Source organism: Micromonospora sp. I033, assembly GCF_053890995.1.
Window position 1 is genome coordinate 1 of sequence record NZ_JBSSLX010000005.1, and the last position, 55155, is coordinate 55155.

Annotated in this window: 55 protein-coding genes, 1 tRNA gene and 2 pseudogenes (1 of these 58 only partly in view); 31 read left to right on the forward strand and 27 right to left on the reverse strand. The window is 69.2% G+C overall.

Annotation, left to right across the window (positions count from 1 at the left end; genetic code table 11):
- From ACW0Q9_RS01560 to ACW0Q9_RS01575, 4 genes are all read left to right on the forward strand, one after another.
- Positions 1-800 (forward strand): ABC transporter permease (locus ACW0Q9_RS01560; RefSeq protein WP_456177904.1); only part of this gene is annotated, 800 nt, incomplete at its 5' end.
- 11 nt (positions 801-811) lie between these two features.
- On the forward strand, positions 812-2146 hold the full coding sequence (locus tag ACW0Q9_RS01565) for an LLM class flavin-dependent oxidoreductase (protein ID WP_456177906.1): 1335 nt from the start codon (positions 812-814) through the stop codon (positions 2144-2146).
- Positions 2143-2706, forward strand: coding sequence for a flavin reductase family protein (locus ACW0Q9_RS01570; protein WP_456177907.1), 564 nt, complete (start codon positions 2143-2145; stop codon positions 2704-2706). Before ACW0Q9_RS01565 ends, ACW0Q9_RS01570 begins: the two co-directional genes overlap by 4 nt.
- Positions 2688-3314: a malonic semialdehyde reductase gene (locus tag ACW0Q9_RS01575; protein WP_456177909.1), complete on the forward strand. Its 627-nt coding sequence runs from the start codon at positions 2688-2690 to the stop codon at positions 3312-3314. The genes ACW0Q9_RS01570 and ACW0Q9_RS01575 overlap by 19 nt, the downstream gene beginning before the upstream one ends.
- Before the next feature lie 3 nt (positions 3315-3317).
- On the opposite strand, the gene ACW0Q9_RS01580 is transcribed toward ACW0Q9_RS01575, so the two are convergent.
- Together ACW0Q9_RS01580 and ACW0Q9_RS01585 are read right to left on the reverse strand one after the other, a co-directional pair.
- Positions 3318-3773 carry an RrF2 family transcriptional regulator gene (locus ACW0Q9_RS01580; RefSeq protein ID WP_189198168.1) on the reverse strand — a complete coding sequence of 152 codons (456 nt, stop codon included), beginning with the start codon at positions 3771-3773 and terminating at the stop codon, positions 3318-3320.
- 7 nt (positions 3774-3780) lie between these two features.
- On the reverse strand, positions 3781-4695 hold the full coding sequence (locus tag ACW0Q9_RS01585; RefSeq protein WP_456177911.1) for a helix-turn-helix transcriptional regulator: 915 nt from the start codon (positions 4693-4695) through the stop codon (positions 3781-3783).
- Positions 4696-4846: 151 nt separating this feature from the next.
- Here ACW0Q9_RS01585 and ACW0Q9_RS01590 point away from each other — a divergent pair, with 151 nt between their 5' ends.
- Positions 4847-5623: an SDR family oxidoreductase gene (locus ACW0Q9_RS01590; RefSeq protein WP_456177913.1), complete on the forward strand. Its 777-nt coding sequence runs from the start codon at positions 4847-4849 to the stop codon at positions 5621-5623.
- 71 nt (positions 5624-5694) lie between these two features.
- On the opposite strand, the gene ACW0Q9_RS01595 is transcribed toward ACW0Q9_RS01590, so the two are convergent.
- A complete protein-coding gene (locus ACW0Q9_RS01595; RefSeq protein WP_007457244.1) occupies positions 5695-6126 on the reverse strand; it encodes an SsgA family sporulation/cell division regulator in 432 nt (143 codons plus the stop codon).
- Positions 6127-6399: 273 nt separating this feature from the next.
- Here ACW0Q9_RS01595 and ACW0Q9_RS01600 point away from each other — a divergent pair, with 273 nt between their 5' ends.
- Entirely contained in the window at positions 6400-6933 is a 534-nt protein-coding gene (locus tag ACW0Q9_RS01600; protein WP_456177915.1) for a TIGR02611 family protein, read from the forward strand.
- 50 nt (positions 6934-6983) lie between these two features.
- Positions 6984-7055, forward strand: a tRNA-Val gene (locus ACW0Q9_RS01605).
- A gap of 77 nt (positions 7056-7132) precedes the next feature.
- Here ACW0Q9_RS01605 and ACW0Q9_RS01610 read toward each other — a convergent pair.
- The 6 genes and pseudogenes from ACW0Q9_RS01610 to ACW0Q9_RS01635 form a co-directional block, all read right to left on the reverse strand.
- Positions 7133-8352 (reverse strand): annotated as a pseudogene (locus tag ACW0Q9_RS01610) (tyrosine-type recombinase/integrase).
- Positions 8352-8549: an excisionase family DNA-binding protein gene (locus tag ACW0Q9_RS01615; protein ID WP_110562740.1), complete on the reverse strand. Its 198-nt coding sequence runs from the start codon at positions 8547-8549 to the stop codon at positions 8352-8354. Before ACW0Q9_RS01615 ends, ACW0Q9_RS01610 begins: the two are co-directional and overlap by 1 nt.
- Positions 8546-10117, reverse strand: a complete 1572-nt coding sequence (locus ACW0Q9_RS01620) for a replication initiator (protein ID WP_456177917.1) — start codon at positions 10115-10117, stop codon at positions 8546-8548. Before ACW0Q9_RS01620 ends, ACW0Q9_RS01615 begins: the two co-directional genes overlap by 4 nt.
- Positions 10118-10724: 607 nt before the next feature.
- On the reverse strand, positions 10725-10988 hold the full coding sequence (locus tag ACW0Q9_RS01625; RefSeq protein WP_456177919.1) for a DUF2283 domain-containing protein: 264 nt from the start codon (positions 10986-10988) through the stop codon (positions 10725-10727).
- Positions 10989-11107: 119 nt separating this feature from the next.
- Positions 11108-11479, reverse strand: a complete 372-nt coding sequence (locus ACW0Q9_RS01630; RefSeq protein WP_456177921.1) for a hypothetical protein — start codon at positions 11477-11479, stop codon at positions 11108-11110.
- Between the two features lie 698 nt (positions 11480-12177).
- Positions 12178-13452, reverse strand: coding sequence for a hypothetical protein (locus ACW0Q9_RS01635; protein ID WP_456177922.1), 1275 nt, complete (start codon positions 13450-13452; stop codon positions 12178-12180).
- Positions 13453-14193: 741 nt separating this feature from the next.
- On the opposite strand from ACW0Q9_RS01635, the gene ACW0Q9_RS01640 reads away from it, so the two are divergent.
- Both ACW0Q9_RS01640 and ACW0Q9_RS01645 read left to right on the forward strand, forming a co-directional pair.
- Entirely contained in the window at positions 14194-14523 is a 330-nt protein-coding gene (locus ACW0Q9_RS01640; protein WP_456177924.1) for an ankyrin repeat domain-containing protein, read from the forward strand.
- 380 nt (positions 14524-14903) lie between these two features.
- Entirely contained in the window at positions 14904-15455 is a 552-nt protein-coding gene (locus ACW0Q9_RS01645) for a RipA family octameric membrane protein (protein WP_456177926.1), read from the forward strand.
- Here ACW0Q9_RS01645 and ACW0Q9_RS01650 read toward each other — a convergent pair.
- The 3 genes from ACW0Q9_RS01650 to ACW0Q9_RS01660 form a co-directional block, all read right to left on the reverse strand.
- Positions 15427-15741 carry a DUF7701 domain-containing protein gene (locus ACW0Q9_RS01650; RefSeq protein WP_456177927.1) on the reverse strand — a complete coding sequence of 105 codons (315 nt, stop codon included), beginning with the start codon at positions 15739-15741 and terminating at the stop codon, positions 15427-15429. The genes ACW0Q9_RS01645 and ACW0Q9_RS01650 overlap by 29 nt on opposite strands.
- A gap of 6 nt (positions 15742-15747) precedes the next feature.
- Positions 15748-16131 (reverse strand): TIR domain-containing protein, encoded by a 384-nt coding sequence (locus ACW0Q9_RS01655; protein ID WP_456177929.1) that lies wholly within the window; start codon positions 16129-16131, stop codon positions 15748-15750.
- A 179-nt stretch (positions 16132-16310) separates the two neighbouring features.
- Positions 16311-16556, reverse strand: a complete 246-nt coding sequence (locus ACW0Q9_RS01660) for a hypothetical protein (RefSeq protein ID WP_456177931.1) — start codon at positions 16554-16556, stop codon at positions 16311-16313.
- Between the two features lie 195 nt (positions 16557-16751).
- On the opposite strand from ACW0Q9_RS01660, the gene ACW0Q9_RS01665 reads away from it, so the two are divergent.
- The 3 genes from ACW0Q9_RS01665 to ACW0Q9_RS01675 all read left to right on the forward strand — a co-directional run bounded on the left by ACW0Q9_RS01665 (position 16752) and on the right by ACW0Q9_RS01675 (position 20710).
- Entirely contained in the window at positions 16752-18191 is a 1440-nt protein-coding gene (locus ACW0Q9_RS01665; protein WP_456177933.1) for a DUF4041 domain-containing protein, read from the forward strand.
- 362 nt (positions 18192-18553) lie between these two features.
- A complete protein-coding gene (locus ACW0Q9_RS01670; protein ID WP_456177935.1) occupies positions 18554-19276 on the forward strand; it encodes a hypothetical protein in 723 nt (240 codons plus the stop codon).
- Positions 19277-20167: 891 nt separating this feature from the next.
- On the forward strand, positions 20168-20710 hold the full coding sequence (locus ACW0Q9_RS01675) for a hypothetical protein (protein WP_456177936.1): 543 nt from the start codon (positions 20168-20170) through the stop codon (positions 20708-20710).
- A 154-nt stretch (positions 20711-20864) separates the two neighbouring features.
- Here ACW0Q9_RS01675 and ACW0Q9_RS01680 read toward each other — a convergent pair whose 3' ends face one another.
- A complete protein-coding gene (locus ACW0Q9_RS01680) occupies positions 20865-21104 on the reverse strand; it encodes a winged helix-turn-helix domain-containing protein (RefSeq protein ID WP_456177938.1) in 240 nt (79 codons plus the stop codon).
- 419 nt (positions 21105-21523) lie between these two features.
- On the opposite strand from ACW0Q9_RS01680, the gene ACW0Q9_RS01685 reads away from it, so the two are divergent.
- A complete protein-coding gene (locus ACW0Q9_RS01685) occupies positions 21524-21742 on the forward strand; it encodes a flavin reductase (RefSeq protein ID WP_456177940.1) in 219 nt (72 codons plus the stop codon).
- Entirely contained in the window at positions 21739-21912 is a 174-nt protein-coding gene (locus ACW0Q9_RS01690) for a hypothetical protein (protein WP_456177942.1), read from the forward strand. Before ACW0Q9_RS01685 ends, ACW0Q9_RS01690 begins: the two co-directional genes overlap by 4 nt.
- A 318-nt stretch (positions 21913-22230) precedes the next feature.
- On the opposite strand, the gene ACW0Q9_RS01695 is transcribed toward ACW0Q9_RS01690, so the two are convergent.
- Positions 22231-22398 (reverse strand): tyrosine-type recombinase/integrase, encoded by a 168-nt coding sequence (locus ACW0Q9_RS01695; protein ID WP_456177944.1) that lies wholly within the window; start codon positions 22396-22398, stop codon positions 22231-22233.
- A gap of 241 nt (positions 22399-22639) precedes the next feature.
- Between ACW0Q9_RS01695 and mraY the strand changes: the two genes are divergently transcribed.
- Positions 22640-23743 (forward strand): phospho-N-acetylmuramoyl-pentapeptide-transferase, encoded by a 1104-nt coding sequence (gene mraY / locus ACW0Q9_RS01700; protein ID WP_456177946.1) that lies wholly within the window; start codon positions 22640-22642, stop codon positions 23741-23743.
- 379 nt (positions 23744-24122) lie between these two features.
- On the opposite strand, the gene ACW0Q9_RS01705 is transcribed toward mraY, so the two are convergent.
- The 3 genes from ACW0Q9_RS01705 to ACW0Q9_RS01715 all read right to left on the reverse strand — a co-directional run bounded on the left by ACW0Q9_RS01705 (position 24123) and on the right by ACW0Q9_RS01715 (position 27381).
- The gene (locus tag ACW0Q9_RS01705) at positions 24123-25304 is read right to left on the reverse strand and encodes a low temperature requirement protein A (RefSeq protein WP_456177948.1); all 1182 of its coding nucleotides are present in this window, start codon (positions 25302-25304) and stop codon (positions 24123-24125) included.
- 174 nt (positions 25305-25478) lie between these two features.
- Entirely contained in the window at positions 25479-26267 is a 789-nt protein-coding gene (locus ACW0Q9_RS01710; protein ID WP_456177950.1) for a maleylpyruvate isomerase N-terminal domain-containing protein, read from the reverse strand.
- Positions 26268-26610: 343 nt separating this feature from the next.
- Positions 26611-27381 (reverse strand): hypothetical protein, encoded by a 771-nt coding sequence (locus ACW0Q9_RS01715; RefSeq protein ID WP_456177952.1) that lies wholly within the window; start codon positions 27379-27381, stop codon positions 26611-26613.
- 177 nt (positions 27382-27558) lie between these two features.
- On the opposite strand from ACW0Q9_RS01715, the gene ACW0Q9_RS01720 reads away from it, so the two are divergent.
- Together ACW0Q9_RS01720 and ACW0Q9_RS01725 are read left to right on the forward strand one after the other, a co-directional pair.
- Complete coding sequence (locus tag ACW0Q9_RS01720; protein ID WP_456177954.1) at positions 27559-28233, forward strand: DUF6891 domain-containing protein; 675 nt, start codon at positions 27559-27561, stop codon at positions 28231-28233.
- Between the two features lie 160 nt (positions 28234-28393).
- Positions 28394-28792, forward strand: a complete 399-nt coding sequence (locus ACW0Q9_RS01725) for a hypothetical protein (RefSeq protein ID WP_456177956.1) — start codon at positions 28394-28396, stop codon at positions 28790-28792.
- Between the two features lie 96 nt (positions 28793-28888).
- Here the strand turns inward: ACW0Q9_RS01725 and ACW0Q9_RS01730 are convergent, their stop codons facing one another.
- Positions 28889-29728: an oxidoreductase gene (locus tag ACW0Q9_RS01730; RefSeq protein ID WP_456177958.1), complete on the reverse strand. Its 840-nt coding sequence runs from the start codon at positions 29726-29728 to the stop codon at positions 28889-28891.
- 104 nt (positions 29729-29832) lie between these two features.
- Between ACW0Q9_RS01730 and ACW0Q9_RS01735 the strand changes: the two genes are divergently transcribed.
- The gene (locus tag ACW0Q9_RS01735) at positions 29833-30735 is read left to right on the forward strand and encodes a LysR family transcriptional regulator (protein WP_456177960.1); all 903 of its coding nucleotides are present in this window, start codon (positions 29833-29835) and stop codon (positions 30733-30735) included.
- Between the two features lie 132 nt (positions 30736-30867).
- A complete protein-coding gene (locus ACW0Q9_RS01740) occupies positions 30868-31332 on the forward strand; it encodes a nuclear transport factor 2 family protein (protein ID WP_456177962.1) in 465 nt (154 codons plus the stop codon).
- Between the two features lie 102 nt (positions 31333-31434).
- Here the strand turns inward: ACW0Q9_RS01740 and ACW0Q9_RS01745 are convergent, their stop codons facing one another.
- On the reverse strand, positions 31435-33729 hold the full coding sequence (locus ACW0Q9_RS01745; RefSeq protein WP_456177964.1) for a M14 family metallopeptidase: 2295 nt from the start codon (positions 33727-33729) through the stop codon (positions 31435-31437).
- Positions 33730-34223: 494 nt separating this feature from the next.
- Between ACW0Q9_RS01745 and ACW0Q9_RS01750 the strand changes: the two genes are divergently transcribed.
- Both ACW0Q9_RS01750 and ACW0Q9_RS01755 read left to right on the forward strand, forming a co-directional pair.
- Positions 34224-35495 carry a hypothetical protein gene (locus tag ACW0Q9_RS01750; protein WP_456177966.1) on the forward strand — a complete coding sequence of 424 codons (1272 nt, stop codon included), beginning with the start codon at positions 34224-34226 and terminating at the stop codon, positions 35493-35495.
- Between the two features lie 99 nt (positions 35496-35594).
- Positions 35595-36128: a GNAT family N-acetyltransferase gene (locus ACW0Q9_RS01755; RefSeq protein WP_456177968.1), complete on the forward strand. Its 534-nt coding sequence runs from the start codon at positions 35595-35597 to the stop codon at positions 36126-36128.
- On the opposite strand, the gene ACW0Q9_RS01760 is transcribed toward ACW0Q9_RS01755, so the two are convergent.
- Positions 36085-36969, reverse strand: coding sequence for an NADP-dependent oxidoreductase (locus ACW0Q9_RS01760; protein ID WP_456177970.1), 885 nt, complete (start codon positions 36967-36969; stop codon positions 36085-36087). The two genes, ACW0Q9_RS01755 and ACW0Q9_RS01760, sit on opposite strands and share 44 nt — an antisense overlap.
- A 194-nt stretch (positions 36970-37163) precedes the next feature.
- Positions 37164-37802: an HD domain-containing protein gene (locus tag ACW0Q9_RS01765; protein WP_456177971.1), complete on the reverse strand. Its 639-nt coding sequence runs from the start codon at positions 37800-37802 to the stop codon at positions 37164-37166.
- Between the two features lie 530 nt (positions 37803-38332).
- Here ACW0Q9_RS01765 and ACW0Q9_RS01770 point away from each other — a divergent pair.
- The 3 genes from ACW0Q9_RS01770 (at position 38333) to rph (ending at position 43446) form a co-directional block, all read left to right on the forward strand.
- Positions 38333-39412 (forward strand): GlxA family transcriptional regulator, encoded by a 1080-nt coding sequence (locus ACW0Q9_RS01770; protein WP_456178021.1) that lies wholly within the window; start codon positions 38333-38335, stop codon positions 39410-39412.
- Positions 39413-39521: 109 nt separating this feature from the next.
- Entirely contained in the window at positions 39522-40367 is an 846-nt protein-coding gene (locus ACW0Q9_RS01775; RefSeq protein WP_456177973.1) for an MOSC domain-containing protein, read from the forward strand.
- A 481-nt stretch (positions 40368-40848) separates the two neighbouring features.
- Positions 40849-43446: a rifamycin-inactivating phosphotransferase gene (rph, locus tag ACW0Q9_RS01780; protein WP_456177975.1), complete on the forward strand. Its 2598-nt coding sequence runs from the start codon at positions 40849-40851 to the stop codon at positions 43444-43446.
- 12 nt (positions 43447-43458) lie between these two features.
- Here rph and ACW0Q9_RS01785 read toward each other — a convergent pair.
- Positions 43459-44058, reverse strand: a pseudogene (locus ACW0Q9_RS01785) (class I SAM-dependent DNA methyltransferase); the annotation flags it as partial.
- 172 nt (positions 44059-44230) lie between these two features.
- Here ACW0Q9_RS01785 and ACW0Q9_RS01790 point away from each other — a divergent pair.
- Positions 44231-45511, forward strand: a complete 1281-nt coding sequence (locus tag ACW0Q9_RS01790; RefSeq protein ID WP_456177977.1) for a hypothetical protein — start codon at positions 44231-44233, stop codon at positions 45509-45511.
- Positions 45512-45599: 88 nt separating this feature from the next.
- On the opposite strand, the gene ACW0Q9_RS01795 is transcribed toward ACW0Q9_RS01790, so the two are convergent.
- Together ACW0Q9_RS01795 and map are read right to left on the reverse strand one after the other, a co-directional pair.
- Positions 45600-46805 (reverse strand): D-alanyl-D-alanine carboxypeptidase family protein, encoded by a 1206-nt coding sequence (locus ACW0Q9_RS01795; protein WP_456177979.1) that lies wholly within the window; start codon positions 46803-46805, stop codon positions 45600-45602.
- 411 nt (positions 46806-47216) lie between these two features.
- Positions 47217-48035 (reverse strand): type I methionyl aminopeptidase, encoded by an 819-nt coding sequence (gene map / locus ACW0Q9_RS01800; protein ID WP_456177981.1) that lies wholly within the window; start codon positions 48033-48035, stop codon positions 47217-47219.
- Positions 48036-48110: 75 nt separating this feature from the next.
- On the opposite strand from map, the gene ACW0Q9_RS01805 reads away from it, so the two are divergent.
- Positions 48111-48377 carry a helix-turn-helix domain-containing protein gene (locus ACW0Q9_RS01805; protein WP_456177983.1) on the forward strand — a complete coding sequence of 89 codons (267 nt, stop codon included), beginning with the start codon at positions 48111-48113 and terminating at the stop codon, positions 48375-48377.
- 459 nt (positions 48378-48836) lie between these two features.
- The gene (locus tag ACW0Q9_RS01810) at positions 48837-49397 is read left to right on the forward strand and encodes a hypothetical protein (protein WP_456177985.1); all 561 of its coding nucleotides are present in this window, start codon (positions 48837-48839) and stop codon (positions 49395-49397) included.
- On the opposite strand, the gene ACW0Q9_RS01815 is transcribed toward ACW0Q9_RS01810, so the two are convergent.
- Positions 49394-50104 carry a DNA alkylation repair protein gene (locus ACW0Q9_RS01815; RefSeq protein WP_456177986.1) on the reverse strand — a complete coding sequence of 237 codons (711 nt, stop codon included), beginning with the start codon at positions 50102-50104 and terminating at the stop codon, positions 49394-49396. The genes ACW0Q9_RS01810 and ACW0Q9_RS01815 overlap by 4 nt on opposite strands.
- Positions 50105-50194: 90 nt before the next feature.
- On the opposite strand from ACW0Q9_RS01815, the gene ACW0Q9_RS01820 reads away from it, so the two are divergent.
- From ACW0Q9_RS01820 to ACW0Q9_RS01835, 4 genes are all read left to right on the forward strand, one after another.
- Entirely contained in the window at positions 50195-51808 is a 1614-nt protein-coding gene (locus ACW0Q9_RS01820) for an FAD-binding oxidoreductase (RefSeq protein WP_456177988.1), read from the forward strand.
- Between the two features lie 93 nt (positions 51809-51901).
- Positions 51902-52240: a PadR family transcriptional regulator gene (locus ACW0Q9_RS01825; protein WP_456177990.1), complete on the forward strand. Its 339-nt coding sequence runs from the start codon at positions 51902-51904 to the stop codon at positions 52238-52240.
- Positions 52237-53064 (forward strand): ATP-binding cassette domain-containing protein, encoded by an 828-nt coding sequence (locus ACW0Q9_RS01830; RefSeq protein ID WP_456177992.1) that lies wholly within the window; start codon positions 52237-52239, stop codon positions 53062-53064. The genes ACW0Q9_RS01825 and ACW0Q9_RS01830 overlap by 4 nt, the downstream gene beginning before the upstream one ends.
- On the forward strand, positions 53061-53744 hold the full coding sequence (locus ACW0Q9_RS01835) for a hypothetical protein (RefSeq protein WP_456177994.1): 684 nt from the start codon (positions 53061-53063) through the stop codon (positions 53742-53744). The genes ACW0Q9_RS01830 and ACW0Q9_RS01835 overlap by 4 nt, the downstream gene beginning before the upstream one ends.
- Positions 53745-53761: 17 nt before the next feature.
- On the opposite strand, the gene ACW0Q9_RS01840 is transcribed toward ACW0Q9_RS01835, so the two are convergent.
- Together ACW0Q9_RS01840 and ACW0Q9_RS01845 are read right to left on the reverse strand one after the other, a co-directional pair.
- The gene (locus ACW0Q9_RS01840; protein ID WP_456177996.1) at positions 53762-54424 is read right to left on the reverse strand and encodes a response regulator; all 663 of its coding nucleotides are present in this window, start codon (positions 54422-54424) and stop codon (positions 53762-53764) included.
- Positions 54421-55155 carry the 3' portion of a histidine kinase gene (locus tag ACW0Q9_RS01845; protein ID WP_456177998.1) on the reverse strand. It continues 384 nt past the right edge of the window, so only the last 735 of its 1119 coding nucleotides appear in the window; its start codon lies beyond the right edge, outside the window; it ends in the stop codon at positions 54421-54423. The genes ACW0Q9_RS01840 and ACW0Q9_RS01845 overlap by 4 nt, the downstream gene beginning before the upstream one ends.

Here is a 55155-nt window from a genome sequence, read left to right on the forward strand (position 1 = left end):
AGGGGCGGCGCCGCGGTGCAGGGCCCGGCCGGCTGCGCCGGCTCGGTGGCCGGGCCCTGCACCGCGGCGCCGCCCTGCTGGCCCTGGCCGCCGTCTGGGAGACCGCACCCCGCGCCGGGCTGGTCGACCGGGTCTTCCTGCCACCACTGTCCGAGGTGCTCACCGCCTGGTGGACGCTGCTGCGCACCGGGCAGCTCGCCGACCACGTCGGCGCCAGCCTGACCCGCTCGCTCACCGGGCTGGCCCTGGCCGTGGCCGCCGCCATCCCGCTCGGCCTGCTGATCGGCTGGTACCGGCCCCTCGCCGACCTGCTCAGCCCGCTGCTGGAGGTGTTCCGCAACACCGCCGCGCTGGCGCTGCTGCCGGTCTTCGTGCTCATCCTCGGGCTGGGCGAGACCTCCAAGATCGCCCTGGTGGTCTACGCCTGCTCCTGGCCGATCCTGCTGAACACCATCGCCGGGGTGAAGGGGGTGGACCCGCTGCTGGTCCGCTCCGCCCGCTCGATGGGGCTCAACCACCTGCGGCTGTTCCAGAAGGTGATCCTGCCGGCGGCCGTGCCGACCATCTTCACCGGCGTCCGGCTCGCCGGGGCGTACTCGATCCTCGTGCTGGTCGCGGCCGAGATGGTCGGCGCCAAGGCCGGGCTCGGCTACCTCATCAACTACGCGCAGTACAACTTCGCGATCCCCGACATGTACGCCGGGATCATCACGATCTCCGCCATCGGCCTGGTCGTCAACCAGCTCCTCGTCGCCGGGGAACGCCGCTTCTCCACCTGGCGCGTCGACGTCACCGCCTGAGAGGAACCCCCATGTCCCGAACCCTGCACCTCAACGCGTTCCTGATGGGCGTCGGCCACCACGAGGCGGCCTGGCGGCACCCGCGCACCGACCCGCGCCGGGTCGCCGACGTGACGCACTTCCAGGAGCTGGCCCGCATCGCCGAGCGGGGCACCCTCGACTCGGTGTTCCTCGCCGACGGGCTCGCCGTCGGCCCGGCCGTCCGGCACAACATCCAGGCCGTCTTCGAACCGCTCACCCTGCTCGCCGCGCTCGCCACCGTCACCGAGCACGTCGGCCTGATCGCCACCGCCTCGACCACCTACAACGAGCCGTTCAACCTGGCCCGGAAGTTCGCGTCGCTGGACCACCTCAGCGGCGGCCGGGCCGGCTGGAACATCGTCACCTCTGCGCAGGCACGGGAGGCCCGCAACTTCAACCTCGACGACCACCCGGCGCACGCCGAGCGGTACCGCCGGGCCGCCGAGTTCGTCGACGTGGCGATCAAGCTCTGGGACAGCTGGGAGGACGACGCGCTGGTCCTCGACACCGCGGCCGGCGTCTTCGCCGACACCGACCGGGTGCACGACATCGCGCACCGCGGCGAGCGGTTCCGGGTGCACGGCCCGCTGAACACCCCCCGCCCGCCGCAGGGCCGGCCGCTGCTGGTCCAGGCCGGGTCGTCCACCGACGGCATCGCGTTCGCCGCCCGCTACGCCGAGGCCGTCTTCACCGCCCAGCAGACCCTCGCCGACGGCCAGGCCTTCTACGCGGAGCTCCGGCGGGCGACCACCGCCGCCGGCCGCGACCCCGACGGGGTCAAGGTGCTGCCCGGCATCGCGCCGGTGATCGGGGGTACCGAGTCCGAGGCCCGTGCCCTCGCCGACGAACTGGAGGCGCTGATCGTGCCCGAGCACGCCCTCGCCCAGCTCTCCGGCATGACCGGTCTCGACCTCACCGGGCTGCCGCTGGACGGGCCGCTGCCCGAGCTGCCCGACGTCACCGCGGTGCAGTCCCACCAGAGCCGCTACCAGCTCGTCGTCGACCTGGCCCGGCGGGAGAAGCTCACCATCCGGCAGCTCATCGGCCGGCTCGGCGGCGGCCGCGGGCACCGGGTCGTCGCCGGCACCCCCGAGCAGATCGCCGACCAGATCGAGCTCTGGTTCACCCAGGGCGCCGCCGACGGCTTCAACGTCATGCCACCCCTGCTGCCCCACGGACTGGAGGCCTTCGTGGACCACGTCGTACCGCTGCTGCGCCGGCGCGGCCTGTTCCGGCACGAGTACACCGGCCGCACCCTGCGCGAGCACTACGGGCTGCCCCGCCCGGCCAGCACCTACGCCGGCCGAGAGCTGGTGACGGCGTGACGACCGTGGACCGGCCCGGGGCCGGCACCGTCGAGCTGCGTCCCGTCGACGCCGACACCTTCCGCGGCCTGCTGCGCCGGCAGGCGTCCACGGTCACCGTGGTCACCACCCCCGGCCTGCACGGCGGCCGGCGCTGGCCGTCGCTGCCCCCGGCCGGCTTCACCGCCACCTCGTTCACCTCGGTGTCGCTGGACCCGCCGCTGGTGTCGTTCTGCCTCGGCCGCGAGTCGTCGAGCTGGCCGACCGTGGCCCACGCCGAGCACGTGGCCGTGCACCTGCTCGCCTCCGGGCAGCAGGAGGTCGCGAAGATCTTCGCCACCAGCGGGATCGACCGGTTCGCCGCCCACCCGGGCTGGGCGGCCGGGCCGTTCGGGGTGCCGCTGATCGGTGACGCCCTGGCCGTGCTGCTCTGCCGGGTGGTCCGCCGGATCGAGGCCGGCGACCACACCCTCGTGCTCGCCGAACCCCTCGCGCTCGGCGCCGGCGAGGACGGCGACCCGCTGGTGCATCACCGGGGCGGCTACACCACCACGCTCGGCGCGTGGCCGGAGACCTGGTGAGCGCAGCCGCCACCGACCTGCTCGCGCTCGACCGGGCCGCCCAGGACCTGCTGTTCCGGGCGGCCCGGACGGCCAACGCGTTCACCGGCGAGCCGGTCGACGAGGAGCAGGTCCGGGCCATCCACGACCTGGTCCGCCACGGCCCGACCGCCATGAACGCCCAGCCGCTGCGGGTGCTGCTGCTGCGCTCGGCGGCGGCCCGGGCCCGGCTGCTGCCGTACCTCAGCTCGGGCAACCTGGACAAGACGAGGGGCGCGCCGCTGACCGCTGTGCTCGCCGCCGACGTGGACTGGCACGACCGGCTGCCCGAGCTGTTCCCGCACCGGGCCGGCGCGCGGGACTGGTTCGCCGGCGACCCGGCCGGCCGGGAGGCCCAGGCCCGGTTCAACGCCGCGCTCCAGATCGGCTACCTGCTGCTCGGGGTACGCGCCGCCGGGCTGGCCGCCGGCCCGATGGCCGGGTTCGACGCCGCCGGGGTGGAACGGGAGTTCTTCCCCGACGGCCGGCACCGGGTGCTGCTGCTCATGAACATCGGCCGGCCGGCGCCGGACGCCTGGCGGGAACGGCTGCCCCGGCTCGACTACGCCGAGGTGGTCAGCACCCTCTGAGGGTCAGCGGGGCTCCCAGGCGTCGGGGCGGGCGATCAGCTTGCGGACGTGGCCCGGGAGCTTCCCGCTGGCCATCTCGGCCAGGCTCACCTCGTCGACCACCTGGCGGACGGCGGCGCGGACGGCCACCCAGAGCCGGGGCAGGTTCTCCGCCGCCCCCTCGTACTGCGTCTCCTCGGGGCGCAGCCCGCGTACCCCGGCGAGGGGACCGTCGACGGCCCGCAGGATCTGCCCGATGGTGATGTCGCGCGGCGGCCGGGCCAGGGTGTAGCCGCCCTCGGCCCCACGCTGGGCCCGGACGATCCCGGCCCGGCGCAGGTCGGCCAGGACCGCCTCGAGGAACTTGCGCGGCATGTCCTGCTCCGCCGCGATGGCCTGGGTGGACAGCAGGGTGGGGTACGCGGTGGCCAGGCTCAGTGCCGCCCGGACCGCGTAGTCGCCGCGCGCGGAGATCTGCACAGTGCCATCATGCCCGCCCGGCGGGGGCGGGGGAGTCGGCGGGCGGCCGAGGGCGCACCATGCGGACGGGCAGGGGTTGCTCCCGGGCCGCCCGGAAGGCCCCCGGGCTCACCCCGACCTCCCGGGTGAAGAAGCGACCGAAGTTGGTCGGCTCGGGGAAGCCGAGCCGCCGGCCGATCCGGGCGATCGGCTCGTCGGTGGCGGCGAGCAGCCGGCTGGCCTGCAACGCCACCCGCTCGTCGATCACCTGCTTGGCGCTGCGGCCGGTCACCGCCAGGCAGGCCCGGGTCAGGGTACGCACCGAGCAGCCGAGCTGGGCCGCGTAGTCCTCCACCCGGCGGGTGTGCCGGTAGCCGCGCTCCACCTCCCGGCACAGCCGCCGGAAGGTGTCCGTCTCGGCCCGCGGCGTCGCCCGCTCCTCGCCACCGGTCAGCAGGCTGAGCCGCAGCAGCAGCACGGCCAGCTGGTGGCGCAGCAGCGCGGCGGCGGCCGGGATCCCGGCGTGCCGGTCGGCGTCCACCGCCAGCTGGGTCACCTCGCTGATCACCGCGTCCTCGTCCTCCCCGGCGAGCTGCCGGTACGCCGGCACCGCGTCCGGGTCGACGTCCAGGCCGCGCAGCGTCGCCGGGCCCCAGCGCACCACCGTCGCGTCGAGCTGCGGACCGAGGCAGCGCAGCACCTGACCGGGGCGGGCCCGCAGCAGCGTGCCCGGCCGGCAGGGCAGCGCCCGGAAGTCCAACTCGGCGCTGCCGTGACCGTGGGTGACCAGGATCAGCAGATCGGCGTCGAGCAGGACCGGCCGCGGCCAGCCGGGCGCGGGCGCCAGGTCGGCGAGCGCGCCGGTGCCGATCTCGTCGGCGTCGGCGGCACGCGCGGACAGGTCGGTGCGGGTGGCCGGGGAGGGCTGACCGGTAGTGACCATCGTCCCGACGGTAACCGTCCCGCGCGCACGTTGCATCTCGACGCTTTCGGCCGGTCTTGTCGGCACTGAGCAGGGACGGTTAGGTTACCGATCGGTAGCGCCCGGGTCGCCCGACCGACCCGCGGCCCCGCACACCGGCGATGGGATGGGCATGACGGATCTGTTCTCGGTCGAAGGCAAGACGGTCCTGGTCACCGGCGGCTCACGGGGGATCGGTCTCATGATCGCCCGGGGCTTCGTGCGGGCCGGCGCCAAGGTCATCATCTCCTCGCGCAAGGCCGACGTCTGCGAGACCGTGGCCAAGGAGCTCTCCGCCGAGGGGCACTGCGAGGCGATCCCCGCCGACCTCGGCCACGACGACGGCGCGCTCGGGCTGGCCCGGGCCGTGCGGGAGCGCACCGACCGGCTCGACGTGCTGGTCAACAACGCCGGCGCGACCTGGGGCGCGCCGCTGGAGTCGTACCCGGAGGCCGCGTTCGACAAGCTCTGGGCGGTAAACGTCAAGGCCGTCTTCCGGCTCACCACCGCGCTGCTGCCCGCGCTGCGCGCGACCGCCAGCCCCGACGACCCGGCCCGCGTGATCAACATCGGCTCGATCGACGGCATCCGGGTGCCGTGGATGGAGGTGTACGCCTACTCGGCGACCAAGGCGGCCGTGCACATGCTCACCCGCAGCCTCGCCCACCAGCTCGCCGGCGAGCAGATCACCGTCAACGCGATCGCGCCCGGCCCGTTCGAGAGCAAGATGATGGCCTTCGCGCTGGACGACCCGGCCTCCCGGGCGGCCATCGAGCAGCAGGTGCCGCTGGGCCGGATCGGCCGTCCCGAGGACATGGCGGGCACGGCGATCTACCTCGCGTCGCGGGCCGGCGCGTACCTGACCGGGGCGGTCATCCCGGTCGACGGTGGGATCACCACGCACGGCTGAGCCGTACCCGGTAATCGACGGCCCGGGGCCGCGCGGACTCGGCAGATCCGCGCGGCCCCGGGTGTGCCGTGTCAGCGGCCGGCGAGCAGCCGGTTCACCGCCGTGTCGACGTCCAGGTGCTCGGCCTCGCGGCCGCGCGGGACGACGACGTAGGTCCGGCGCAGGAAGCGCACCAGCACGCTGCGCGGGACCTCGAAGAGGGCGTTGCCGTCCGGGGACGACAGCGCGAGCGCGACGAAGTCGCCGCGCGGGGTGGCCCACGGCCAGACCCGGACATCACCGATGCCGGCCGGCTCGTCGAGCCCGGTGACCAGCAGTTCGCGAGCGAACGACCAGCTCACCGCCTCGCCGCCGGCGGATTCGGCGTGGAACAGGACATGGACCGCATACGGGTCAGCAGGGTCGTAACGCAGACTGGCACGCACCGGCAAGGCGGTGGCGTCAGGCGCGACGAGCCTTAGCGACGTCTCGACCTCTACGGTCGTCGGTCGGATGACACTCATGGACGTTCTCCCCCCGGCACCGCTGCGGAACGCGCGTGTCCCGCTTTTCCCATACTCAGGTGCTGCTCCTGGCTACGCTCCGCCATACGCTGACTTCACCCAGTGGTGGGAAGGGGGTCGGAAAGCCCTTGAGAACATGAAAATTCTTGTAGGATTTCCGCTTCCGCCCGATCCGTCCTCCCGCCCGGCAACGGGTGGTTCAGTCGTCGACTTACTCCGGTAACGTCCAGTCCTCAGCAGGGGTGACGGTCCCGGGCGACACTGGGGGTGGAAATGGTCACGCGGGGTTCCCCGGTGGGGACGAGGGCCACCGCGGGCCCACCGAAAGGTGCGGCCCGAGCAGCCAAAAGTCGGGGGTACGAGGTGCCTGTGGAAGGGGGTCCGCGGACCGCTCTCGCCGAGCGGCGCAGCGGGCGATGGCGACTGCGCCTGCACGCCACCCTCGACATGATCCGGGCCAACCCCACCGGCCGGGTCGCCCTCAAGATCTTCATCGGCCTGCTCGGCGCCATCATCGTCACCGTCGGCATCGCGCTGATCCCGCTGCCGGGGCCCGGCTGGCTCCTCGTGATCGCCGGCCTCGGCGTCTGGGCCGTCGAGTTCCACTGGGCGCGGCGGCTGCTCGCCTTCACCCGCCGGCACGTCAACGCCTGGACGCGCTGGGTCACCAGCCGCTCACTGCCGGTCCGCTGCGCCCTGGGCGCCGTCGGGCTGGTGTTCGTGTCGGTCGTGGTGTGGCTGTCACTCAAGTTCAGCCTCGGGATCGACCTCGTGGCACGGGCACTGCACTACCTCGCGACGCACTGAGACCCGGTTTTTGGTCCGGGGTCTCGATCAGGTAGAGTCATCGGCGCTGAGGGCGATTAGCTCAGCGGGAGAGCGCTTCGTTCACACCGAAGAGGTCACTGGTTCGATCCCAGTATCGCCCACGCAGGTAGAAGGCCATTCCCGGTCATCGGGGATGGCCTTTTTGCTACCCGTACAGCAGCTGAGTACAGCAGTTCCGTCAGTGGCGGAGTGAGTCACCGAGGCGTTTGAGTGCGTCGCTGGTCGCCTTCGTCGATACCTGTGTGTAGATCTCCATCGTCACGGAGAAGCGGGCGTGCCTCAGCACCTGCATGGCGACTCTGGGGTGGACGTCGAGGTCGGCGAGCAGCGTGGCGCAGGTGCGCCTGGCGTCGTGTACGGTGATCGGCTTGACGTTGGCCTTCTCGCATCTCGTCTGCCAGGAGCGCTGGAAGTTGCGCGGCTCGATGGGTGTGCCATAGCGAGTGGTGAATACCAGTCCGGTCTCGTGCCACGCATTGCCGGCTGTTGATCTGGCCTCGTCGCGCTGTTCCTGTCTGAGCTTGAGTGCGGTCAGGCAGATGTCGGGCACGGGGAGGGTGGCGTCGGACGCCTGGGTCTTGGTGTCGCGGTACAGGAGTTGGCCGCGGACGCGTTGGAGCTGGCGGCCGATGGTCAGCTCTCCGGCGTCGAGGTCGACGTCTTCCCATGTCAGTCCCAGGGCCTCGCCCTTGCGCAATCCGGTGACGAGGACCAGAGCGTAGGCGGCGTAGAGCGGGTCCTCGTCGGCGCGGGCTGATTCGAGGAACTTTCGGGCCTCGTCGCTCGACCAGGACTTGCCCCGCCGGCGGCGGACGGTGGCGAGAGTGACGGGCACGGCGGGTTCTTGGTGATGAGGTCTTCGGCCTGGGCGTGGGTGAGGGCGGCCCGCAGGGCGGCCCGGATGTCGCTGACCGTCCGCGTCGACGGGACGGCTTGGCAGCAGCGACCGACCGCGCAGCAGCGCCGTTTGTCCTTCCGGCGGGCGGCGTCCTTGCCCTGGGCACAGCACTGGCAGGTCCGGGCTACCTGGTTGATCCAGGTCTGCACGTCCCGGGACTGGAGCCGGTCGAGCCGCTTCGCGCCGAGGCCGGGGGAGATGTAGCGGCGGACGAAGGTCTCGTAGGTGGCGTAGGTCAGAGGCGCGCGGTTCGGCTGGATGATCTCGGCCAGCCAGTAGGTGAGGAAGCTGCCGACAGTTGGGACGCTGGTCGCCACCGGCCCCTGCTTTGCCTGCTGGTGCAACTTGATCCACTTGTCGTGGACGGCCTCCCGGGTCTTGCCGTAGACGTACTTCCGGTCACGCCGGCCGTTGGGCTTGGTGACCCAGACGTACGCGGCGAAGCCGTTGCGGTAGGGGAAGATGGAGCCTTCGCCGTTGGCTCGTGTGCGTCCGGGCATCAGGCGGCCTCCTGGCGTTCGACCTGTTCGCGGATGTAGTCGTCTACCCATTCGGGGAGGATGCGGCGGTACTTGCCGTCCTTGATGGAGCGCAGCTCGCCGGTGGCGATCTTCATCTTGACCTTGGAGATGCCGAAGCCGAGCAGGACGGCGACCTCTGCCGGCGAGTACCAGCGGGGGCGGAGGTCCTGGTTCATGCGGCAGCTCCGGTGAGCCAGGCTGCGTGGGCGAGTTCTTCCCGACCGATGCGTCTGCTCTCGCGCTGCTGTCGGGCGGCGGTGTTGGCGAGCAGGGCGTCGCCTTCGGTGAGCCAGCCGGAGCCGATGTAGGTGAGGGTGCCGACGGTGATCGTGTCGGAGGGTTGGTCGTCTTCTTCGCGTCGGTAGGTGGCGCGGGTGTCGCGGAGTAGGGCGAAGGTGACGGAGTAGCGGCGGGCCTTGGTGAGGAAGTGGCCGCCGAAGCCGAGCATGTGCGCCCAGCGCCGCAGCCCGGCGTAGACGCTCGTTCTGGTGTCAAGGCTGTCTTGACGGTCATCGGCGCTTGCGGCGCCGCTGCTGGGGTCGGTGTGGATCGGCCTGCCGAGGTGCCAGCAGGCGTCGATGAGGCGGGCGACGTGGTCGCCTTCGGGATCGGCGTAGTCGTCGACCGTGGCCGGGGTGAGTCGGGCGAAAGAGTGGCCTGTGGCTTCGGTGGCTTTGGTGGCGTACTTGGCGAGGTAGGCGGCGACCTTGTCATCGGTCAGCTCGCCGTCGGTGTTGTTGATGCGTCGGACGTCGACCTGCGCGCCCCAGGCGACCAGCCAGCCATCTGGCTGGTCGGGGTGTGGAGGTGTGGTGACGGTGATCCGAGAGGCGGCGTCGTGGACGGCGGCGTCCAGGTCGTCGAGGGTGATGTCGTCCGGTGGCGGCACGAGGGCGTCCGGGTCGTCGGGGTCGACGCCGTCGAGGCGTAGCAGGACGTGGAAATGCACTGCTGCCCGGCGTTGCACCTCGGCGACCTTGCCGTGAGAGACCCGCACGGGCGGCACCCAGCGGACCTTGCCGGAGGCCGTGACGATGCGGACCTTGGGGATGCCGCGTTGACGGCAGAGCGTGGCGAGGTAGCGGTCGGCGGCCTGCTTGGTGCGCCGCCACAGCTCGCCCGAGAAGTAGTTCCAGACGACCTGGTGGTCGTGGTCGTAGCAGTCCAGGCACAACGGCTGCCCGAGCCGCGGATCGTCGGCCTCGTGGCGACTAAAGCACGCCGCGGGCTGCCCATGTTTGCAGGTGCCGGCGTTGGCGCGAGCGTGACAGGGGGCCGGTCGGCAGTCGCAGCGCTGCCGGCCGCGGCAGGTGTGGCGGGCGACGTGCCAACGGTGAACCGGGCCGAAGGACGGAGCGGTGAAGGTGGCGAAGACGACCGGGTGCCGGCCGACCGAGTCGGGGACGCCCTTGCCGCCGGTCAGGCCGCAGCGCGTGAGCTGGTAGGCGTCGCCCCGGTAGACCCAGGCGCAGTCCGGGCACACCGATTCGCGGCGGTTGCCGCAGGCCTTGTAGAGCGTGCGGTCGGGCAGCTCGTCGGTATGCAGCCGGCCGGTGATGCGGCCGGTGTTCCGGTCGACGGCGGCGATGGCGCCGGTGAGGCGGATCGGGCGCGAGCAGCCGCCGGCGGGGCGGGTGTGCTCCAGCCAGCCGGAGAACTCCGGCGAGGCGGCGCGGTGGAGGACCTGGGCGTCACGGCCGACGGCGAGACCGGGCCGGTAGATGGTGGACGGGGTGGTGGACAAGACTGTCTCCTCTTGCGGGGGTGGCAGGGACGGGAGACGAAGCACCACCAGCCGTGGACGCCTGTCCGCTGGTGGTGTTCGTCGTGTCTCCTGGCACCGCCGAGAGGGCGGCTGACGCCGGAGGGCGGAGTCGTGGTGATGCCACTTCCCGCCGATCGGTCATGTCCTTTCACGCTCATGAACCTGATGAGTGGGCCGGCACGGGTGGGGAACCTGGGATATCGGCATCCGGCGGGTTGCCGCAGGCTGCCCCCACCCGTGGAGATGTGCGGATCCAAGGCCACCGTCGACGGCAGGGAAGACCGTGCTGGGCCGCTCAGCGGGTTCGCGGACCGGCACAGCAGCCGGTGCGATCGAGAGCCGGCGGGACGTGGCCCGCATCAGCGGCAAAAAGGCCGCTCGGCATCTCCGACGTCGAGTCCAGCGATCCGGCATGAAGGCCGCGCTGGCGTCCTCGACGAGCGCCAGAGTAGCACCGGGTACCGACACGTGGGCCCGCCGTGAGTCCGCAGCCTGTGAGACTCGTCGGCTACGGGCACTCTTGAACCCCATTCGGCTAGCGCAGGACCACTGCAAGATGTGGGGCCATCCTCGGGCAGGGCCAGGCTCATTCGCCCTCTGCCTGCTCCTGGGCTTGCTTCAGAATCGCCCGGAGGAGCATCGGCGGTAGCCGATTGCCGGCATCGAGGATTTCCAGGCCGACGACATGGCCTTCGGGGTTGAGGTCGAGGTTGTACATGCCTTCATCAGCGTCGAAGGGCACCATCCGCTGCACCCCAGTCGGTGGGATCGGATGATCGAGGTAGATGTAGGCGGCATCAGCGTCGCTGTCATAAGTGCAGACCAACGCGACCCGTGTCTCCGTGTACATGGCCGTCAGGCTGGCACACGGCTGGCGTGGCTGCCTCTGACGGTCGGCCGCCTGCCGGCTTTGTCCGGTCTCAGGACCTGCGTGACAAATCTGTCTGAGGACGTGGGTGACACATCCGGCTAGAAGATCTCTAGCTGGCCCGGGTAGGGCGTTGGTGGCTCTGGCGGGGGCAGGAGGTTCACGGTTTCCTGTGCGAGGCGGTCGAGCGTGCCGACGGGCATGGAGATGGCGAGGTGCCAGGTTTCGTCGTCGGGGCCGATCAACGCTGTGAGGGTGTCGTCGTCTATTGACCAATGCACCGGTGTGCCTGCTCCGTCTTCGCCGAGCTGCACTGAGCGAAGTGCGGTCCAGTTGGCATCGCGGAGAGACCGCAGGCGAGCGAGGTCACTGAGGTGGATCCAGAAGTGAAACTCCCATGACGGCGGCCCCTGCAGCATGACCGCAACGACTGCAGGGTCCTGACCGTTGTCGTCGATCACGACGTTGACCATCGGGGCATGGTTGCAGACTCGGCTCGGTGAGCAGCAAGCACGTCCTGGGGCACCCGGTGTCCTTGTTCCCGTCACGCCTATCTCCTGCTGCGCTCGGCGAGTGTCACGCAGGTCCTGATACCGATGTGTTACGCAGGTCCCGAGACCGGACAGCCGCCTGCCGGCTTCTGCGTGAGGACTTTCTGTACGTCTATCAAGGCGGCCCTGAACGGGCCGCACGCACCGCCGCCTGGGCGCGCGTCCGTCGCTTCGCTGGCGCTCCGACTCCGGCCACCCAACACGCCCGGCGGCTGGCGCGGAAGCGGGAAGCCCAAGGAGCCGCCGCAGAACGATAGGCCGTTGATGAGGGAGGTGGTGGGCCGGCAGCCGGCCGGGCCGCGCGGCCAAGAGCCCGCGCGGCGTAGGGGGCCGGCCGCGGCCGCGTCGGCGAGCTGGCGGCGGTCGCGGGGTTGCGGTTACTGCGCCGCCGGCGGGGGCGCAACGACTCCGGGACGGCCGGGGCTCCGTCCGCGCGTTGCGGTCCGTGGGTGGTTGCGCAGGGCCATCCCGCCAGCCGTCGACCCGGGCAAGCCGAGCAGACCACCGCCCGGCCCGCCAGCGTCCGTACGTGCGTCAAGGCCGTCTTGACGTGGCGGACCGGGCGGCGGCCCGCTTCCCAGGAGGGCGGGTCGACGGCAGACGGGATGGCTAAGCAGGCCCTAACTGTGAGAGTGCCGCTTAGCCTTCCAAAGAAAGTACATGTCCGACAGTTCGATCGCCTGCCTATCGTCGAAGAACTTATAGGCCTGAATGAGCGGAGTGGCTGCTGCTGCAACCCCGGCGGTAACAACGAATGGCAAAGAAGCGAGCGCACCAAAAGCTGTAGTAGCGGCTCCCACTGAAAGTCCGGCTGCTGCCTTAAACGCCAGCGACTTGCTTGAACTCCTCATCTTCCGGTCGATTTCCGCGATCGCCGGCTCGACGCTATCTCTCCAAACAGCGGCCGCGATCCTATCTGGCGAATCTGAGTCATGCTTCTCTATCGCCATGTGGATGGACTCAACTAGGGTGGCGCGGAACCTCTCGAAATGTTCGTACTCGGATTCCCGCAGCGCGATGATATCGCGCGTATCCAACCCTAGAAGGACCGGAATTTGAAGGTTAAGTGCGACTTGGTCCACAGACGGAGTCGTCGTCTCAGGGTTAGCAGTTTCAAAGAACTTCGGTTGTGCAAGTGACGCCAATGGGGCTTTAAACTGGTCCGCCGCAGCGACGTCCTCCAAAAGTTCGAGGATATGGCCGGCGATAATTTCTGATCCAATCTCTACCTTATCAGGCCGAGTCTTTCGCTGAACATACCTGCTCAGAGTCCCCTCAAATAGCGGGTGAACAAGCATCACGCGCCAGTGTCGCGGCTTAACTTGTCTTACCTCTATACCACCCTCGCGACTAATTTGCTTTGCAATCTTATCAATCTCGCGTGGGTCGTAGAGGTGGCCCAGGCCGACACGGTCTAGACGTGCGCCGAAGGTGTCATCGAACTGAAGTTCCGGCTTGTCGGCGAAGATGACGTAGTTGGACAAGCCGATAGCCCTGAGGTGGAGCAAGAAGCGAACGTCAGTGTCGAGTCGCCGGAAAAGTCCTTCGAGCCAGTTTCGCACCCCCTTTTTCTCAAACAATAAGAGGTACGCTCTCGACTCGGGGCCCTCCATGACAAAGTAGTCAAAGTAATGGAGAAGCTGGCCGAATTCTTCATCTACCGTTCGCACTCGACAACTTGCCGTCGAGCACATTGCCGAAGCGATATCCATACCCGGCCCGGCAACTACAGCCCCGGTAACGGGAATTACCCCAGATTCCTGTGGCCTGGCCTTCAGAATCTCATAGAGTCGGTTGACAGCCCCGGGGAAACGAATTACCTCAGCTACTGGCCGACGTTCCGACACTTCGAACTCGTCGATCCACTTGTAGAGCCAGTGTTCACCTGTAGCCAATTTCGCGCCTTAAGTAGGGGGTCAGAAGGGGGGTAAACGTTGGAATCATCTTGCCTACAGTGGTGACTGGTCGACCGCAAGCGGAAGGTCGCGAAACTGACAGTTGCTCGCAGTGGGATCGGCCATCTGGCGGCGGACCAAGACAGGCGGGCGCCGCGTCGGGCGTGATCCTTCAGGACTGAGCCGTTCTTGGGCGGCCCTCGGGCCGTATGGGCCGTCACCGGGCCGCCAAACGCCGGCCAGAGACGACTGATGACAACCAGCAGCATCCGAAGAAACAGCAGGCCCAGCTATAGCGTGACAGCGGCTGACCTGGTGGGCGACGGACGAGTCGACCTGTACGCCGGATTGTGTGACTGATCTACTGGTGCAGTGCGTGGTCGCCTCCTCTACCTCACGATGCTGGCCGTGGGCGTGGTGGCGGCCGGGGTCGGACTCATGGTCGCTCTGGGTTACGTAGAGCAGCCAGGACCCTTCAACGAGGCGATGTTGGGTGCGATCGGCGGCGCGATGACCTCGGCGGGTTTTCGTCGTTGGAGGAACTACCGCTCGCTGGGCTTGGGGCACACCCGGGGCACAAGACGGCGTGAACCGTCGGCAACCAGCGACCAATGATGTGAGGCCAGGACAGGGCGTGGCCAGCGCGTCGAGCAAGCCGGCGCAGGTGACGGGAGTGGACGTCAAAGTTCCGCTTCAACGTCTGACTGTTGGGCCGGAGCGCGAAGGCTCTAGGCTGACTCGGTGACCCCGACTCACCACGCCGTAGAGATGGAAGACCTCCCCCGACTGCGGCAACTTTTAGACGATGGAGCTGCCGCCGAGGATGCCGACGAGCAAGGCATGACCCTGCTGCATCATGCAGTGGACGTCGAGGGCGATGGCGCCCTCCAGTCTGGAGGGCCCTTGCATGTGGACGTTACGGCGCTCCTGTTGGCACGAGGCGCAAACCCGAACGCCGTCGATCGTGAAGGCCGCACACCGTTGGACTACGCACGCGCCAATGGGCACTGGCTCGCCGCGGAGTTGCTGACGGCATGGAGCCGCGACCGTGTGACCGGCCAGCCCGGGTGACTAATTGGGTGACGACGGGTGCGACCGGCGAGGGACGACCACGGACGTTGGTGGACGATTGGTGCTGCTAGAAGCTACTGCTGTCCCAGGTCAGCGCGCCGTGTTGGTTGCCTGGGGGTCAAGGAGTCGCCGGGTTGACATCCATAGGAGCATCAGGATGGCAAGGCTGAGTGATCTCAGGGCCTGTCAACGAGCAATGTGGGCCACGCCCAAGTAACCTTACGCGTTTCGATGGCGAGGGGCGGACGGGCATGACCCACAGGGAATTACTTACCGTAATTGCTTTTGTGGCCATTTGCGCCATAATCTGCCTGCTCATCTTGCGTTCGGGCGCGCCACGAGTGACACCACCACGTCCTGGGCCAGAGCAGCTTGACTCCTTGGCCAACGCCGCTGATCCACCCGGCACGCCAGAGCCAGACCGCATCGATCGAGCGTTGATGCCGCAAGGAGCCCCTACCAGCAACGAAGACAAAACCCAGCTGTTCGAGCTGTACAAAATGATGGTTCAGACCTCAGAGGCGCTTGTAGCGCGAAGGCAGGGCACCAACACCTTTTTTCTAACGGCCAATGGACTGCTGCTAACCGCCATCGGGCTATTCGTTAGACAGGGAGCCAACGCAAGGAGGCACGGCCTTGTGATTGCAATTCTCTGCCTTACTGGGCTAATCGTGGCATGGGGGTGGCGAACTCTATTGATATCCTTCGGCCAGCTGAACAAGGGCAAGTTCGCTGTAATTCTCCGAATGGAGAAGGCGTTAACCGCCTCCATCTTTGACGCGGAATGGGAAGCGCTCGACAGGGGGGAGAACAAGCGCACCTATCGGAGCTTTACCGAAAGCGAGAAGAGGGTTCCCGCAGTCTTTATGGCGATCTACGGAATCGCTTTCGTCATCGGCTTGCTCATCGCGTTGGACTGGCTCCCTCTATAGAAGCCACACGCCGAATGGCTTCTACGTACTTGTCGTCCTGCTTGGCCACATCGACCGGAAGGTCTTCGTACGGCACCAGGGCTTCATGTCCGGGATCGTAGGTCAGCATCCAGGCAACCCATGCGTTGTGGACGTCCTGCGGCGTAACGCTAGTGCCGCACGCCTTCAGCAACACCGCATAAGCCAGGAAGAGGGGTTCCGTGTCGAACTCAGTCGGCACGGAACGTGATGGCACCTCATCCCGTATCAATCGAGCAAGCCGCTGTAGATAGTTACCCTCAGACATCTCGCCCTACGCCCAAGACTCAAGTTCCGCGACGATGGAATCGAAGTCCCAGCGAATGACCCGCTGAGAAGACAGACCCTCAGGGATAGGGTAGGTGCGGTCTCTGTAAATTTGAATCCCAAACATGTGATTACCTTGACGCGAGGTCTCCGCGATCTCCCAGAGTACCGCCTCGCTCAGGTACGTTGTCGAGCCGATCAACACGATCGTACCCGCCGTTTGCGCAATGCGCAGCTTGCAGTTGGTCTTCCATCTGGTATCAAAAGGATCGTGCACCGAATAGTCGACGAACTGAATATCGTTGTTCTTGTTCTTCGCGTGCTCGACGAGGAAATCCCGTGCCCACTGGTCTTCCATCTCAAAGCTTATGAACGCCCGTGGCTTGCCCACTCCGCCGTCTCCCTCTCGTAGATCAACGTATGGTACCGCAGACGTGCAGATAGTCCACGGTTGCGAATGCAGGGTCGTGACAAGCTGCCGTCAGCCCCGCCGCAGCAACGGAGCATACGAACGACGGCCCTGCTCTCGGGAGCCAGAGGCTCCCTCAGTCCCGTCTCCGAGGCGGGCGTCTAGCTGAGATCGTCGGCAGCAGGCACTTCCACGTCTCGCCAGTGCATGTGGTTGAGAATCAGGCCAAGCAACTGCACAGCCTTCCATACCCCGATGCCGGTCGCGATCGCCGCCGCAGTGACAGGGATGGCCCAGTACGCGCCGTGCACCGCCGGGTACAGCCCACCGAGCACCACCACGAGGGCTGCCGGCCAACTGATGGAGGTCGAGATGGCGGCCTTGTCGGTGGCGGGGGTGCGACCCATCAGTTGTCTCCTCATGTATGGCTGTTGGGAGACAAGGTAAGCGGACCGACGGTCAAGGCCGGTACTGGCCTCGCCTCGCCAGGTCGAAGTGTCGCGCCTACGACAGACCAGCGCTGAAGTACGTGCGACGGATTGACCGGTTCATCGACGTCGTCCTACGTTGGTCGGTCAACCAGAAAGGACACGCGAGCAGCGATGACGATGCGATACAACCCACCGCCGAATTGGCCGCCACCCCCGGCGGGCTGGACACCCCCGGCGGGCTGGACTCCGGACCCGGCATGGGGCCCGCCGCCTGCTGGGTGGCAGCTCTGGGTCGACGAGGACATCCCCTTGTTCGGAGCGCGCGGCAAGGCGCGGGAGCTTGCCGCCGAGAACGGAGAGCTGCAGAAGAAGCTGAACGCGTGGCATGCCGAGGCCACCAGGCTGCAGGGGCAGCTGGACCAGCGCCAGGGCGAGGTTGCCCAGCTGCGAGCGGAGCTAGATCGTCTGCAGTCCGAGATGAAACGGCTCGGGGTGATGAGCGCCATCGAGCTGGAGCAGTATCGCGACCGGTTGACCGCGCAGACAGCCGAGCTCGACCAGCGAATGACAGGGCTGAAGCAACAGGTGGTTCTCACTGAGGAAACCGCGTTGCTGCAGGAGGTGGGGGTGTACGAGTACCGGCACCCGCTGACCGACGCCGTGGCCTACCAGGGCGAACTCGCGACCATCCAGGACCGGATCAAGGCTATGGCCCGGAGGGATGGTGGCGCCGTCCAGGCGGACACCCGCTGGACCGTCTCCGGGTCGGAGGCCAAGGGACGGGCCATGATCCGGGACTACTCGAAGCTCGTTCTGCGCGCGTACAACGCCGAGGCCGACAACCTAGTCCGAGGTCTCAAGCCCTACAGGCTGGACTCGGCCATCGAGCGCCTCAACAAGGTGGCGGAGACGATCGCGCGCCTGGGCAAGACGATGGACATCCGGATCGCTAACGGCTACCACCGTCTGCGCAAGAAGGAACTGGAACTAACCGCGGACTACCTGGCGAAGGTCGCGGAGGAGAAGGAGCGAGAACGGGAGGAGAAGGCACGCTTGCGAGAGGAGCGAAAGGTCCAGCAGGAAATCGAACGTGAGCGGGCGCGCCTGGAGAAGGAGCGGCAGCACTACGCCAACGCGCTCGCTGCCCTTCGGGCCAAGGGTGACTCCGAGGGCGTTGCCCAGATGGAGGAACGCCTCGCTGAGGTCGAGGCGGCGGCCGAGGCCGTGGACTATCGGGCCGCGAACGTCCGCGCCGGCTACGTCTACGTGATCTCGAACATCGGGGCGTTCGGCGAGGACATGGTGAAGATCGGCATGACCCGGCGACTGGACCCCCTCGACCGGGTGCGTGAACTCAGCGACGCCTCGGTCCCGTTCAACTTCGACGTGCACGCCCTGTTCTTCTCCGATGACGCAGTCGGTATCGAGACCCAGATGCACGCCCGTCTGGCGGACCGTCGCGTGAACCTCGTCAACCAGCGCCGCGAGTTCTTCCGCGTCACCCCTGCCGAGGCCAAGACGCACCTGCTCGCTCTGACGGGCAACCTGCTGCAGTACGAGGAAGTGCCTGAGGCCCTGGAGTACCGGCAGAGCATCACTGGCGCAAGCTGATCGGCGCCTTTCCGCGCAGCAAAGAGGCATCGAACGCGTTGCCTGATGGCGACACGGCACGACAATAGACACGGCGGTGGCCGAGCTCAGAGACACAGGATGACGATCGATAGCAGCGCACGATGCGCTGGCGTTCACACCCAAGACTGAGGACTGTCAGTCGGACGTGCGGACGCGGCCTTGTGGCCGAAGTGGGACGTGTTTGGTGGTCTTCAATAGAGGAAGTCGCCTTGGTTCCTGATGATCAATGGCACAGGCTTGAAAGTGGTCTGTTTGTGCCCTCGCGTCTGCAACCCAATGGATGTGTCGCGAAATCTGCTGCAATCTTGAACGGCAGACCACCAGACAGTGCTGTGACAAGCATGACAACGCGGGAGCCGACGAAGCCCGCGGAGTGGGTGCAGGCCCTCGCGGCGGTGCTAGCGGTCATCATGGCATGGTGGGCGGTTGCTGTCGGGCGGGAGACGCTCGAAGATCAGAAGGAGATTAACCGCAGCCAGAAGGAAATCAACGAGCGATCCGTTCAACGAACGGAGCAGCGGTTTGTTTCGCGGGTGGCGTGGTGGTGGTTGGACGAACGGCACGGCAGTGCTCCTGAAGACGCCAAGCGGGCGCCCACCATCGGGTGGCCGCAACTCCGGGTCCAGAACCGGTCTCCGATACCGCTCAAGAACGTTCGCCTTAATGCTGGACCAAAATCCGGTCTCGCCATCACGCCCGTGGACCCATCGGTCACAAATGGCTACGTCATCGATTACACCAAGCCCGTGTATTTCTGGCTGCCGCCAATACCCCCCTGCGTCACCGCGACATTTGCCATACGACTGGACGGTTATCCAGATGGCGGCCCACGCCAAAACGAAGCGGCGGCATCCATCATAAGTGCAGCAATGGTCGAAGGCTGGGCCTTAGAGTTCGACGACGCCGTGGCGCGTTGGTCCCGTTCGGATCGCGGGATCTCTCGCGTGAGCCTCGATCAGGGCAACATTGATCTGATGGGGCGCCAAACCGTAGGCCGGGGCGGTGTTCCGGGCCTCGACCCGCCACGAAGGGAAGCAGCACAGGACTGTGGCGAGGGGGGCTAAAGGTTGGCTGTTGGGGTGTCGGCACCCGGCGTTTCGGCCGCTTGACACCCGACCGCCGGCCCTCTCGGGCCCTTAGATGTGTTTAGGATCGCGGCCAGTCCGAAACCAAACCTGGCGCCGTGGTCGTGACGTGCATCAACCACGTCGTTGAGTGGAACTCGGTGGCTGACCTAGGTGACGACCGGTACTCAGGCCGTGCCGGTTGCCTGCGGGGTCCAAGAGCCTGCCCGAGGTGCCAGACGCTGCCCACATGGCGGCGCGCTGACCTGGTCCCGACCTGTTCGGCGTCCGGAAGGCATCGGCACAAGCGGGCGAGGCGAAGCAGCCAGGAGGCAGCGAAAGCAACAGCAACGGCCGACAGCCGACGACACGGAGCAGCGCTGTCGCCATGCTCTACAACGCAGTTCAGCGGCAGACAGCAGTCAGCGGCAGGATGAATCCGCGTTCACATCGAAGTGCCGGCGATAATCGCCCAGCCTGATCCAGCACCGAGCGCCAGGGCGCCCAGCCGCGGCTGGCTCCGCCGCGTTAGCAGATCCTCACCCTGATTTGCAGCCATTAGTCCGACAGCAACCGGCCATTGTGTAGGCGGTGAGCGGGCCGCCACGCTGAGTTATGGCGCGTTGTGGAGGCCGGACGCAGGACGGAACGAAGTGCCGAGTGCGCGTTGCTGCCGCCGGCGACCGCTGTCGGCACCATCGGTGGGGAGACTCTCCGGTGCGCCGCAAGGCCACGACGAGGTGTGGCGCCCGTACCCACGACGGGACCAGATGCCGCCGGCTGGTTAGCTCTGCCGGAGAGCGCTGCCGAGACCACCCGCGAGGGGCTGATGTGCCCGTCTTGCGGCCGATTCCACGGCGGCGAGCAGGCGCTCCGGCTCGTCGTATGCCGATGCCACGGCAGCCCGAACGGCGCGACTTTGACTTAGTACGGGAAGCCGCGTCGTACTGTGCGGACGCCATCGGCAGCGGGGCTCTGGCGGCGATGGAGGAGCGGGCTGGCGAGTACGTATCGGAGAAGACCTGGAACAAGATCAGACGGTCTTGGGGTACGAGGAACTGTCGGAGGCTTGCCGAGTTGGCGCGGGGGATCTTGGAGGGAAAGAAGCAGGTCCACCGGGGAGTCGGAAAGGTTGTCGGCTTTGTCATGGGCGGCTTCGGCTCCCCGCGCATTGCTCGGCTGCTCGCCGAGGAGATAGCCGCGCGCGTCCCATTGCCCGTCATTGATGACAGCGCGACGATTGCGGCGCGCGGAGTACAGGCGACTGGGATCATGATGTGCCTGATCGATGGGCGCGGCCTCGTTGATTGCGCCTGCTTCGCGGACGTTGTAATCGCAGAAGGTAAGGAGCGGACGAAGCAGCTGCTCGTCAAAGCGATGAGCGACTGGTCGGGCTTCCGGTACCTTCGGCCGAGTGCGGCGCTGGAGAATTAAAGAGCTCCTGCTAGTCACTCGAAAAGCCGGGTGGCTCACCGCATCATGAGCCCTGCTAGCGGCAGGTTGCTGGCATTGGCGCACTTGGCGGGATGCACAGGCAGTGCGGCACCGAACCGTCAAGAGCTCGATGCATTCCGGGGCTTTGACCCACTTACTCAGCGACGAAGACGCCGACTCCCGGCAGTGTCTCGGTCATTCCCTTGATCCGTAGCACCTGCATCGCGCGGTCAATCACCGGTTCGGTGACTTCGTAGCGCTCGATCAACTCTCGGCGGCTGGGCAGCTTGGAGCCCGGCGGGAATTCGCCGGACGCGATGCGTTCGGCGAGGTCGTCGGCGATCTGCTCGTAGCGGTAACGCGGTGGCACGGTGTTCCCCTCGGTTGGCAACACGAGTAGACCACCTACGCCAGCCCTTGACTACCCAACGGTACCTGTGGGAGGTTGCCGAGGAGGTCGATTCCCCCGGTTGGCGCTGTGGGCCGTCCTCGCCGGCGTGGATGTCCGGCGCATCCCCCGCGATCGGGCATCCACGCCTCCGGACACCTGCGGCACGAGGAGGCGGCAGTGCTCCCTTCCAGTTACCAGACTCGGCGGTCCGTGAACCCCGACGGCTCCCGCGAGCCAATGAAGCGGGTCTCCTACGACGAGTACGTCCTGGCGGCAGCGCTCACCCTCGCCCGCCGCCATCGGCCTGTCTGGTCCTGGCGGCACTGGAAACTGGTCTGCCGATGCGGCGCGACCCTGCCGTGCCGAAGCCGTCACCGCATTCCGATCAACCGCGGCCACTGGCCCAGCCAGGACGGCCCGCGATGACGACTCACGACCCGATCAAGCCGGCCTGGACCTGCGGCGGATGTGCAGGGGAGTGGCCCTGCCAGATCCGGCGGCGAGAGCTGCGAGCCGAGTACGACCACGCTCCGGTGTCACTCGCTGTCTACTTGGCTGCCCAGCTCGTCGACGCCTCCCAAGACCTGGCCCACGTCCCCGCCGGTCACCTGCACCACCGCTTCCTCGGCTGGACCCGATGAGCATCCTCCGGCCCGGCGACGAGAAGTTCCACTACAGCGACGGCTCCCACAGATGGATCCCGCCGGCCCCCGATTACGACCAGGAAGTCTGGGACGAGCAGGTCCGCCAGCACAAGCAGGGCCACCCGAGGAACGAGCGTCCGAAGGTCCGCATCCGGCGCCTCGTCTGATGCCAGCAGTACAGCAGCGAAGTACAGCAACGGTGCCAGCCGAACCCGGCCGAGTAGAGCGTCAGCAGGCCGTTTGACCTCGTACCCAGCCCGATCCGACCCCCTCGCCGAGAGTTCACACCGAAGAGGTCACTGGTTCGATCCCAGTATCGCCCACCATCGAAATAACGCAGAACAGCCACCCTCGGGAGAGGGTGGCTGTTGCTGATTCCATCGTCGGTTGTCGTTGGGCGTCAGCGGATCGTCAGCGAACGCGTCCCGGACGCGCTGATCCCTCCCGTCTGATCGGTGGGCGTAGAGGTTCAACGTGGTCGACGGCTACTCGTGGCCAATCACGGCCTGGCCGTCGTTGACCGGGACACCGCGCGACACCATCTCGGTGGCGTAGGAGTGCCGCAGGTCGTGGAAGCGCAGCCCGCCCGGCGTCATCTTCGCCACCTGCGCCACGGCTTCCCGCTCGGTGGTGAACTCCGCGGCTTCGGGCACACGATGAACCTCGGGCCTGGCGCTGCAAGATCGTCGTCGGATTCGTGTCGGCGAGTTACGAACCACGGCGCTGTGAGGTCCAGGACTGCTCCGCTCGCCGTCGGATGGCAAGCTCGTGTCTCATGATCGATGATTTCGCTGAGGACTATCTGGACGGCCAGCTCAGGTCGATACGTCAGGCGCTGATCTGGAAGCTCGGTGGGGACCCCGTGAGAAATGCGGATCGCGTGGAGGTTCGCCCGTGAGGGCGGTCATCGTCGCGGCCGCGGTCGCGTTCATCATCTCCCTGTTCGGCACGCCGATCGCGACTCGCGTCTTCACCGCGCTCAAGGCCGGCCAGCCGATCCGATCCATCGGGCTCGCCAGCAACCAGGGCAAGAAGGGCACGCCCACGATGGGCGGCGTGGTCTTCATCGTGGCGACCGTGTTCGCCTACGTCGCCGGGCACATCGCCCTGACCACCCTGCCCGAGCGGCAGATCGCGCAGGAGGGGCCGACCATGACGGCCCTGGTGCTGCTCGGGCTGTTCGTCTTCTGCGGCGCCGTCGGCTTCTTCGACGACTTCCTCAAGGTGCGCCAGCGCAACTCCGACGGACTGTCCGCCAAAGGCAAGCTGCTCGGTCAGGCGATCGTCGGCGGCGGCTTCGGCATCGCCGCGCTCTACGTGCCGAGCACCAACGGCCAGACCGTGGCCAGCGAGCACATCTCGCTCATCCGCGACATCAGCTGGCTCAACGTCGGCAAGGTCGGCGCGGTCCTGGTCATCGTCTTCGTGATCACGGCGATGTCGAACGGCGTGAACCTCACCGACGGCCTCGACGGCCTGGCCACCGGCGCGTCGATCCTGGTGCTCAGCGCGTACGCGCTGATCGGCTTCTGGCAGTACCGGCACTGGTGCGCCGACGACACGTACGCCCGCGTGAACGACTACTGCTACCAGGTCCGGGATCCCCTGGAGATCGCCATGATCGCGGCGGCGGCGGCCGGCGCCTGCGTGGGCTTCCTGTGGTGGAACACGTCCCCGGCACGGATCTTCATGGGTGACGTGGGCTCGCTCGGCCTCGGCGCCCTGATCGGCGGGCTCGCGGTGGCAACCCGCACCACGCTGCTTTCGATCATGATCGGCGGGCTCTTCGTCATCATCACGACGACGTGGGTGATCCAGATCGTCTCGTTCCGGACCACCGGTAGACGTGTCTTCCGGATGGTGCCGTTGCACCACCACTTCGAGCTGGTCGGATGGAGCGAGGTCAATATCGTGGTCCGGTTTTGGATCGTGGCCGGCGTCTGCGTGGCGGTCGGCCTGGGCCTGTTCTACTCGGATTTCTTGGCGGTCGTCGGATAAAAGGCCACGCGACAGGCCCGTGTCGTGCCACCGACGGTGATCCGCCGGGCAGCCTGGCTCCCCACCCCGGGTGCCAGCATCTGGCAGCAGCATTGCCTGAGCCGAGCGACGCCAGGAACTCCTGCTTCTGTACGCGCATGCTCAGGAGAACTACCAGGAGCAGGTCGAGCCGTTACGCGCCTACTACCGGACCCATGGCCTGTTGCAAACCGCCAGCGGCCTCGGTACCTACGAGGACATAGCAGCCAGGCTGATCCCGCTCGCCTCCGACAGTCAACGTCGCCCGTCGCATCGGGCAGGGTAGGCCGGGCTGCCGGCCGTGTCGGGGTCTCAGGACCTGCGTGACCGAACAGTCTCAGGACATGGGTGACACCCCCGGCTAGCCGGGTGGTGACGGCGCCTCGGGCGGGCGTCCACGGGAGCGGACTGCGTCGGATATGGCGATCCCGGTCAGGACGAGGGCAGCAGCGGCGGCGACCGCGACTGGCGGCAGGAGGAGCATCGCCGGTGCCAGGGCGGCCAGCGCAAGGACGCCGATCGGCCGGGACCGGGACACGCGGCCGAATACCGCGTGCTCGAAGCGGGCGCGCCCGGCCAGGTAGAGCGCGGGTCCGCCGAGGATGACGGCGATCCAGGCCGGTGGGGTGTGCCCGAGTGGATGGGCGATGACAAGTTCGTCGCCGACGGCGGCAGCGACCACACCGGCCACCATGGCCAGGTGGGCGTATGACGCCCATCGGGCGAGGCGGACCGGGTCGGCAGACGCGGCGATCGCTTCCGCCAGGACTTGCCCGGCGCGGTATATGTAGATTCGCCACAGCAGCACGGTGGTCGCGACCGACACTGCGAACGCGGCGGCCGCGTCCGGCGCGAAGCCGCTGCTGCTCAGCGCCAGTCCGGTAACGAGGATCAGCTCGCCGAGCGCGATGATGAAGAACTGCCGGTAGCGCTCGGACAGGTGCTCGCCCGAAATAACAAGGTCTTGGCTGGGCGTACGGCCCGCCCCCGGGGTGGGGAAGCCGATTCTGCCGGCCGTGTGGTCAAGGACCACCGCGAGTGTCCACAACGCGCCACGCGTCGTACCGTCCACGAGCGCTCCCGCGATCCACGGCAGGGCCGACAGGCCGTACCAGAACAGCCCGCGCATGCTGTGGCGCTGCAGTTCGTGGTCACGCAGAACGGCCATGAGGACGAGCCCCCGGCTGAGCTGGATGGCGACGTAGGCGCCCGCGAAGATCAGGCCGGTGTCGCCGAATGCCTCGGGCACCGCGGCCGCCATCACCAGGCTGCCGACCATGGTCGCGATGACCAGCGCCTGGATTACCGGTCGTTCCGGGTCCGTCCGGTCGGTCAGCCACGCGGTGCTGGACCAGACCCACCACATGGCCGCCAACAGCACCAGGGTCCGGAAGACACCGTTCCACCCGAGATCCTCGGCCAGGCCGCGCGAGAGCTGAGCGAGCGCGAGGACAAACACCAGGTCGAAGAAGAGTTCCAGGAACGTGGCCCGCTGTGGATCCCCGGGTCTCCGCAGCACCTCGGCTGCCCTGCTCGTCGTCATCGGCTCGCCCGTTCTGCCAGCTCTGCTCCAGGTTTGGGGGAATTCTGACATGCGGCAGCGGCGGTGACCGCGGACGTGCTGCGGCGGACTGGATCGAGCGACCCGCGTGACACGGACGGGCGACGGTCCAGGCCTGTGAGTTCCTTCCCACCGTCGCCGCCAGCTGGGATGCCGTTACACGGACGGGTCCCAGGCTGCGAGCTGATCGAAGATACGACGGTCGCCTTCGGACTTCAGGGAATCCAACGGTATGCGGCCGTAGAAGAACAGGACCAGGTCACTGGCCGTGCCCCGGGCGGAGGCGTCGGCCGTGTCCGAGGCCTCGCCGGCAGCGGGAGCGCCGAGGCGGGCGACCTGTGCGCCGTCGTGGGACAGTCGAAGGCGCCAGGAGTGGCCCTCGGTGGCGTGGTAATCGACGACGGCGGGTTCGTGTGGCCAGGCGACCGTCGTCGCGCAGAGGGTGAACTGGCAGTCGTCGAAACCGTCGAGGGCGATCTCCTCCGGTATCGGCTGCGGGGTACCCCCGGTGAGCTGGACGTCGTAGGTGTGCACCGCGATCTCGTGGAGCTGGCGCCGCGCCCAGGCCCCGGAGGTCTGCGGTGACGGCGAGTCCCACCACCATGTCCAGCAACCGCGATCCGGGCCGGCTTCGCGCAGCGCGCTCGCCAGTTGCTCAATGGACTCGGTCCACCAGGCCAGTAGAGCCTCACGCTCCCGAGGTGCACCCGTGCCGCCTCCCCATGCGGACTCCTCGGGCGGAGCGTCCGCGGGCCCTGCGGTGACGATGGCGGCTGCTTTGCGGCGGCCCATGCCCACGTGTTGCACGTGATCGAACAGCGTCCGCTCGGGATGGGTCGGCATCTGAACGTCGAGGCTGGGTGCCGCGGCGACCGCGGCGCGGAAGGCGGTCGACCGTTCGTCAATGAGCCGCAGCTGATCAGGGAACGTCAAAATCGTTCGCACTCCGGCTTTCTAGCACTGTGCTCCGACAATCGGACAGCGATTTCCACAGCCGACGCGGCGGGCGCAAACGCCAGACGAAGCAAGGCCCTCCGCTCACCCGGCGCGCCTACTGCTCAACGTCGAACGCGACCTTCGCTGGCTGGTTTCCCACGCGAGAATGAGTGTCGCGCATCAAGCGAAGCCACGACGTGACGCATCAAGCGGAGTACGACACCGCCCGCCGTCTTTCTGTAAGAGGACGGTGGCACCGGCGGGTCACTGCTAGTCCACTGGACCAGCCGATGACCGATCGATGAGTTCGACAGCCAACCTTCGGTTGTTCCGCCACACGGGTCGCTCTGATTCATGCGCTGGCCGGTCTGTTGTGGCCTTGGTGTGGCCGTCGGGCGTCGGGTGGGGGGCGACGTCCGGCCCGACCGGCGAGCAGGTTCAACCCCAAGGCGTACGCCGCGGCGCTCACCAGCAGTGCGGCGCTGGCGCCGCACCCCCAGTCGCCCACCAGCACCGGCTGCGCGACCCAGACATCCATCGACAGTCCAGCCAGTGCGACTGCCGTGCCGGCCGCGATGGGCGGGACGGCCCACAGCAGGGCGTACGGCGCGTTGAACCGGTCGTCCTGCAGCAGCCCGAACATGGTGGCGACGACCCAGCCCGGCAGGAGCAGGAGCAGGAGCGACCAGCGGATCGCGGGTCGCCGCAGGCGCCCGGCGAACAGCGCGCCGAGGCCGACGCCGGCAGCGGCGTAGAGCGGGTAGGCAGCCAGCTCACACAGGAGGACCCGGACCAGGACCGGGTCGTCGAGTGGTGAGGTCGTAAAGACGGAGCCCTCGCGGGCCCGGGCAAGCGGGTACGCGACGGCGAAGGCCACACCCGCCAGGAGTACCGCCAGGGGCCCTGCCACCGCCAGCGCCCTCGCCTGCCCGTTCCGGCGAGCGAGGGCGGCGCCGGCCAGCAGAGCCAGGAGCTGTCCGCAGAGGAATCCCGAGGTGTACCGGAAGATTCGCGTGGCGTAGAGCTGTTCGTACTGCTGTGCGTCGCCCTGCGCGTCGTAGTTGACCCAGAAATTGTAGAACCCGTCGTTGAACGGCATGGCCACGAGCGCCAGCAGCGCCATCGCCGGCAACGACCACACAGCCGGATGAGTCACCGCACGCCACAGCGCCGGCGAGCCGGCACCAGCCATCCCCCGAGGCATCTGCTCAGCCTTGCCGGTCCGGGTCACGGTTGGGCAACGCGAGCGCCACCGATCGGAGCAACTCGGCTGTCACAGGCTCCTGTCAGGATCACCGCCGTGACGGCATGGCGATACAACGAGCGCCCCGAGGGCGTCAGGTTCCTGACCGAGCGGCTCGCGGAGCCGGGTCGTGCGGAGATCGAGCGCGAGATCTGGGACTGGGTCGTGCGAGGCGAGGACGACGCCGACGAGTTCGTGGAGTTCTTCGACGACGAGGAGCAGCGTCACGGCGCCGCCGACGAGGAACTCAGGGCGGCGTACGAGAAGGCGCTGGTTGCTCGGCGGGAGCAGCAGCGGCAGTGGGGCGAGGTGCGGAGCAACCTCACCCGCGCCTTCGACGATCTCACCGGGCTCGGTGTGCTGGCGAGGGAGAACTTCAGTTGCTGTGGCACCTGCGCGGCCGCGGAGATCCACGACGAGCGGGACGACTCCCGGCACTGGCAGGGCTACCTCTGGTACCACCAGCAGGACACGGAGTCGCTGGTCGCGAGCGAGGGCGGCGAGGTCTACCTCGGCTACGGCGCCTATCCGCCGGCGGACTTCGACGAGGTCGCCTATGCCGCACTGCCGGAGGCTGAGCAACAGGCCCGCTATCAGACGGACGTGGAACGGCTGCTGGACGACGTCGTCTTTCCGGTACTGCGTCAGCACGGCATGCGGGTGGAGTGGAACCGCAGGCAGTCCAAGCGGATCAGGGTGACCGGCGCCCAGTGGTATGCGCCATTGACCTGAGCGCCAGGATGCAGGCGACCCTCCGCTGATCTTGATGACCATCCACTGTGGGATCATGGCGGGTCCGGCGCTCGATACTCGCGCCCGAATACTTGGAGGACGTGTGCGCGGATCAACGCAACGACTGGCCATCTCGACTCTCGCGGCGACTGTCGCCGCGGTGACGCTCGCCTCGCCCGCGCAGGCCGCGACCAATCCGTTCACCGCGGCACAGGCCTGCAACAACGACTTCGGCGGCTCGTGGGCCTACGCGAGTGACGGTCACCGGTCGATCTACGCGGGTGGCACCAAGGTGGGTGACGTCTACCTGATGTACAACAGCGCCACCGGATACAACTGTGTCGCCACCCTCAAGACGGTGGCCGTCGGCTCGACCACCGGCGTCTCGGCCGGGATCCGGGTGGAGGGCGGTTCCTGGGTCTACGACTCCGGGAGCTTCAAGTACTACGCCGCGATCCAGCGCTCCGCGGTCGACAAGTGCGTGATGTACAGCGGCGAGGTCCTGTATTCCACCACCTGGCAGAGCGCCGGCCGGTACAGCTGGGGCAACTGCGGCTGAACTGCCGGCAGGGCATGGGGACGACACCGGCTCTGGCCGGAGGCACAGAGCCGGTATCGTGTCCCTGAGCGGACGGCCTACTTCGGTGCCGGTGGATCAGGCGACGGCTGTCGATCGGCTGGTCTCCTCCCAGGCGGCAACCTCGGCAAGCAGTGCCTCGTGGTGCTCGCGCAGACCGTCCACCGCGTCGCCGCCGAGCAGGAGCCGCAGCGGCGGCCGGTCGCTGTCCAGCACCTTCAGGATGGCCGCCGCACCCTTCACCGGGTCGTTCGGCTCCGCGTCGGCCAGTTCGGCGGTGAACCGGCGGGTCGCTCCGGCCGTGTCGTGGTACGCCGCCAACTCCCGCGTGACGTACTTGTTCGTGTTGAACTCGGTGCGGAACGCGCCGGGTTCCACGATCATCACCCGTACGCCCAGCGGCGCCAGCTCGGTCGCCAGCGTCTCGGACATCCCTTCGAGGGCCCACTTGGCGGCGTGGTAAGCCCCGAAGCCCGGGTACGTCTTCTGCCCGCCCAGCGAACTCATCTGCACGATCGTCCCGCTGCCCTGTTCCCGCATCAGCGGTACGACGGCCTTGGTCACCTCGGCCGCGCCGAAGAAGACCACCTCCATCTGCTGGCGCAGTTCCGCCATGGTGATCTCCTCGACCGCGCCGAGGACCAGCGAACCGGCGTTGTTGACCAGGACGTCGATCCGGCCGTACATCGCCAGCGTGGCCCGCACCGCCGCGTCGATCGAGGCCGGCTGGGTGACGTCGAGCGCTACCGTGCTGATCCGGCCGCTGCCCTGCTCGGCCAGGTCGGTCAGGGTTTCCGGCCGGCGCGCGGTGGCCATCACCTGGTCGCCGGCGGCCACCGCCGCCAGTGCCAGTTCGCGGCCGAAACCGGAGGAACACCCGGTGATCAACCAGACCCGGCCCTGCGTGTTGTTCTGCATCTTCCCGCTCCCGTTACGTGTTCTTCCAGAACACGAACGATGCTGCCGGCGGCGGGTTGGCGACGGCCAACACCGGTTACCTGGTACGGCGGTAGTCTCGGCCTGTGGCCCCTGATCTTCGGCAGCTCAGGTACTTCGTCGCCGTCGCCGAGGAGTCGAGCTTCACCCGGGCGGCCGCCCGACTGATGATCACGCAGCAGTCGCTGTCGCAGCAGATCAACGCACTGGAACGGATTCTCGGCGCGAAACTGTTCGACCGGGACAGCCGGGGCACCAAACTGACGGATATCGGGGCGTTGTTCCTGCCCGAGGCGCGTGCGGTGCTGGACCGCGCCGACGAGGCCGTCGCCGTGGTGGGACGGGCCGTACGCGGCGAACTCGGCCAGCTCCGCCTGGCCTTTCTGGCCACCACCGCGAACCACCTGCTGCCACCGGTGGTCCGGGCCGCCCGGGAGCGTCTCCCCAACCTGCAACTCACCACCGAGGAGACCACCATCGGGCCGCTCGTCGAGGGCCTGTTCGACGGCCGGTACGACCTCGCGTTCACCCGGCCGCCGCAAGTCCCTGGCCTTGCCGCCCGCACCGTTGCCACCGAACAGGTGTGCGTCGTCCTGCCCCAGGGGCACCCGCTCGCCGACCGCACCGAGCTGACCCTGTCGGAACTGGCGCAGGAACGGTGGGTGATGACCCCGCGCAGCTCCTGGGAGCCCTGGCACCAGGCGTTCGACGAGAGCTTCCGCGCCGCCGGGTTCACACCCGACATCGTCGCCCGGGACGCCAGCGTTCAGGGGCTGCTCGGCCTCGTCGCGGCCGGCGTGGGGATCACCCGACTGGGCTGGTCGGCGCACAACCTGCGCCGTACCGGGGTGGTGTTCGTACCGCTCGCGGGGGAGGCCCTGCCCACCGAGATGGTCTGGCGGCCGGACAACACCTCGCCCGGGCTGCGCCGGATGGTGGACCTGGTGACCGACCTGGCCGCCACGACGGACCTCACCACCACCGGCTGACTGTCCGCCACCCACAGGCCGCGCCTGCGGCTGTGCCAGGTAATCGGTGTTGGCCGGTCCGGACCGACCGGCGCCAGTATCGTCCCTGACAACGCACCACGGGCTTCCGTCCCGGCGAGCAAGAGGAACACCATGAGCAACCCCAAGCCTTCGCCCGAAGAGGTCGCCGACCGGCTGGCGATCCGCGAACTGGTCGACGCCTACGCCCACCTGGCGGACCGACGCGACGCACAGGGACAGGCGGCACTCTTCACCGACGACGCCCGCGTCGCGGTGTACGACGGCGAGCCCGACACGACCGAGCCGACGCAGGTCCTCAACGGTCGGGACGAGCTGGCCGCCGCCTTCGGCTCCCTGCGAAACTACGACAGGACGACCCATTTCAACGGTCAGAGCACGGTGACCGTCGACGGTGACCGCGCCACCGGAGAAACCTACTGTCTGGCGCACCACCTCTGGGCCGAGGACGGACAGCGCACCCTCATGGTCATGTCGATCCGCTACCAGGACACCTTCGTCCGGCAGGGCGGCCGGTGGTTCTTCGCCGAGCGCCGGCTCATCACTGACTGGGTCGACCGTCGTCCTTCGACCGCCTGAAGGTTCCCGGAATCAGCACAGAGCCCCGACCATTGCCTCGTCAGCGAGGGTGGAACCCCACTGACGAGGCAATGATCACGGGTGGGCGCCGGTGGCGCCTGACTACTGCGCGGCGACCGTGATCGTCGCCGTGCGGTAGTTGTTGCGCCTGTCGTTGTCCGACGGGTCGTAGTTCTGCTCGATGTTGCCGGCGCTGTCGACCGAGAACCAGCGGAACGTGGTCGTCTCGGTCACGTGGAAGACCTGCCCCGGCTCACGGAACTCGGTCGCCGCGTAGCGCGGCGACTCGAGGGTGGGCCGGCTGCCGTCCGTCGTGTAGTAGATGGTGGCCGGCTCGCTCGTCTCGAAGCGCACGCCGACGGGCCCGGTGTACTTTCCGGTGCCGGGAACGAGCTGGGACGTCGGCTTCTGGTGGTCCCTGCCCCAGTCCGCCGCGATCCGGAACATCTCCATGATGCCGTTGGCGTACTCCATCGTCTCGGAGTGGCCGCTGACGAGGTCCGGGTTTCCCACCCACGCCGGCTGGAACGAACCACCCTGCCAGTTGCCGGTGGCCGGGTTGTAGATCGAGCCGCCGACCTCCCACCCGAAGGCGTAGATCCCGTAGGTGTGGTAGAGGTCCTCGCGCACGTTGCCCGCGGAGGAGTAGAGGACGTCCGACGAGCCGCCGACGTTCTCCGGCGTGACGACGGTCTGCCGGTGCGCCTTGACCTGCGACAGGATCCTGGCGGCCGACTGCCAGTAGAACGCCTCGTCACCCAGCGGCGGACGCGGCGTGGTGATCCGCCCGTCCGCGATGTAGGCGCCCGGCTGCCAGAACAGCTGGCCGCCGTTGGAGTGCACCGACATCATGAACTTGATGTTCGAGTACTTCTCGACCAGCCAGATGATGTTCTTCGACTCCGGCTCGGACAGCTTCTCCGGGCCCTGGTAGGTGTCGCTGACGCAGCTGGTCGACCCGCCCGAGTAGCCGTCGTGAGCCGACCCGACCCGGTAGTTCCGGTTCAGGTCGACGCCCCAGGAGTTGCGCCGGGCCGGATCGGCGTTGTCGTCCGGGCAGTGGTTCGTCATGTTCCGACGCTGCGAGGCGAAGTTGTAGAAGCTGTAGTTCGCCCCGTCGGGGTTGTTGGACAGGATGAAGAAGACGTCGGTGTTGTCGACGATCTTCTTCGTCTCCCAGTCGGACTTGTAGTTGTGCACCAGACGCTCGGCCGACTCCAGGCTGGTCGTCGCGGGCACCCATTCGCGGGCGTGGTCCTGCGCCTGGATCAGCACCCCCGGGTTCCTGCCGTCGCGGTGCTTGCCGATCCGCAGGACGGGAATCGTGGCCGGGCCACGCGGCACCTCGCCCTCCGGCGCGCCGACGCGCTTCTGGTCGAGGAAGTCGGTCAGCGCGACCGGGCCGGAGGTCGCCGCGACGATGCCGGTGCCCGCGTTGGTGCGGTACGGGTGCGCCCGGTCGATCAGGCCCTGGGACTGGCTCTCCAGTGCCGCCGCCACCTGCGCGGCCGTACTCGCCAGCGCACCGGAGGCGTCCTTGGCAAGGAGGACGCGGATCGCCTTGCCGGCCACCTCGACCCCGAGCGGGAGGTTCGCCCCCGGCCGGTCCACGAACTCGACCGTGATGTCGTTGCCGCCCTCGTGGCCCCAAGCGGCCGAGCTGGCGACGACCGCGCTCTGCCCGGTGCCGCCGATCGTGGCCTGTGCCTTCCGCTGGTAGCCGTTCGTCTTGTTCGGCAGGTAGACGATCTCGGCGATGTCCGGGTACTGGCGGGCGATCTCCTCGGCGCGGCTGAAGAGCTGCTGCGGGTGCCGGTAACCGTCGACAAAGTCCCACTTGTAGGCGGGGTTCGCGGTCAGCGGCGGCGCGCCGTCCTCGAGCCAGTTGGAGACGTGGCCGGTGGCGACACCCCCCGTCGAGCTCGTGACCCGGATCTGGCTCGGGCGGGCGTCGAGCTTGAACAGGTTCCGGTGGAACATGTACTGCCCGGAATCGACGAACCGGCTCATGGTCCGGGCGGAGCCGAACGAGGTGCCCGCGCCCGAGTCGTTCTCGAGCTGCATCCCGACGACCGGGTTCGTCTGCGCCCCTTCGGTGGTCCGCGCCTCGACGTAGAGGAAGCCCTGGCCCTTCGTCGTGAACCAGTCGGCACGGACGATCCGTACCGTCTCCTCGTGAGCGAGTGGCTGGACGGCGTTCGCGCGGAGGGCCTGGAGGCCGCCGTCGGCCTCCTCGCTCCAGGCGAAGCCCTCGCCGTCGCCGAGGATCTCGACGCCCAGCGCCTCGAGTTCGGCGACCTGCTCGGCGGTCGCCACCGCCTCACCCTCGATGCCCGTCGGCACGCGCCTGAGACCGTGTTCGAGGTCGAAGCCGGCGGCAGCCACCTTGTCCAGCATGTCGGCGCCGGTCAGCTTGATGCGTACGAGGCGTGCTGCCTCCGGAGCCTCGAGGCTCGATCGTCCTGCGCCTGCCGTGGCTGCCGACCCGGCGGGTTCCGCACCCGCGGGCCCGGTTGCCACGAGGACGCTTCCCATCAGCGTGGGCAGCGCGAAAAGCGCGATGCGTCGTCGTATGCGTCGCATTCTCCCCTCCTTCTGCTTGCGACGTGCGGTTGACGTGGTGGCCGGCCAGGCTGCGGGTCAGGCCGTCCATGCACGACGGTCACGCCGAGCTCGCGCAGGGTCGGCCCGTGCGCGACGGTGGTCGCCGCCGTGACGGGTCGGGGAGGACCGTGAGAGAGCCGGGTGCGTTGAGCGTATGCAGGTTCTTCGTTGCGGAGGATCGGCCGAGCTGGATTTGAGCATCACTTGAGGCGTTGCGCGACGGTGAGCATGACGCCGCCGGTTCTCCGTTCCGCGCTTCGTGGCGCGGCCCTGCGATCATCGGTGCCATGCGCAAGGTTGCCGTCACGCTGGCCGGGGTTCTGCTGGCGTCGGGATGCACCGGCGGAGGTGCCGGCACGAGCCCCTCGGCAGCACCCTCGGGGCCCTCCGCGACCACCGGTGGGTCGCCCGAAGCCGTCGTCACCACCGCGCCGGCACCGGCCTGGCGCCTGGCCACGCTGCCGGAGCTGGCCGGGCCGACCAGCGTGCTGTGGGACGTCGTGGCGGTGGACGCCACGCACGCGTGGGCCGTCGGCAGCGAGGCCTACTCGCCCGAACAGCCGAACGACACCGGCAGGCCGTTGATCCTCCAGTGGGACGGGACGCGCTGGGCACGCGCGGCGCTGCCGCCGATCGCGTGGCACGGTCGGTTCGACCTCGTCGCGGCCGACTCGCCGTCGAACGTCTGGGCGGTTGGCAGCACGGCTGCCGCCGGCCCGGAGGACCAGGTGACGCACGTGCTGCACTACGACGGGACCGCCTGGCGCGAGGTGCCGTTCGCGCGGGGCAGGAGCTACGAGTTGATCACCGGACTCACCGTGGCGGATGGTCACGCCTGGGTGGTGGGCAATCACCTCAGCGAGGTGATCATCAAGCAGTGGAGCGGGCGCTCCTGGCGGTCGCACCAATCGCCCGCCGAATGCCGCACCGGCGGCACGTCCGTCGGTGGCATGCCGAACTTCTGCACCTTCACCGCGATCAAGGCCTTTCGCTCGGATGACGTCTGGGCTGCCGGCAACGGCGTGTGGAAGGGGTTCAAGGGCCCGCTGCTCTTCCACTGGAACGGCTCAGGCTGGCGTACGGTCCAGGTCGGCATCAACCAACAGGAGTCCTCGTTCGAAGCGCTCGCGGGTCGCTCGTCCGGCGAGCTGTGGGCGGTCGGCAACGGTGGGCTGGCCGTGCGCGGCGGCGGTGGATCCTTCGAGGTGCTGCGGAACGCGCCGGGTGGCGCGCTGCCCGACGTGGCGACCGACCCGGCCGGCCTGCCGTGGCTGATCGACAACTCCGCGGCGCCGAGCGCGGCGCTCGCCACGTACGGCACGGGCGCGTGGGTCGGCACGCCCGCGCCGCAGCCGCCGGACGCGGTCGGCATGAGCCTGCACGGGATTGCCGGGACCCCGGGCAGCCCGCTGATGTTCGCGGTGGGAGCGGCCGATCTCCCCGGCACGCCGCGCTACCTGAGGGCGGTCCTGCTCGAGTACGTGCCGAGCCCGACGGCGGAGGGCGAAAGGCCTCCTTCGAATTCGCCGACGAGCGATCCGCCCGAATCGCGCCTCTGACCCGGTCCAAGCTGACGCCATACGGTGTATCGCGCCTGACGGCCAGCCCTTCGGGTTAGCCCGGCCAGGGGGAACATGCCTGCCTGGAACGATGGGCGGGTGAACATCACCCGACTCGTCGCCCCGGAGGATGCGCCGGCCTTGGCCGAGCTGCTCCGCGTGAACCGTGACTTTCTCGCGCCGTGGGAACCGATCCGGAGCGAGGACTACTTCACCGCAGTCGGCCAGCGGGCTGTCCTCGAAGCCGATCTCCAGCAGCACGAGCAGGGATCGAAGCTGCCCCACGTCATCCTGGACGACTCCGGTCGCGTGATCGGTCGCATCACCCTCAGCGGCATAGTGCGCGGCCCCTTTCAGTCCTGCGCCATGGGCTACTGGGTGGGCGCCAGCCACAATGGGCGAGGGTTCGCGACCAGGGCGGTGCGCGAGATCGTGCGGGTGGCCTTCGAGGAGTTGGGGCTGCATCGGGTGCAGGCGGAGACCCTGCTGCACAACGTCAGATCGCAGCGGGTGCTGGAACGCAACGGATTCGTGCGGTACGGCATGGCGCCGGAGTACCTCAACATCGCCGGCCGGTGGCAGGACCACCTCATGTTCCAGGTGGTGAATCAGTCGCCGCGTCCGCGACCTTGATGATCGTCTTGCCGGGCGTGCGGTGGCGGCGGGCGAACGCGGAGGCCGTCTCGGAGAGCGGCCGCACGGCGCCGACGATGGGCTTGAGCCGTCCGGTCCGGAGGCGTTCGGCGAGGTCGGTCAGCCGGGCGCGATCAGGTTCGACGACGAAGAAGACGGCCCGCCCGTCCTTGGGCTGCACGGTGGGCGGCTCGGCGATGGTGACGAGGGTGCCGCCTGGGCGTACCAGTTCGGCCGACCGCCCGAGGATGTCGCCACCGATGACGTCGAACACCACGTCCACCTCGCCGGCGTCCTTCAGATCGTCGGCGTTCAGGTCGAGGAAGGTCTGCGCGCCGAGGCCGAGTGCGACATCGCGGTCGTCGGCTCGGCCGGTGCCGATCACGTAGGCGCCGACCTCCCGCGCGAGCTGGACGGCGATCGAGCCGACGCCGCCCGCGGCGCCGTGAATGAGGACGGTCTGGCCGGTCGTGAGGTGGGCGTGGTCGAACAGGCCCTGCCACGCGGTCAGCCCGGAGATGGGAAGCGCGGCGGCCACGCTGTGGTCGATGTCGGCCGCGAGAGGGGCAAGGTTGCGGGCCTCCACCGCGGTGAATTCGGCCAGGGATCCGTTGCGGGCCCAGTCGGTCAGTCCGAACACCCGCTGGCCCACGGTGAGGCCGGTGGTTCCGTAGCCGAGTTCGACCACGACTCCGGACAGCTCGTGCCCGGGGATGGTGGGCGTCCGGTCGCGGCCGGCGCGATCGGTCCACGTTGCCGGCCAGGCGAGCTCCCCGGGGGTGAAGCCCGCGGCGTGTACGCGCACGATGACGTCGTTCTCCGCGGCGTGGGGGTACGGCATGTCGGTCAGGGTGAGGCCATCCACACCCGCGTCACGGTCGCGCACGGTAATCGCTTGCATGCTCGAATCCTCTCAAGAGCGTTCGCCGGTTGGGGCGGTTGGGAGGCTTGGCGTCAGATCCGCTCCTGGCCCTCCCGGTGCCGGCTGTGGAGGTCGCCGATCGCCGGTCGTCGCACTGCCTCGTGATGTCCGGGTCAGCTGGGCCAGGGCGAGCCAAGGATGCGCTCGACCGTCGTCGTGCGCTGGAAGCCCGGGATGAAGTGCTCGAGAATGTCGGAGTTCACGGTGCCGTTCGTGGTCTCGGGACGGTTCTTGAGCCCGTCGAACTGGGCGCGCAGAAACTCGTTCTTGAAGTCCCCTCGTGGGTGGACGGCAAGGATCTCGTCCAGCTGGTCGCGTTCCAGTCCGTCCAGGCCGAGGCCCACCACGTCGGTCAGGACGCCGAGCTGCGTGGTCGCGATTTCCGGGGCCATCCGATCGGGGATACCTGGCGTGGTGTGCAGCGCGATCGCCGTCCAGACGGTCTCGGCGGCGACCGCCGAGAAACCCCGCTCCAGCAGGAACTTGCGCGCGTGGTCGGCGCCATCGACTTCGAAGCGCTGTTCGACGTCGGAAAAGGGAGTCAGGAGCCCGGTGTCGTGGAACATGGCCGCGACGTAGAGCAGTTCCGGGTCGGGCTTCACGCCGAGCCGGTGAGCGTGAATCAGGCTGAAGAAGTAGACCCGCCGGGAGTGGTGGTAGATGAGGGGAGTGGTCGTCTCCTGGACAAGCCTGGTCGCTTCGGCGACCGCCGCTGTTTCAGGAATCTCCAACCCCGCGATGAGCTCTGGCATGACCTCGACTCTCCAGGAAGTGCGTCGGCTGTGGACCGTGGACCGCTCCATGGTGCCCACCGATTCGCGTGTTGCGCCGCCTTTCTCCGGCCAGGAACCACTCAGATTCGGACGGGGTGAAATCGCAGCTGTGTGCGCTACGACGTGCGGCGCCATGTCGCCTGTCCTGGTCCTGCCGTAACCTGCGACTTCGCGTCGTCCGTCACAATTGATCCCGCGCGATGTCTGGTGTCGGGTTCACTTCAACTGCGGCACGACGATCAGTTAACCAGCCTTTAGTGCGACTCCGACTGCTATTGAACAAGCCCGCTCTGCCGGCCCCGTCGATGCCGCACAACCGGGAATCAGGGGACCCGCCGGGGAGTTACCTGAACAAGGCAGCAGGACGTTCTCTTTCGGCGCGACCGCCCGGTCCAGCGCCAATCGTCACGTTCCGGAGGGTTGGCTCGGTCGGCCACTGCCGGTTGAGCAAGCCCCGCCCAGGATCCCCGTGATCGCCGATTACGGTGTGCTACCAATGGACGGTGTCCATGCCTCCTGCGTCTCCGACCCGAGGGCAGTCGGTGCCGCCGGGGGCCGGCTGGTCACCGCGCGGGTCCGGCTCCAGCGCGACCGGGGCGGTGAACGCCGGTCCCCACCGCGTCGCGATCCTCGTGTACGACGGAGTGACGTTGCTGGACGTCGCCGGTCCCGCGGAGGTGTTCAAGGAGGCGAACCGGTTCGGTGCCGACTACCGGATCGTGCTGCTGTCGCCCACCGGCGCGGACGTCACGTCGAGTCTCGGGGTCCGGCTTGCGGTCGACGGCGCCGTCTCCTCGGAGCCGGCCTTCGACACGTTACTGGTGGCCGGATCCAACCTCTTTCCGGGCGCCCGTGTCCCCGGTGACCTGGCAGAGGCTGCGCGGACACCGGCGGCTGCGGCCGGCCGGGTCGCGTCGATCTGCACCGGGGCGTTCGTCCTCGCCGCCGCCGGCCTCCTCGACGGCAAGCGCGCGACCACCCACTGGCAGGTCGCGCACGAACTCGCCTCCCGGTGTCCGACGTGCCGCGTCGAGCCCGACGCGATCTACGTTCGGGACGGCACCACGTACACATCGGCGGGGGTGACGGCCGGCATCGACCTGGCGCTCGCTCTCGTCGAAGAGGACCACGGGGCCGACCTGGCCCGCGACGTCGCCCGCGCCCTGGTGGTGTACATGCAGCGTGCGGGCGGCCAGTCCCAGTTCTCGGCACCGCTGCAAGGGCCGCCGCCCCGCTCGCCGGCCCTCCGCAGAATCACCGATCTGGTGACGGCGAATCCCCGCGGAGACCACACGCTCGGCGAACTCGCGAAACACCTCAATGTGAGCACCCGGCAACTCACCAGGCTCTTCCACGACGAACTGTCCACGACACCGGCCCGCTACGTGGAAAACATTCGATTCGACATGGCCCGGGCACTGCTGGACCAGGGGCACACCGCGACGCAGGCCGCCACCCTCGCCGGGTTCCCCAGTTACGAGAGCATGCGACGGGTCTTCGCCAGGAAGCTGTCGATCAGCCCCGCCGCCTACCAGCGTCGGTTCAGCACGGCCCGCCGCGCCACCGGACCCGTCCCACTCGGCGGCTGACCGGGCCGCCGGCCCGGGGGCGCAAGGCCGGCATCGGAGGGCGCCTGGTGATGGACGGTCGCCGGAGCGGGGGTACCGGCGTCACGCCGCGTCGTGTCATCCTGGCCGGGTGCGGGTCGCCTCGCTTCACACGTACCCCGTCAAGGGGTGCCGCCGCATGGACCGCGACACGGCGCGGGTCGAGCCGTGGGGCCTGGACGGCGACCGGCGCTGGCTGGTCGTGGACGAACACGGGATCGGCCTGACCCAGCGCCAGCACCGGGAACTGGTGACGATGCGGGCGGTGTCCCGACCGGGCGGGCTGACCCTGGAGGCGCCGGGACTGGCCCCGCTCGATCTGGCCGAGCCGACCGGCGGTGCGGCCGTCCAGGTCCGGGTGTTCCGGGCGCGGCCGCCCGCACCCGCACGCGCCGCCGGCCCCGAGGCGGACGACTGGCTCCACCGGCTGTTGGGGCGTACCGCCCGACTGGTCTGGCTCGGTGACCCCACCGGCAACCTCGTTCCCTGGCCGGTTCCGGCGGGTTCCGGCGCCGAGCTGAGCTTCGCCGACGGCAGCCCACTGCTGCTGGCCAACGCCGCGTCGCTGGACGCGTTCAACGACTGGCTGCTGGAGTCGGGCAGCACCGAGGGCCCGCTGCCGATGATCCAGTTCCGCCCCAACCTGGTGGTCACCGGTGCCGCGCCGTGGGCCGAGGGCGCGTGGGTCGGCCGGCGGATCAGGATCGGCGGGGCCGTGTTCCACGGCGTCAGCGAGTGTGGTCGCTGTCTGGTCGCGACGATCAACCAGGAGACCGGGGAGCGGGGGCGGGAGCCGCTGTGGACGCTCGCCGCACGGCGGAACGTCGGCCGGAAACTCCTCTTCGGTCTCCAGATGACGGTGCGGGCCGACCCTGGCGGACCCTCCCCCGGAGGTCGTACGGTCAGCGTCGGTGACACCGTGGAGGTGCTGGACTGACCGGGCGTCCCTTGGCGGCGCCCCACCGATCGGGATGAGCGGCCCACCCACGTCGAGGAAGAGCACCGGACGGTCGGCACCAGCGGTCACCGTCGCACGATAGCGATCCCGACCCGCGTCAGCCATCACGTGAGGCCGGCGCTTGCGAGCAGGCCGCTGGCCGCCAGGATCCTCGGGTCTGAGCCGGGGCGGAGGAGCAAACCTCGGTCCGAAGGGGGACGAAAAGGCAAAGGCAAGGAGATCACACTCCTTGCCCACTTAAATATATATCGCACCGGAGGGCTTGCCGCAAGGCCCCGGTCCTGCCGCAGAATCGTCGGTCGGACCACGGAACGGGCGACAAATCGGGGGGCGTGATGTGCGTACGTCTGTTTGTCGACCTGCGGGTTCGCCGGGCGACAGTCGGAACGGAATGGCTCGGGGCGTCGGTGATTCAGCCGGCCAGTGCAAAGCGGAGTGCGCCTTACCCGGAGGTATCGCGGTGATCGAGCAGTACGTGTTGAACTTCCACGAGATCGACGAGGAGCACGTCGCAGTCGTTGGCGGCAAGGGCGCGAATCTGGGGGCGCTGTCGCGTATCGACGGCGTCGCGGTGCCGCCCGGCTTCTGCGTGACGACGGCCGCCTTCCGGCGGGTCATGGCGGAAACGCCAGGGTTCGACGATCGGCTCCGTGAGCTGTCACGCCTGGGTCCCGATCAGCGGGAGGCGATCCGCGCGCTCAGCGCCGAGATCCGCCGGACCGTCGAAGCGGCCCTCATCCCCGGTGATCTCGCGGCATCGATCACGGGGGCGGTCACGCGGCTCGGCGAGCGGGCCGCGTACGCCGTCCGATCCAGCGCGACGGCGGAGGACCTGCCCACGGCCTCCTTCGCGGGCCAGCACGACACGTACCTGAACGTCGTCGGGCCGCCGGCGATCCTGGCGTACGTGAGCCGGTGCTGGGCCTCGCTGTTCACCGAGCGGGCCGTGAACTACCGCCTGCGCAACGGCGTCGACCACCACACGGTCCACATGGCCGTCGTCGTCCAGAAGATGGTCCTGCCACAGGCGGCCGGAGTCCTGTTCACGGCCGACCCCACGACGTCCAACCGGAAGGTCGCCTCCGTGGAGGCGACCTTCGGCCTCGGCGAGGCTCTGGTCTCCGGGCTGGTGAACGCGGACGCCTACAAGGTGCGCAACGGAGTGATCGTGGACCGGGCGCTCGGGTCCAAGCGGCTCGCGATCCACGCCCTGCCGGCCGGCGGGACGGAGGAACGGGCGATCGATCCGGAGCGGCAGGAGCAGCCGGCGCTCACGGATGCCCAGGTCGTGCGGCTGGTGCAGCTGGGCCGGCGGATCGAGGCGCACTTCGGCCAGCCGCAGGATCTCGAATGGTGCCTGGTCGACGACGACTTCCAGATCGTCCAGAGCCGGCCGATCACGACGCTGTTCCCCGTTCCCGAGACCGGTGACCGGGAGAACCACGTCTTCCTCTCGGTCGGTCACCAGCAGATGATGACGGACGCGATGAAGCCCTTGGGCCTGTCCGTGTGGCAGCTGACGGCGCTCGCGCCGATGCACGACGCCGGTGGACGGCTGTTCGTCGACGCCACCCGGCGTCTGGCGTCGCCCTCGGGCCGCGCCGGCCTGCTGGCGCTGGTGGGGAGAGCTGATCCGCTGACCAGAGACGCGCTGGAAACCCTTATCGACCGCGGCGACTTCATCCCGTCGATGCCCGATCAGGATCCGGCAGGGCCGCCCGCCGGCGGCGCACCCGCCCCGATCGAGACCGATCCGGCCATCGTCACCGACCTGATCGAACGCAGCCAGGCGTCCATCGCCGCCCTGCGACGCGACATCCGGACGACCTCCGGGCCGGCGCGGTTCGACTTCCTCCTGGCGGCCTTCGAGGAGCACAAGCGGGTCCTGAGCGATCCGCTGAGCTTTCAGGCGATCATGGCGGGGATGGAGGCGACCTGGTGGCTGAACGACCAGCTGCAGGAGTGGCTGGGCGAGAAGAACGCCGCCGACACGCTCACGTTGTCCGCTCCCCACAACGTCACGTCGGAGATGGGGTTGGCGCTGCTGGACGTCGCCGACGTCATCCGGCCGCATCCGGAGGTGGTGGCCTTCCTGCAGGGCGTCGAGGACGAGGACTTCCTGGACGAGCTGGCCAAGCTCCCGGGCGGGCAGGAAGCGCGAGACGCCATCCAGGCCTACCTCGACAGGTACGGCATGCGCTGCGTGGGCGAGATCGACGTGACGAGGCCGCGCTGGAGCGAACGCCCCACCACGCTCGTACCCGTGATCCTCGACAACGTCAGGAACTTCGAGCCGGGCGCTCGCCGGCGGCGCTTCGAGCACGGGCGCCGGGAGGCGGAGAAGAAGGAACGGGACGTGCTGGAGCGGTTGCGGGCTCTGCCGGACGGGGAGCGGAAGGCCGACGAGACCAAGCGGATGATCGATCGGGTCCGCACCTTCATCGGCTACCGGGAGTATCCGAAGTACGCCATTGTCAGCCGCTACTTCATCTACAAGCAGGCCCTGCTGGAGGAGGCCGAGCGACTCGTGCAGGCCGGTGTGCTCCGGGACGATGAGGACATCTTCTACCTCACGTTCCAGGAGCTGCACGACGCCGTGCGCACGCATCAGATCGATGATCAACTCATCCGTCGGCGGAAGGACGCCTTCCGGTCGTACCAGGCGCTCACACCGCCCCGGGTGCTCACCTCGGACGGTGAGGGTCTCTCCGGGGCCTACCGACGCGACGACGTGCCGCCCGGTGCGCTGGTCGGCATCCCCGTCTCCGCCGGCACCGTGGAGGGGCGAGCTCGCGTCGTGCTGGACATGGCCGACGCCGATCTGGCGCCCGGGGACATCCTCGTCACCGCCTACACCGACCCGAGCTGGTCACCTCTGTTCGTCGCGATCGAGGGGCTGGTGACGGAGGTGGGCGGGCTCATGACGCACGGGGCGGTCATCGCCCGCGAGTACGGCCTGCCGGCCGTCGTCGGGGTGCAGCACGCCACCAGGCTGATCCGGGACGGCCAGCGGATTCGGGTGCACGGCACCGACGGTTACGTGGAGATCCTGTCCTGACCGATCAGGTCCCGTCGCGACCGCCGCGATGGCGGCGTACGGCCGATGAGTGCCGTCGCTGGGCCGCCGCACGGGCTCAACCTCCGTGAAGCCGGCTCGCGTCAGTCGTTCCGAGAACTCGTCGACGGGCCAGCGATAGGCGGTCACGACCTTGTGGTCGAAGGCCGCGACCTCGTCACCGTCGAAGATGCCGAGCACCAACGTTCCGGTCGGGGCCAGTGCTCGCCGGAACTCGGCGAGCACGCCGTCGAGATCCTGCGGCGATAGGTGGATCGTCGAGAACCAGGCCAGGATGCCGGCGACGGAGTGGTCGGCGACGCCGAGATCCTCCATCGACCCGAGTCGGTACCTCCCGTCCGGGTGGGCCGCCCGCGCGTGGGCGATGAACTCGGGAACCATGTCGATTCCCGTCGCGTCGACGCCCAGCGACCGGAGGTGATCGGTGATGTGACCGGGCCCGCAGCCCGCATCGAGTACCGGGCCCGGCCGGCCCGCCAGGTGCCGCCCGATGAAGGCGAGGTCGTCGGGGTGTACCTGCTGGCTCGTCCCGAACAGCTCGATGTAGAGCTCCGCGACGGACGCGTACGCCTGCCGGACCCGCGCCATGTTCACCCGCCCGACTGTATGAGCCTTCGGATCAACCGATCAAGCCCGGGCCACGTCGATCTTTGCGGTGCCCGCGTCCGGGTGAGGGTCCGCCTCGCCGGACCCATCGACAGCCGTACACCGGTATGTGATCTTCATCATTGATGATCTTCGCAGGGCGGGTCTACTTTCGACCGTCATGATGATCAACCGACGCGCCCTGCTGAAGGGCCTCGCCGCCGCACCCGTCGCCCTGGCTGCCGGGGCGGCCATCGATCAGCAACCCGCCGCCGCCTCGGCCGCCGCACGCGCGCCCATCGGTCCACAACCAGTCTCAGCCGACCTCTCCTACCTGACGGCGAGTCACTTCAAGCTGAAGTACCGGACCACCACCCAGGCGGGAACCGTCGCGCCCTACGCGCAGGTGATCAACGACATCCAGCTCGCCGGCGCCCTACCGTGGGCCACCGTCGACGACGTGCTCAACTCGGCCAATCGCACCGGCAGCAAGATCCTGCTGTCGGAGATGAGCGGGTTCGCGCAGGGATGGACGTGGGACAAGACCACCACTGACGGGACGGGCCTCTGGTACCCGCAGGGTCTCACGACCAGCGCCGACTACGCCGACGGCGGCCTCTACAACGGCCGCAGGGTCATCCTGGTGTCGTGGTACGACCACCTGGACGAGACCACCGGCAAGGGCGCCCGGATCAGCTTCGTCGACATGACCAACCCGGACGCGCCGAAGTACCGGCACGTCCTCCTGGTCGAGCCCTACCTCGACCCGTCGACCGGCGGAGCCGGCACCCCGAACTTCAAGGCCATCCACTTCCACGCCGGCGGCGCCATGTGGTACGGAAAGCTGCTGTACGTGGTGGACACCAGCAAGGGAATCCGGGTCTTCGACACCACGAAGATGCTCAAGGTCACCGCCAACGGTGACGACACCACCATCGGCCGGCAGTCCAACGGCACCTACACCGCGCACAACTACGCGTACGTGCTGCCGCAGAGCGGCGCCTACGACGCGCAGGCCCCCACCGGGGGCGAGCGGCCCGTCCAGTGGTCGTTCATCTCCCTCGACCGCACGACCACGCCGGACAGCATCGTGGTCGGCGAATACGGTCTGCCGGAGGACCCCGCCGATCACAAGCGGCTGTTCCGGTGGAACATCGACGCCAGCACGCGGCTGCTGACGGCGACGAGCAACGTGGCCACCGCCGTGGAGGCCATCCAGGTCGACGTCAACGAGATGAACGGTGCGACGAGCGTCAACGGCAAGTACTACATCGCCCGCGCCAACGGCAGCAGCAACGGCGACCTCGTCACGTGGGTTCCCGGCAGCCTCGTGAACTACAACGACCTGCTGGCGCACCCCGAGGACCTCTCCTACGACAAGAACACCGGCCGGCTCTGGAACCTGACCGAGACGCAGCAGGAGCGGTACGTCTTTGCCCGCAACATCAGCCAGCTCCGGTAGTCGGGGTCTCGACGTGGTGCCCGACCACCGCCGCCCATGAGTGGTGCCCCGCCCCGGATCGATGTCCGGGGCGGGGCCGGTTCCGGGGTCACCCTGCCGCGCGGCGGGCGGCCCTCCGTCGCCAGGGAACCGCCAGGAGGAGGACGGCCGGTACGACGGCGGCACCGACGGTGAGGATGGCCGCCAACGAGAACCAGGATCCTGCCCCGGCCTGACCGGGCCGCTCGCCGCTGACCGCGGCGACGGGCTGGTCGTGCTTCTTCAGTTCGCCAGGGGTCACGAGGCGGCCGACCGAGGCGTTCTGCGGGAGAGCGAAGCCCCAGTTCAGCAGGGCTGCCGCCTCGCCCAGGCTTCCCAGTGGCGCGGTCTCCGCGCCGAGCAGGGTCACGGCGAGCCGCCGGCCGTCACGTTCGGCCACACCCACGTACGTCTGTCGCGCCAGGTCGGTGAAGCCCGTCTTCCCGCCGAGCGTCCCCGGGTAGTGGTCCAGCAGGGTGTTGTCGTGGGTGATGGACAAGCCCGGCGTTCCCGGCCCGGCCGGTATCTCCGCTGCTCGGGTGGCGATGTACCGCCGGAAGTCCGCGCGGGCGTAGGTGGCGCGGGCGATCAGCGCCAGGTCGTACGCGCTGGTGTACTGACCGGGGCCGTCCAGGCCGGACGGCGTGGCCGCGTGGGTCTGGTTCGCGCCCAGCCGGCGTGCCTCGTCGTTCATCGCCTGCACGCCGCCCTGCCGCCCGGCGGCGCCGCCGCCGGCCCGGGCGAGCACGTTGGCCGCGTCGTTTCCCGACTTGAGAAGGAGCCCCAGCCACAGGCTCTCGACCGAGTAACGGCCGCCCTCGACCACCCCCATCAGCGAACTGGCCGGATCGAGATCCCGCAGATCCGCCCGGGTCACCTCGACGACCTGGGTCGGGTCGAGGTGCGGCATCAGGGCCGCGGCCAGCAGCATCTTCTGCACGCTGGCCGGCGTGCGGTGTTCGTGCGGGCCGCATCCACCCAGCACCGCGCCACTGTCGAGGTCGGCCACGACCCACGAGGTGGCGGTCACCGCGGGCGCCATCGGCGCACCCGTGGGGATGGCCAGCCCCGCCGTCGCCAGTGCCTCGCCGCCGACGGCGAGGTCCGCGGGTCCGACCGGTGGCGGCGACGGTGCGGCGGGCGGGGGGACTGGCGGCTTCACGGCCGGGCAGGGCACGTGCGGCACGGAGGCCGCCGACGTCGATGGCCCGGCCGCCGCGGCGGGTGTGGTCAGGAAGGCGCTGAGCGCCACGGCTGCAATGCGAACGACGGTCACGTTAAAGGACGGTAACTGCTGACAAGGCAGGGGCAGGCCAATTGCCGAAAGGCGGCAAGAATTCCGCGGCCGCGCTCCTTCGGTCACTTGTGCCGGTTCCGCAGAGCTCTCCGGTGATCGGTGCGTTCGCGACGAAACCAGCATGCGAAGGCCCGGTCAGGCTCCATTCGGATCCCCCGGATCGGGCGTCACGGCAGGGTCTGGGGCCTGCCGCAAGCGGAAACTTCAGGCGTAGCCGGCCAGGACGGGACGGGTGGCCAGCGCGTCCCACTTTCTGCCGGGAACCGAAATCCCCGGCCTGATCGTGCCGTCAGGGCCGAAGCATCAGAAATGGTTCCCGTGGGGCCTCGACAAATCTGCGAATTCGCGCGGTTGTCTCCCAATCATTGAGAGAGTGTGGGCGAAGCGAGGTCAGGAGGCTCTGGCGGGCTTCTTGGTGGGGTCGGACGAGGCGGCGCCGTGGGTGGGCCGGCGGGTCAGGACCTGGGGGCCGGAAGCCGTGATGGCGACGGTGTGTTCGGAGTGGGCGGTGCGGGAGCCGTCGGCGGAGCGGATCGTCCAGCCGTCCTTGTCGAACATGATCTTGTCGGTGGAGCGGCAGAACCAGGGCTCGATGGCGATCGTGAGGCCGGGGTCGAGCTTCAGGCCGCGGCGGGCGCGGCCGTTGTTGGCGACGTGCGGCGCCTCGTGCATGGTGCGGCCGATGCCGTGGCCGCCGAACTCGCCGTTGACGCCGTAGCCGTAGGAGTGGGCGACCGCGCCGATCGCGGCGGAGATGTCGCCGAGGCGGCCGCCGGGCTGGGCGGCGGCGATGCCGGCCTCCAGGGCGACCTCGGTGGCCTCGATCAGCTTCAGGTCGGCCGGGTCGGGGGTGCCGACGATGACCGAGAGCGCGGAGTCGGCGACCCAGCCGTCGATGCTGGCCGCCATGTCGATGCTGAGCAGGTCACCGTCCCGCAGAACATAGTCGTGCGGCAGGCCGTGCAGCACCGCGTCGTTGACCGACAGGCACAGCACGTTGCGGAACGGGCCGCGGCCGAACGACGGGGCGTAGTCCCAGTAGCAGGATTCGGCGCCGCGTTCCTTGATCCGGCGGCGGGCGTGGTGTTCGAGGTCCATCAGGTTGACGCCGACCGCGGCGACCTCGCTCAGCTCGGCCAGCAACTCGCCGACGAACTGGCCGGTCACCGCCATCTGGCCGATCTCCTCGGCGGACTTGAACTCGATCACGACAGCCTCCCCTCCCGGACGCGGTATTTTTATACCATGGCGGTTCGGCGCTGCTCCGGGGGATATCCTGCTGGCATGGTTCGCCAACCACTCACCGCCGAACAGATCGCCGCGGGCCAGCGCCTCGGAGCCGCCCTCCGGGCCGCGCGGGCCGGCCGCAGCCTCGTCGAGGTGGCCCTGGCGGCCGGCATCTCCCCGGAGACGCTGCGCAAGATCGAGGCGGGCCGCCTTCCCGCGCCGGCGTTCGGCACCGTGGTCCGCCTCAGCCAGGCCCTCGACGTGCCCCTCGGCGACCTGGCCGACGTCTGGCTGGCCGACCTGCCCGTCCGCCAGGCGTCCTAGCGGCCAGCCGTCCCCGTACGCCACCTGCGCCGCGCCCTCGCCTGCGGCGGGCGGCGCCGGTTGAGGGGCTGAGGGAACCGACCCGGCACGGTAGCGTCACGGCGTCGCCGACCAGGAGGACCGATGGTTCCCGCTCCCGTGTATCCGCCGCTCGTCCCGGACTACGCGGTGCCGGCGCTCACCGTCGCACCACGGCGTGGGAGGCGCACACCCGGCAGATCGAGGAGCGGGCCGTCGCGGCCGTCGAGGGCGCGTACGGGGTCGAGGTCGTGCGGCACTGGTTCGTGCCCGACGAAGGGTCGGACCGGGGCGAGGTGCGGCTGCCCGACGGCCGGCTGGCGGACGACTGCGTGCTCAAGGCGGTCGACGGCGTTGTCCCTCGACTGCCCCGGAGGGCTCTGACCGGCGGCTGGGTCGATGATCAGTCGCGGGGCTCACGACGAGAGGCGAGGGGTGCGAATGGGCGAGGAGAAGCTCGGCAACGTCAGCCTCCACAACGGGTTCGACCTGCTGGTCACCCCCGATGCCCGGTTCCTGCGGTTGCTGCGGCGGGATCTGCGGCGGACCAGTCGCATGTTCGCCATCGCGGGCCTGCTGTTGTCCGTCACGAGCCTCGGCACGTTCGCGGCCGATGGTGGGTGGTTCCTCGCCGGGCTGTTCGGCCTCCCGTTCGGGGTGGTCTGGTGCGTCGCCGGGGTGGTCAACGGGCCGCTGCACCTGCGGCGCAACCCGGAGCTGCTGGCGCCCCTGCGGTACGTGTTCACCGCGGACGCCATCGAGTGGCACACCGCCCACACCTCGCTGCGGCTGCGATGGACGGCGATCACACACGTCAGTCGTGTGCGGGAGGCGTACCGCCTGGACTGCGTCGACCGGCCCGACCCGCGGTACCTGTGCCGTACGACGCTGACCGCGGCTCAGGACGCGCAGCTGGCCGCATACCTCGACGAGCGGCTGACCGCCCGACTGGCCGCGAAGGCGTCCGTGCAGCCGCTGCCACCGGGGCCAGCGGCTGTCTAGGCCACGCCGGACAGGTACTCCCGACGTCGCTGCGGTTCGAACTTCTCGATCGCGTACCGCAGCATGACCCGCGGCATGACCCGGTACCGCCGGGCCAGGAACTCCTCCTCCGCCGCTCGGTCCCGGTTGCCGACCTCGCGCAGCATCCAGCCCACCGCCTTGTGGACGAGGTCGTGCGGGTCGTGCAGGAGCCGCTCGCTGAGGCGGAAGGTCCAGGAGAAGTCGCCGGCTCTGATGAAGGCGAAGGTCGCCATGACGGCGATGCGCCGGTCCCACACGATGCTTGACCCGGCCAACCGGTCCAGGACGCTCCGGTCCTTGTCGATGAGCCACGGGCCGACGATGTACGGGGCGGACGAGTCCACCAGGTCCCAGTTGTTGATGTGACCGGTGTTGGCCAGGACGGTGGCGAAGATCCGGCCCCGTTCCTCCTCGTCTCCCTTGGCGAACTTCCGCACCAGGATGAACAGCGACGTCAACCTCTCCTCGTGCACGTCGCTGGTCAGCAGCCGGGCCGTCTCGGCCAGGGAGAGGTCGCGCCAGTACCGGGCGGCCACCCTGCGTTGGTCCGGCACGGAGACACCGATGGCCGTGTCGCCCTCGCCGTACCCGCCCGGGACCATCTGCAGAAATCGGCTCGATCCCTCCGCCCGGCCCGGGTCGGCGAGGCTGGCGAGGTCGCGACGGATGTCGGCGGTCGTGGCCATGACTGTGCAACGTACCGCGACCGCCGGTGTCCACGGTGGTGATCGTCGAGTACGTTACCGGCGAGTCGGTACTGACGGCGGGGAGGCCGCGTGACCGGGAAACACCGTTCGTGGTGGGGCTGGGGGCACGTCGAGGAGGCGGTGACCGGTGCGGAGGCCACGGCGTTGGCCGACCGGGTGCGCACCCTGCTGCCCGGCGCCGACCTGACCGAGCACGTCGCGCCGCCGGTGGCCGAACTCGACCTGCGTCGGCCGCGGGTCGATCCGCCGGCGTCACTCGCCCCGCTGTGCTCGACGGAGCCGGCCGACCGCGCGGCGCACACCCACGGCAAGGCGTTCCGGGACGTCGTCCGCAACCTGCACGGGGAGGTTCACGACCCGCCGGACCTGGTGGTCCGGCCGGCGACCGAGCGGGACGTCGTCGACGTGCTGGACTGGTGCGCGGGCCGGGACATCGCGGTGATCCCCTACGGCGGCGGCTCGTCGGTGGTCGGTGGCGTGGAGCCGCGGCTGGACGACGCGTATTCGGCGGCGGTCAGTCTCGACCTCGGGCGCCTCGACCGGGTGCTGGAGGTGGACCGGACCAGCCGGGCGGCCCGCGTCCAGGCCGGCGTGTTCGGCCCGGCGCTGGAGGACCAGCTCCGGCGGCACGACCTGACGCTGCGGCACTTCCCGCAGTCGTTCGAGTTCTCCACCCTGGGCGGGTGGCTGGCGACCCGTGCCGGCGGTCACTACGCCACCGTCCTGACCCACATCGACGACCTGGTGGAGTCGTTGCGGGTGGTCACCCCGGCGGGCACCAGCGAGTCGCGCCGGCTGCCCGGCTCCGGCGCCGGGCCGTCCCCGGACCGGCTGTTCCTCGGCTCGGAGGGCACGCTCGGCGTCATCACCGAGGCGTGGATGCGGCTGCAGGACCGGCCCCGCTGGCGGGCGGGCGCCTCGGTGCACTTCACCGACTACGACGGGGCGGTCGCAGCCACCCGGGCCATCGCCCAGTCCGGGCTGCACCCGAGCAACTGCCGGCTGCTCGACCCCGCCGAGGCGCTCCTCAACGCCGGTGCCGCCACCACCGGCGGCGTCCTCGTCCTGGGTTTCGAGTCCGCCGACCATCCGGTCACCGCGTGGCTGGACCGCGCCGTCGAGTTGTGCCGCGACCACGGGGGCACCCTGCCGGAGCCGCCCCGCGGCGACGACTCGTCCGGCCCGCGGCGGCGGACCGCCACCGCCGACGCCTGGCGCTCGGCGTTCCTGCGGATGCCGTACCAGCGCGACGCGCTCGCCGCCCGGTCGATGATCGTGGAGACGTTCGAGACCGCCTGCACCTGGGACCGGTTTCCCGCCCTGCGCGCCGCCGTGCTCGACGCGGCCGGCGACGCGCTCGGCGCCGTCGGCGCGACCGGTGTGGTCACCTGCCGCTTCACCCATGTCTACCCGGACGGCCCCGCCCCCTACTTCGGCGTGTACGCCACCGGCCGGTGGGGTGCCACCGTCGCCCAGTGGGACCACGTCAAGCAGGCCGTCTCCGACGCGCTGCTCGCCGCCGGCGGCACCATCACCCACCACCACGCCGTCGGCCGCGACCACCGACCCTGGTACGACCGGCAGCGGCCGGACCCGGTCGCGCTCGCGTTGCGCGCCGCCAAGAGCGCGCTCGATCCGTCCTGGATCCTCAACCCCGGTGTCCTCGTCGATCGCGTCCGCTGACTGCTGGCGCATCGAGGCGGTCAGCCCGGCGTCGGCGAGCTAGGTTGTTGTGCTAGCTAGGTAGCGGCGCTAGTGTGTCGACGTGATCGCGGGATGAACCAGGAGCGGCGGGCGCAGTGGCTCCGCGGGGTGCTCGACCTCTGCGTGCTGGCGCTGGTGAGCCGGGGTGAGTCCTACGGCTACGAGCTGTCCCAGGCCTTGCGGGCCTACGGGCTGGGCACCGTGCAGGGCGGCACCCTCTATCCCGTGCTGCTGCGGTTGCAGCGCTCCGGCCTGCTCACCGCGCACTGGCGGGAGGGCGAGACCGGCCCCGCCCGGAAGTACTACCGGATAAGCCCGGCCGGCAGCGCGGCGTTGCGCGCGACCGCCACCGACTGGAGCGCCTTCGCGGCGAGCGTGGGCACGATACTGAGCGAGGAGCCGAAGCGGTGAACCACCACGCCTGGCTCGCCGCCCTCACCGGCGAACTGCGCCGGCACGGGGTGGGGCCTGATCTGACCGGCCACGTCGTCGCCGAGGCGGCCACCCATCTGGCCGAGAGCGGCGAGCCGCCCCTGCGGGTCTTCGGTCCGCCGGAGACGTACGCCCGGGCGGTCGCCGACAGCCTCGGCGGCCCCGACGTACGCCCGCCGCGGCGCCACCCCGGCCCGGTGCGGCTCGCGGCCCGGGGCATCACGAAGCGCTATCGGGGCCGGACCGTCCTGGACCGGGTCGACCTGACCGTGCGGGCGGGGGAGATCGCGGCGGTGGTCGGGGCCAACGGCGCCGGCAAGAGCACCTTCCTGCGGATCTGCGCCGGCCTGCTGAGCCCGGACGCGGGCACCGTCCAGGTGCACGGCACGCTCGGCTACTGCCCCCAGGACGGCGGCACCGCCGAGTTCCTCAACCCTGACGAGCACTTCGTGCTGATCGGCGCGGGCCGGGGCCTGGGCCGGGCGGCGGCCCGTCGGGCCGGCCGCGCGGGGGCCGCCGCGCTGGAGTGGACGCCGCCCCCACGCACCCAGGCGCGGCACCTCTCGGGCGGCACCCGCCAGAAGCTCAACCTCGTGCTGGCCCGCCTCGGCGAGCCGGACGTCCTGCTGCTCGACGAGCCCTACCAGGGCTTCGACCGGGGCACCTACCTCGACTTCTGGCACGAGGTGTGGCGCTGGCGCGACTCCGGCAAGGCCATCGTGGTCGTCACCCACCTGCTCAACCAGCTCGACCGTGTCGACATCGTGCTCGACCTGACCGCCTCCCGGGAGCGCGACGCATGACCAGGATCCTCGTGGTGGCCGAGACCGCCCTGCGCGAACTGCTGCGCCGCCGCACCGTGCTGATCATCCTCCTGCTGTTCCCGCTGGCCTTCTACCTGAGCCGGCGGGGCGACCACCTCGGCCAGTCGATCCGCTTCGTCTGCCTCGGCCTGGGCTGGGCGCTGAGCACCGCCGCGCTCTTCGCCGGCAGCGCGGCGCGCGGCATCGAACCCCGGCTACGGCTCTCCGGCTACGGCAGCCTGCACCTGGTGCTCGGGCGGCTCCTCGCCCTCTGGGCGGTCGGCGTCCTGCTCTCCGCGCCGTACTTCGTGCTCATCCTCGTCGACCAGCACGACGTCCGATACGGTGCGATCGCCCTCATCATGGCGCTGACCGTGGCCGTGGCCGCTCCGTTCGGCCTGCTGCTGAGCGCCGTGCTGCCGCGGGAACTGGAGGGCACGCTGGTGCTGCTCACCGTCGTCGGCCTGCAGATGGTGATGGACCCGGCGAGCACCGCCACCCGGGCGCTGCCGTTCTGGTTCAGCCGGGAGATCGGGACGTACGCCATCGACCACACCGACGGCGGCTACCTCGCCCGCGGCCTGACCCAGGGCCTCGCCTTCGCGCTCGCCCTCACCCTGCTGGTCGTCGTGGCCGCCGCGGTGCGGCTGCGCCAGCGCCGGCACCTGCGGTTCGCGTAGGGCGCGTACCGAAGCCGTCAGTGCGTGCGGGGCACCACCAGGCCGGACTCGTAGGCGAGCACCACGAGTTGCGCGCGATCACGGGCGTGCAGCTTGGTCATGGCACGGTTGACGTGGGTCTTGGCGGTCACCGGGCTGATCACCATGCGCTCGGCGATCTCGTCGTTGGACAGGCCCTGCGCGACCAGGGTGACGGCCTCGCGTTCGCGGGTGGTCAGCTGCGCGAGCGCGGCCCCGGCGTCGGCGGGCGGGGGCTGGGTGACGTACCGGTCGATCAGTTTGCGGGTGATCGACGGTGCGAGCAGCGCGTCGCCACGGGCGGCGACACGGATGGCGTGCAGGAAGTCCTCCGGCAGGATGTCCTTGACGAGGAAGCCGGCGGCGCCGGCCCGCAGCGCGTGGAAGACGTACTCGTCCAGGCCGTAGTTGGTCAGGATGACGACGTGCACGCCGGCCAGGGTGGGGTCCGCCGCGATGCGTCGGGTCGCCTCAATGCCGTCGACGACCGGCATCTGGACGTCGATGAGCGCGATGTCGGGCAGGTGCTGCCGGGCCAGCGCGATCCCCGCGCCGCCGTCGGCGGCCTCGGCCACCACCGTGATGTCGTCCTCGGCGTCGAGCAGCGCGCGGAATCCGCTGCGGATGAGTGGTTGGTCGTCGACCAGCAGGACCCGGATCACGACGGACCGCCCACGGGCAGTTCGGCGTGGACGGTGAAACCGCCCTCGCGGCGCGCCTCGGCGCGGAGCCGCCCGCCGACGGCGGTCACCCGTTCCCGCATCCCGAGGAGCCCGACGCCGGGCACCGGCGGCGCGGACTCCGGCGTGGCTGCGCCGTCGTCATCCACCTGGATGACCACCGCGTCGGGCCGGTAGGCGACCCGGACCGAGGCGGTGGCGGCCGCGGCGTGCCGGGTGATGTTGGTCAGCGACTCCTGCACGATCCGGTAGGCGGTCCGGTCCACCGCGACCGGGACCGCGGTGGGGTCTCCCTCGATCGTCAGGGCCGCGTCCAGGCCGGTCGCCCGCGCGCGTTGCACCAGGTCCGGGACCTGGTCGAGCCCGTACGGCGGGTGGTTGCCGTCGTCGCGCAGCGCTTCCAGGGTCGCGCGCAGCTCGCGGGCCGCCTCGCGACCGGCGTCCCGGATCGCCAGCAGCGCCTCCGGCACCTGTTCACCCCGCTTCTGGCTCAGGTGCACGGCGGCTTCGGCCTGCACCTTGATCACCGAGATCTGGTGGGTGAGCGAGTCGTGCAGCTCCCGCGCGATGTGCAGCCGCTCCTCGTCGGCGCGGCGCAGCGCGATCTCCTCGCGGGTGCGCTCGGCCTCGTCCGCCCGCCGCTCGGCCTGGCGCAGCGCTTCGCCCGCCGCGCCGGCGGCGACCAGCCAGGCCAGCTCGAGGACGCCGCGGGC

What these genes read in the sequence shown, in the direction of transcription:
- ACW0Q9_RS01770 (WP_456178021.1), top strand. Translation starts at nt 38,333, where the DNA reads ATGCCTCCTGCGTCTCCGACCCGAGGGCAGTCGGTGCCGCCGGGGGCC.
- ACW0Q9_RS01790 (WP_456177977.1), top strand. Translation starts at nt 44,231, where the DNA reads ATGATGATCAACCGACGCGCCCTGCTGAAGGGCCTCGCCGCCGCACCC.
- ACW0Q9_RS01805 (WP_456177983.1), top strand. Translation starts at nt 48,111, where the DNA reads ATGGTTCGCCAACCACTCACCGCCGAACAGATCGCCGCGGGCCAGCGC.
- ACW0Q9_RS01750 (WP_456177966.1), top strand. Translation starts at nt 34,224, where the DNA reads ATGCGCAAGGTTGCCGTCACGCTGGCCGGGGTTCTGCTGGCGTCGGGA.
- ACW0Q9_RS01815 (WP_456177986.1), bottom strand. Translation starts at nt 50,104, where the DNA reads ATGGCCACGACCGCCGACATCCGTCGCGACCTCGCCAGCCTCGCCGAC.
- ACW0Q9_RS01600 (WP_456177915.1), top strand. Translation starts at nt 6,400, where the DNA reads ATGGTCACGCGGGGTTCCCCGGTGGGGACGAGGGCCACCGCGGGCCCA.
- ACW0Q9_RS01565 (WP_456177906.1), top strand. Translation starts at nt 812, where the DNA reads ATGTCCCGAACCCTGCACCTCAACGCGTTCCTGATGGGCGTCGGCCAC.
- ACW0Q9_RS01690 (WP_456177942.1), top strand. Translation starts at nt 21,739, where the DNA reads ATGAGCATCCTCCGGCCCGGCGACGAGAAGTTCCACTACAGCGACGGC.
- ACW0Q9_RS01660 (WP_456177931.1), bottom strand. Translation starts at nt 16,556, where the DNA reads ATGGGTCGCACCCCCGCCACCGACAAGGCCGCCATCTCGACCTCCATC.
- ACW0Q9_RS01825 (WP_456177990.1), top strand. Translation starts at nt 51,902, where the DNA reads ATGAACCAGGAGCGGCGGGCGCAGTGGCTCCGCGGGGTGCTCGACCTC.
- ACW0Q9_RS01765 (WP_456177971.1), bottom strand. Translation starts at nt 37,802, where the DNA reads ATGCCAGAGCTCATCGCGGGGTTGGAGATTCCTGAAACAGCGGCGGTC.
- ACW0Q9_RS01740 (WP_456177962.1), top strand. Translation starts at nt 30,868, where the DNA reads ATGAGCAACCCCAAGCCTTCGCCCGAAGAGGTCGCCGACCGGCTGGCG.
- ACW0Q9_RS01595 (WP_007457244.1), bottom strand. Translation starts at nt 6,126, where the DNA reads ATGAGTGTCATCCGACCGACGACCGTAGAGGTCGAGACGTCGCTAAGG.
- ACW0Q9_RS01625 (WP_456177919.1), bottom strand. Translation starts at nt 10,988, where the DNA reads ATGTACACGGAGACACGGGTCGCGTTGGTCTGCACTTATGACAGCGAC.
- ACW0Q9_RS01590 (WP_456177913.1), top strand. Translation starts at nt 4,847, where the DNA reads ATGACGGATCTGTTCTCGGTCGAAGGCAAGACGGTCCTGGTCACCGGC.
- ACW0Q9_RS01730 (WP_456177958.1), bottom strand. Translation starts at nt 29,728, where the DNA reads ATGCAGAACAACACGCAGGGCCGGGTCTGGTTGATCACCGGGTGTTCC.
- ACW0Q9_RS01650 (WP_456177927.1), bottom strand. Translation starts at nt 15,741, where the DNA reads ATGTCTGAGGGTAACTATCTACAGCGGCTTGCTCGATTGATACGGGAT.
- ACW0Q9_RS01615 (WP_110562740.1), bottom strand. Translation starts at nt 8,549, where the DNA reads ATGAACCAGGACCTCCGCCCCCGCTGGTACTCGCCGGCAGAGGTCGCC.
- ACW0Q9_RS01675 (WP_456177936.1), top strand. Translation starts at nt 20,168, where the DNA reads ATGCCACGGCAGCCCGAACGGCGCGACTTTGACTTAGTACGGGAAGCC.
- ACW0Q9_RS01810 (WP_456177985.1), top strand. Translation starts at nt 48,837, where the DNA reads ATGGGCGAGGAGAAGCTCGGCAACGTCAGCCTCCACAACGGGTTCGAC.
- ACW0Q9_RS01835 (WP_456177994.1), top strand. Translation starts at nt 53,061, where the DNA reads ATGACCAGGATCCTCGTGGTGGCCGAGACCGCCCTGCGCGAACTGCTG.
- ACW0Q9_RS01665 (WP_456177933.1), top strand. Translation starts at nt 16,752, where the DNA reads ATGACGATGCGATACAACCCACCGCCGAATTGGCCGCCACCCCCGGCG.
- ACW0Q9_RS01760 (WP_456177970.1), bottom strand. Translation starts at nt 36,969, where the DNA reads ATGCCGTACCCCCACGCCGCGGAGAACGACGTCATCGTGCGCGTACAC.
- ACW0Q9_RS01705 (WP_456177948.1), bottom strand. Translation starts at nt 25,304, where the DNA reads ATGACGACGAGCAGGGCAGCCGAGGTGCTGCGGAGACCCGGGGATCCA.
- ACW0Q9_RS01715 (WP_456177952.1), bottom strand. Translation starts at nt 27,381, where the DNA reads ATGGCGCTGCTGGCGCTCGTGGCCATGCCGTTCAACGACGGGTTCTAC.
- ACW0Q9_RS01745 (WP_456177964.1), bottom strand. Translation starts at nt 33,729, where the DNA reads ATGCTGGACAAGGTGGCTGCCGCCGGCTTCGACCTCGAACACGGTCTC.
- ACW0Q9_RS01630 (WP_456177921.1), bottom strand. Translation starts at nt 11,479, where the DNA reads ATGGTCAACGTCGTGATCGACGACAACGGTCAGGACCCTGCAGTCGTT.
- ACW0Q9_RS01585 (WP_456177911.1), bottom strand. Translation starts at nt 4,695, where the DNA reads ATGGTCACTACCGGTCAGCCCTCCCCGGCCACCCGCACCGACCTGTCC.
- ACW0Q9_RS01685 (WP_456177940.1), top strand. Translation starts at nt 21,524, where the DNA reads ATGACGACTCACGACCCGATCAAGCCGGCCTGGACCTGCGGCGGATGT.
- ACW0Q9_RS01670 (WP_456177935.1), top strand. Translation starts at nt 18,554, where the DNA reads ATGACAACGCGGGAGCCGACGAAGCCCGCGGAGTGGGTGCAGGCCCTC.